51 protein-coding genes, 2 tRNA genes and 1 pseudogene (1 of these 54 running past the window's edge) are annotated in these 57,671 nt (G+C 61.3%); 43 read left to right on the forward strand and 11 right to left on the reverse strand.

The features are described 5' to 3' along the window. Positions 1-152 precede the first annotated feature (152 nt). From CKO25_RS16435 to ccoS, 11 genes are all read left to right on the forward strand, one after another. Positions 153-494 carry a murein hydrolase activator EnvC family protein gene (locus CKO25_RS16435; RefSeq protein WP_338115153.1) on the forward strand — a complete coding sequence of 114 codons (342 nt, stop codon included), beginning with the start codon at positions 153-155 and terminating at the stop codon, positions 492-494. A 30-nt stretch (positions 495-524) separates the two neighbouring features. Next, positions 525-1,628, forward strand: coding sequence for an RNA polymerase sigma factor RpoS (rpoS, locus tag CKO25_RS16440; RefSeq protein WP_200389040.1), 1,104 nt, complete (start codon positions 525-527; stop codon positions 1,626-1,628). A 226-nt stretch (positions 1,629-1,854) separates the two neighbouring features. Further along, positions 1,855-3,288, forward strand: a complete 1,434-nt coding sequence (gene ccoN / locus CKO25_RS16445) for a cytochrome-c oxidase, cbb3-type subunit I (protein ID WP_200389041.1) — start codon at positions 1,855-1,857, stop codon at positions 3,286-3,288. 20 nt (positions 3,289-3,308) lie between these two features. Beyond that, entirely contained in the window at positions 3,309-4,055 is a 747-nt protein-coding gene (gene ccoO / locus CKO25_RS16450) for a cytochrome-c oxidase, cbb3-type subunit II (RefSeq protein WP_200389042.1), read from the forward strand. After that, complete coding sequence (locus CKO25_RS16455) at positions 4,048-4,263, forward strand: CcoQ/FixQ family Cbb3-type cytochrome c oxidase assembly chaperone (RefSeq protein ID WP_200389043.1); 216 nt, start codon at positions 4,048-4,050, stop codon at positions 4,261-4,263. Before ccoO ends, CKO25_RS16455 begins: the two co-directional genes overlap by 8 nt. After that, entirely contained in the window at positions 4,250-5,164 is a 915-nt protein-coding gene (ccoP, locus tag CKO25_RS16460) for a cytochrome-c oxidase, cbb3-type subunit III (protein ID WP_200389044.1), read from the forward strand. The genes CKO25_RS16455 and ccoP overlap by 14 nt, the downstream gene beginning before the upstream one ends. Before the next feature lie 180 nt (positions 5,165-5,344). Further along, complete coding sequence (locus CKO25_RS16465) at positions 5,345-5,491, forward strand: hypothetical protein (protein WP_200389045.1); 147 nt, start codon at positions 5,345-5,347, stop codon at positions 5,489-5,491. A gap of 338 nt (positions 5,492-5,829) precedes the next feature. Further along, the gene (gene ccoG / locus CKO25_RS16470; RefSeq protein WP_338115154.1) at positions 5,830-7,260 is read left to right on the forward strand and encodes a cytochrome c oxidase accessory protein CcoG; all 1,431 of its coding nucleotides are present in this window, start codon (positions 5,830-5,832) and stop codon (positions 7,258-7,260) included. Between the two features lie 102 nt (positions 7,261-7,362). Then, positions 7,363-7,878: a FixH family protein gene (locus CKO25_RS16475; RefSeq protein ID WP_200389046.1), complete on the forward strand. Its 516-nt coding sequence runs from the start codon at positions 7,363-7,365 to the stop codon at positions 7,876-7,878. Position 7,879: 1 nt separating this feature from the next. Then, complete coding sequence (locus CKO25_RS16480; protein WP_242467677.1) at positions 7,880-10,501, forward strand: heavy metal translocating P-type ATPase; 2,622 nt, start codon at positions 7,880-7,882, stop codon at positions 10,499-10,501. 21 nt (positions 10,502-10,522) lie between these two features. Further along, the gene (ccoS, locus tag CKO25_RS16485; RefSeq protein WP_200389047.1) at positions 10,523-10,735 is read left to right on the forward strand and encodes a cbb3-type cytochrome oxidase assembly protein CcoS; all 213 of its coding nucleotides are present in this window, start codon (positions 10,523-10,525) and stop codon (positions 10,733-10,735) included. Between the two features lie 162 nt (positions 10,736-10,897). Here ccoS and CKO25_RS16490 read toward each other — a convergent pair whose 3' ends face one another. Continuing rightward, positions 10,898-12,532, reverse strand: a complete 1,635-nt coding sequence (locus CKO25_RS16490; RefSeq protein WP_200389048.1) for an alpha-D-glucose phosphate-specific phosphoglucomutase — start codon at positions 12,530-12,532, stop codon at positions 10,898-10,900. Between the two features lie 326 nt (positions 12,533-12,858). Here CKO25_RS16490 and htpG point away from each other — a divergent pair, with 326 nt between their 5' ends. The 16 genes from htpG (at position 12,859) to CKO25_RS16570 (ending at position 30,023) form a co-directional block, all read left to right on the forward strand. Next, on the forward strand, positions 12,859-14,778 hold the full coding sequence (gene htpG / locus CKO25_RS16495; RefSeq protein ID WP_200389049.1) for a molecular chaperone HtpG: 1,920 nt from the start codon (positions 12,859-12,861) through the stop codon (positions 14,776-14,778). 136 nt (positions 14,779-14,914) lie between these two features. After that, the gene (adk, locus tag CKO25_RS16500; protein ID WP_200389050.1) at positions 14,915-15,574 is read left to right on the forward strand and encodes an adenylate kinase; all 660 of its coding nucleotides are present in this window, start codon (positions 14,915-14,917) and stop codon (positions 15,572-15,574) included. A 378-nt stretch (positions 15,575-15,952) separates the two neighbouring features. Beyond that, a complete protein-coding gene (trxA, locus tag CKO25_RS16505) occupies positions 15,953-16,324 on the forward strand; it encodes a thioredoxin (protein ID WP_200389051.1) in 372 nt (123 codons plus the stop codon). Positions 16,325-16,360: 36 nt separating this feature from the next. Continuing rightward, the gene (locus CKO25_RS16510; protein ID WP_200389052.1) at positions 16,361-16,855 is read left to right on the forward strand and encodes a DUF1249 domain-containing protein; all 495 of its coding nucleotides are present in this window, start codon (positions 16,361-16,363) and stop codon (positions 16,853-16,855) included. Between the two features lie 265 nt (positions 16,856-17,120). After that, the gene (locus CKO25_RS16515; RefSeq protein WP_200389053.1) at positions 17,121-17,591 is read left to right on the forward strand and encodes an Rrf2 family transcriptional regulator; all 471 of its coding nucleotides are present in this window, start codon (positions 17,121-17,123) and stop codon (positions 17,589-17,591) included. A gap of 176 nt (positions 17,592-17,767) precedes the next feature. After that, positions 17,768-18,694 carry a 50S ribosomal protein L3 N(5)-glutamine methyltransferase gene (gene prmB / locus CKO25_RS16520; protein WP_200389054.1) on the forward strand — a complete coding sequence of 309 codons (927 nt, stop codon included), beginning with the start codon at positions 17,768-17,770 and terminating at the stop codon, positions 18,692-18,694. Next, on the forward strand, positions 18,691-19,023 hold the full coding sequence (locus tag CKO25_RS16525) for a hypothetical protein (RefSeq protein WP_200389055.1): 333 nt from the start codon (positions 18,691-18,693) through the stop codon (positions 19,021-19,023). Before prmB ends, CKO25_RS16525 begins: the two co-directional genes overlap by 4 nt. A gap of 63 nt (positions 19,024-19,086) precedes the next feature. Then, positions 19,087-20,472, forward strand: coding sequence for an oxygen-independent coproporphyrinogen III oxidase (hemN, locus tag CKO25_RS16530; protein ID WP_200389056.1), 1,386 nt, complete (start codon positions 19,087-19,089; stop codon positions 20,470-20,472). A 281-nt stretch (positions 20,473-20,753) separates the two neighbouring features. Then, positions 20,754-22,049: a trigger factor gene (tig, locus tag CKO25_RS16535; protein WP_200389057.1), complete on the forward strand. Its 1,296-nt coding sequence runs from the start codon at positions 20,754-20,756 to the stop codon at positions 22,047-22,049. Positions 22,050-22,261: 212 nt separating this feature from the next. Continuing rightward, positions 22,262-22,921, forward strand: coding sequence for an ATP-dependent Clp endopeptidase proteolytic subunit ClpP (gene clpP / locus CKO25_RS16540; protein ID WP_276569041.1), 660 nt, complete (start codon positions 22,262-22,264; stop codon positions 22,919-22,921). A 347-nt stretch (positions 22,922-23,268) separates the two neighbouring features. Continuing rightward, on the forward strand, positions 23,269-24,543 hold the full coding sequence (gene clpX, locus CKO25_RS16545; protein ID WP_200389058.1) for an ATP-dependent Clp protease ATP-binding subunit ClpX: 1,275 nt from the start codon (positions 23,269-23,271) through the stop codon (positions 24,541-24,543). A 187-nt stretch (positions 24,544-24,730) separates the two neighbouring features. Continuing rightward, the gene (lon, locus tag CKO25_RS16550; RefSeq protein WP_200389059.1) at positions 24,731-27,190 is read left to right on the forward strand and encodes an endopeptidase La; all 2,460 of its coding nucleotides are present in this window, start codon (positions 24,731-24,733) and stop codon (positions 27,188-27,190) included. A gap of 313 nt (positions 27,191-27,503) precedes the next feature. Beyond that, positions 27,504-27,815 carry an HU family DNA-binding protein gene (locus tag CKO25_RS21310; protein WP_276569042.1) on the forward strand — a complete coding sequence of 104 codons (312 nt, stop codon included), beginning with the start codon at positions 27,504-27,506 and terminating at the stop codon, positions 27,813-27,815. A gap of 34 nt (positions 27,816-27,849) precedes the next feature. Further along, positions 27,850-27,925, forward strand: a tRNA-Val gene (locus tag CKO25_RS16560). A 7-nt stretch (positions 27,926-27,932) separates the two neighbouring features. Further along, positions 27,933-28,009 (forward strand) — tRNA-Asp (locus CKO25_RS16565). Between the two features lie 91 nt (positions 28,010-28,100). Then, positions 28,101-30,023: a SurA N-terminal domain-containing protein gene (locus CKO25_RS16570; protein ID WP_200389061.1), complete on the forward strand. Its 1,923-nt coding sequence runs from the start codon at positions 28,101-28,103 to the stop codon at positions 30,021-30,023. Between the two features lie 88 nt (positions 30,024-30,111). Here CKO25_RS16570 and CKO25_RS16575 read toward each other — a convergent pair whose 3' ends face one another. After that, entirely contained in the window at positions 30,112-30,888 is a 777-nt protein-coding gene (locus CKO25_RS16575; RefSeq protein WP_200389062.1) for an enoyl-ACP reductase FabI, read from the reverse strand. A gap of 295 nt (positions 30,889-31,183) precedes the next feature. On the opposite strand from CKO25_RS16575, the gene CKO25_RS16580 reads away from it, so the two are divergent. The 6 genes and pseudogenes from CKO25_RS16580 to CKO25_RS16605 all read left to right on the forward strand — a co-directional run bounded on the left by CKO25_RS16580 (position 31,184) and on the right by CKO25_RS16605 (position 40,533). Continuing rightward, a complete protein-coding gene (locus CKO25_RS16580; protein ID WP_200389063.1) occupies positions 31,184-33,334 on the forward strand; it encodes an ABC transporter substrate-binding protein in 2,151 nt (716 codons plus the stop codon). After that, positions 33,331-34,308 (forward strand): ABC transporter permease subunit, encoded by a 978-nt coding sequence (locus tag CKO25_RS16585; RefSeq protein ID WP_200389064.1) that lies wholly within the window; start codon positions 33,331-33,333, stop codon positions 34,306-34,308. Before CKO25_RS16580 ends, CKO25_RS16585 begins: the two co-directional genes overlap by 4 nt. A gap of 40 nt (positions 34,309-34,348) precedes the next feature. Continuing rightward, positions 34,349-35,770, forward strand: a pseudogene (locus CKO25_RS16590) (ABC transporter permease). Positions 35,771-35,838: 68 nt separating this feature from the next. After that, positions 35,839-37,893 carry an ABC transporter ATP-binding protein gene (locus CKO25_RS16595; RefSeq protein WP_200389065.1) on the forward strand — a complete coding sequence of 685 codons (2,055 nt, stop codon included), beginning with the start codon at positions 35,839-35,841 and terminating at the stop codon, positions 37,891-37,893. A gap of 276 nt (positions 37,894-38,169) precedes the next feature. Continuing rightward, the gene (locus CKO25_RS16600; RefSeq protein WP_200389066.1) at positions 38,170-39,537 is read left to right on the forward strand and encodes an EAL domain-containing protein; all 1,368 of its coding nucleotides are present in this window, start codon (positions 38,170-38,172) and stop codon (positions 39,535-39,537) included. A 783-nt stretch (positions 39,538-40,320) separates the two neighbouring features. After that, the gene (locus tag CKO25_RS16605; RefSeq protein ID WP_007193172.1) at positions 40,321-40,533 is read left to right on the forward strand and encodes a cold-shock protein; all 213 of its coding nucleotides are present in this window, start codon (positions 40,321-40,323) and stop codon (positions 40,531-40,533) included. 199 nt (positions 40,534-40,732) lie between these two features. Here CKO25_RS16605 and mobA read toward each other — a convergent pair whose 3' ends face one another. From mobA to CKO25_RS16630, 5 genes are all read right to left on the reverse strand, one after another. Then, positions 40,733-41,398, reverse strand: a complete 666-nt coding sequence (mobA, locus tag CKO25_RS16610; RefSeq protein WP_200389067.1) for a molybdenum cofactor guanylyltransferase MobA — start codon at positions 41,396-41,398, stop codon at positions 40,733-40,735. Positions 41,399-41,431: 33 nt separating this feature from the next. Beyond that, positions 41,432-41,863, reverse strand: a complete 432-nt coding sequence (locus tag CKO25_RS16615; RefSeq protein WP_200389068.1) for a phosphate-starvation-inducible protein PsiE — start codon at positions 41,861-41,863, stop codon at positions 41,432-41,434. 97 nt (positions 41,864-41,960) lie between these two features. Then, a complete protein-coding gene (locus CKO25_RS16620; protein ID WP_242467678.1) occupies positions 41,961-42,407 on the reverse strand; it encodes a L,D-transpeptidase family protein in 447 nt (148 codons plus the stop codon). A gap of 172 nt (positions 42,408-42,579) precedes the next feature. Then, positions 42,580-42,960 carry a DUF2237 family protein gene (locus CKO25_RS16625; RefSeq protein WP_200389069.1) on the reverse strand — a complete coding sequence of 127 codons (381 nt, stop codon included), beginning with the start codon at positions 42,958-42,960 and terminating at the stop codon, positions 42,580-42,582. Positions 42,961-42,979: 19 nt separating this feature from the next. Then, positions 42,980-44,419, reverse strand: a complete 1,440-nt coding sequence (locus tag CKO25_RS16630) for a LysM peptidoglycan-binding domain-containing protein (RefSeq protein ID WP_200389070.1) — start codon at positions 44,417-44,419, stop codon at positions 42,980-42,982. Positions 44,420-44,599: 180 nt separating this feature from the next. On the opposite strand from CKO25_RS16630, the gene CKO25_RS16635 reads away from it, so the two are divergent. From CKO25_RS16635 to dnaQ, 3 genes are all read left to right on the forward strand, one after another. Next, positions 44,600-45,364, forward strand: a complete 765-nt coding sequence (locus CKO25_RS16635; RefSeq protein ID WP_200389071.1) for a class I SAM-dependent methyltransferase — start codon at positions 44,600-44,602, stop codon at positions 45,362-45,364. Beyond that, positions 45,357-45,788 (forward strand): ribonuclease HI, encoded by a 432-nt coding sequence (rnhA, locus tag CKO25_RS16640; RefSeq protein ID WP_200389072.1) that lies wholly within the window; start codon positions 45,357-45,359, stop codon positions 45,786-45,788. The genes CKO25_RS16635 and rnhA overlap by 8 nt, the downstream gene beginning before the upstream one ends. A gap of 61 nt (positions 45,789-45,849) precedes the next feature. Then, positions 45,850-46,572 (forward strand): DNA polymerase III subunit epsilon, encoded by a 723-nt coding sequence (gene dnaQ, locus CKO25_RS16645; protein ID WP_200389073.1) that lies wholly within the window; start codon positions 45,850-45,852, stop codon positions 46,570-46,572. A 197-nt stretch (positions 46,573-46,769) separates the two neighbouring features. On the opposite strand, the gene fnr is transcribed toward dnaQ, so the two are convergent. Further along, entirely contained in the window at positions 46,770-47,528 is a 759-nt protein-coding gene (gene fnr / locus CKO25_RS16650) for a fumarate/nitrate reduction transcriptional regulator Fnr (RefSeq protein ID WP_338115155.1), read from the reverse strand. A gap of 208 nt (positions 47,529-47,736) precedes the next feature. Next, on the reverse strand, positions 47,737-48,129 hold the full coding sequence (locus tag CKO25_RS16655) for a sulfur globule family protein (RefSeq protein ID WP_200389075.1): 393 nt from the start codon (positions 48,127-48,129) through the stop codon (positions 47,737-47,739). 593 nt (positions 48,130-48,722) lie between these two features. On the opposite strand from CKO25_RS16655, the gene pyrG reads away from it, so the two are divergent. The 7 genes from pyrG (at position 48,723) to truD (ending at position 55,580) form a co-directional block, all read left to right on the forward strand. Beyond that, positions 48,723-50,366 (forward strand): CTP synthase, encoded by a 1,644-nt coding sequence (gene pyrG / locus CKO25_RS16660; protein ID WP_200389076.1) that lies wholly within the window; start codon positions 48,723-48,725, stop codon positions 50,364-50,366. Further along, a complete protein-coding gene (gene kdsA, locus CKO25_RS16665; RefSeq protein WP_200389077.1) occupies positions 50,363-51,199 on the forward strand; it encodes a 3-deoxy-8-phosphooctulonate synthase in 837 nt (278 codons plus the stop codon). Before pyrG ends, kdsA begins: the two co-directional genes overlap by 4 nt. Before the next feature lie 309 nt (positions 51,200-51,508). Next, on the forward strand, positions 51,509-52,786 hold the full coding sequence (eno, locus tag CKO25_RS16670; RefSeq protein ID WP_200389078.1) for a phosphopyruvate hydratase: 1,278 nt from the start codon (positions 51,509-51,511) through the stop codon (positions 52,784-52,786). A gap of 64 nt (positions 52,787-52,850) precedes the next feature. Beyond that, positions 52,851-53,144: a cell division protein FtsB gene (gene ftsB / locus CKO25_RS16675; RefSeq protein ID WP_200389079.1), complete on the forward strand. Its 294-nt coding sequence runs from the start codon at positions 52,851-52,853 to the stop codon at positions 53,142-53,144. Beyond that, entirely contained in the window at positions 53,141-53,860 is a 720-nt protein-coding gene (gene ispD, locus CKO25_RS16680) for a 2-C-methyl-D-erythritol 4-phosphate cytidylyltransferase (protein ID WP_200389080.1), read from the forward strand. The genes ftsB and ispD overlap by 4 nt, the downstream gene beginning before the upstream one ends. 156 nt (positions 53,861-54,016) lie before the next feature. Continuing rightward, positions 54,017-54,490, forward strand: a complete 474-nt coding sequence (gene ispF, locus CKO25_RS16685; RefSeq protein WP_200389081.1) for a 2-C-methyl-D-erythritol 2,4-cyclodiphosphate synthase — start codon at positions 54,017-54,019, stop codon at positions 54,488-54,490. Then, entirely contained in the window at positions 54,483-55,580 is a 1,098-nt protein-coding gene (gene truD, locus CKO25_RS16690; protein ID WP_338115156.1) for a tRNA pseudouridine(13) synthase TruD, read from the forward strand. Before ispF ends, truD begins: the two co-directional genes overlap by 8 nt. A gap of 25 nt (positions 55,581-55,605) precedes the next feature. On the opposite strand, the gene der is transcribed toward truD, so the two are convergent. Next, positions 55,606-57,003, reverse strand: coding sequence for a ribosome biogenesis GTPase Der (gene der, locus CKO25_RS16695; protein ID WP_200389098.1), 1,398 nt, complete (start codon positions 57,001-57,003; stop codon positions 55,606-55,608). A gap of 5 nt (positions 57,004-57,008) precedes the next feature. Continuing rightward, on the reverse strand, positions 57,009-57,671 hold the 3' portion of the coding sequence (gene bamB / locus CKO25_RS16700) for an outer membrane protein assembly factor BamB (protein ID WP_338115157.1). 642 nt of this gene lie beyond the right edge of the window; only the last 663 of its 1,305 coding nucleotides appear in the window; its start codon lies beyond the right edge, outside the window — the gene reads right to left on this strand; the stop codon is at positions 57,009-57,011.

Genomic DNA, 57,671 nt, shown 5'->3' on the forward strand with positions numbered 1-57,671 from the left:
CGCCGCGATCGACCGTACCCCCCCCAGTACAACGCACTACAACGCCCGTGGCCTCACCTGCCCCCCCGGCGGCTCCGGCATCGAGCCGTCGTCCAGCGCCGGCCGCGGCGGCGCCTGGTCTGACCTGGGCGTGGCCGCTGCCGGGAGCAGTCGTGCAACCGTTCAATGCCAGCGATCGCACTCGGCAGGGGATTCGGATTCGGGGCCGGGCGGGGCAGACCGTGACGGCCGTGGGGGACGGACAGGTGGTCTATAGCGGTGGTGGACTCACGGGCTACGGCAACCTTATCATCGTCAAGCATAACGACCAGTATCTGAGTGTCTATGGGTTCAACAGTAGGCTACTCGTTGCCGAGGGGGATCAGGTTAAGCGCGGACAAGCGGTTGCGGAAGTCGGACAGGCCGTTGGAGGTGGTGGCTACCTCCTGCATTTCGAGATCCGCCGGGACGGAACAGCGGTCGATCCTCTACGCTATCTGCCGTCGCGATCATGACCTCGCTCGCCCTAACGGAGGGGACTGTGGATGGCCAGCGCGGATGCCAGAGAGCCGGGAGACGATGCCATCGCGAGCGAATTCGATGAGGATGAGCGAGGCGAGGCGCTCGACCCGAGCGAACCCGATGATCCCGATGACCCCGATGATCCCGATGACTTAGACGTCGAGGAGAGCGACGCGGGTTCCGACGACGCGGATGTGGAGATCCATGCGGATCCCGACATTGCCGTCGACGCCATCGAACTGGCCGACGCGAAGAGCGTGGATCTGGTCGCGCATCGCTTAAAGTCGAGTGATGTCGATTTCGATGCGACGCGCCTGTACCTCAACGAAATCGGCGAATCAAAACTGCTGACTGCCGAGGAGGAGATCGAGCTCGCGCGCCTGGCGCAAAGCGGCGATAACCGGGCACGACAGCGCATGATCGTCTGCAACTTGCGCCTGGTTGTGAAGATCGCCCGCCGTTACCTCAACCGGGGCCTTCCCCTGCTGGATCTGATCGAGGAGGGGAATCTCGGTCTGATTCGTGCCGTCGAGAAATTCGACCCCGAGCGCGGCTTTCGCTTTTCGACCTATGCGACCTGGTGGATTCGGCAGACGATCGAGCGGGCGATCATGAATCAGACCCGCACGGTTCGTTTGCCCATCCATGTGGTCAAGGAGATCAACATCTATCTCAAGGCCGCGCGCCAACTCTCGCAGCAACTCGATCACGAGCCCACCAGCGAGGATATCGCCCAGTTGCTTCACCGTCCGATCGGTGAGGTGAAGCGCATGCTGGGACTCAACGAGCGCGTTGCCTCGGTCGACATCCCGTTCAGTAAGGATATCGACCGCCCGCTCGTCGACATGCTGCAGGACGAAGCGGCCGACGATCCGGCGGATCGGATCCAGGATGCCGATATCCAGACCAATCTCGATCTGTGGTTGGCGAAATTGAACGCCAAACAGCGCGAGGTCGTGGAGCGGCGTTTCGGTTTGCACGGATATGAGCATGCGACGCTCGAGAAGGTCGCCCAGGAATTGGGCGTGACGCGGGAGCGGGTTCGCCAGATCCAGATGGATGCCTTGCGGCGACTGCGTGAAATCCTGGAAAAAGAAGGGTTTTCTCTCGACGCCTTCTTCAAGTAACGTCCGCATGTCGGTCGTCAGCGATCACTCCGCCGACTTGACCTAGATCAGGGTTTGTCGTGCGATATCACCCACGCTCTCGGTCAGATCACATCGTCTTCAGTTGACTTTGAGGGCGTGATCCAGTGATATGGCGTTCGCGCAAGCGCGCGTGGGAGTCACATTACAAGACGGCCGGATCGCCTTATCATCCTTGTTGTTTTCCCGACGTTTTTGGGGAGGGTCTATGGAAGCCAGTCTTGAACGCAAGTACAGCTTCGATGTTGTACGCTGGTTCACGATCATGGCCGTCGTCTACCTGGTGGTGGGCGCAGCCGTCGGGGTCTATATCGCAGCCGAGCTGGCCTGGCCAGCGCTCAACTTCGATAATCCCTACATCTCCTTCGGACGCCTGCGTCCGGTTCACACCAACGCCGTTATTTTCGCCTTCGGCGGCTGTACCCTCATGGCCACGGCCTTCTACACGGTCCAACGCACCTGTGGTGTGCGCCTGTGGAGTGACAAGATGGCCTGGTTCACCTTCTGGGGTTGGAACGCCGTCATCGCTTTGGCGGTCATCACCCTGCCGCTGGGGTTCACGCAATCCAAAGAGTACGCGGAACTCGAATGGCCGATCGACATCTTGATCGCGGTTGTGTGGTTATCCTTCACCATCAATTTCATCATGACGATCGCAATCAGGAAGTCGTCACACATCTATGTGTCGAATTGGTTCTTCCTCGGCATGATGGTCATGATCGTCTACCTGCATGTGGTCAATAGCCTGGCGATTCCGGTCGGGCTCTTCAAGTCCTACTCCATATTCTCGGGCGTCCAGGACGCGATGATCCAGTGGTGGTGGGGCCACAACGCGGTTGGGTTCTACCTGACGGCGGGTTTCCTTGGGATCATGTACTACTTCGTGCCGAAGCAGGCGGGCCGGCCGATTTACTCCTACCGCCTGTCGGTCATCCATTTCTGGGCCCTGATGTTCGGCTACGTTTGGCTCGGCGCGCACCATCTTCAATACACGGCGCTCCCGGACTGGACCGGCTCGCTCGGGGCGGCCGTCTCGATTGCGATGATCATTCCGTCCTGGGGTGGCGCGGTGAATGGCATGATGACCTTGTCCGGGGCTTGGGATCGTCTGCGCACGGACTATGTGTTGCGCTTCCTGATCATTGCACTCGCCTTCTACGCCATGTCCACCTTCGAAGGCCCGGTCATGTCACTGAAGACCGTCAATGCCCTGTCGCACTACACCGATTGGACCATCGGCCACGTGCACTCCGGAGCCCTGGGTTGGGTGGCGGGGATCTCGATCGGCGCCATCTACCATCTGATGACGCGTCTCTATCACACCGAGATGTACTCCGTGCGCTTGATCAACTTCCATTTCTGGACAGCAACCATTGGAACGGTGATCTACATCGTCGCCATGTGGGTGTCCGGCATCATGCAGGGGCTGATGTGGCGCGCGTACGACGAGTACGGGACCTTGGCCTATACCTTCGTTGAATCGGTCGACGCCATGCATCCCTACTATGCCATGCGCACGGTTGGAGGAGCCATCTTCCTCTTCGGTGCCATCGTGATGCTCTTCAACATCCTGATGACGGTGCGCAAATCCGTGTCTGAAGGTAGCCTCAAGCAGGCGCGCGCGGTGCCCGCGCCGGCGTGACCCCCAGGAGTAACCAGAGCATGGCTGACAAGAAAACGAAACCGAAGTCCTTTCAGGAATGGATGGAGGTCAACATCTGGGGCCTCCTGATCGTGACCGCCCTGGTGTTATCCGTGGGTGGCATCGTGGAGATCGTTCCGCTCTTCACCATGAAGAACACCATGGAGCACAACCGGCATCCCGAGATCGTTTGGGACAAAGCTGGCCAGGTCCCGATTGTGACCGTGGATGACAACGGACGCGAGCAGTGGAACTGGAAGGTTGGTGAAGGCGTTCGTCCCTATACGGCGCTCGAGCTGGCGGGGCGTGACATCTATCAACGTGAGGGGTGTTATCTCTGTCATTCGCAGATGATTCGTCCCTTCCGTGACGAGCGTGACCGCTATGGCCATTTCTCGCTCGCTTCGGAGTCGATGTTCGACCATCCCTTCCAATGGGGGTCGAAGCGAACCGGTCCTGATCTGGCCCGTGTCGGTGGGAAGTATTCCGATGAGTGGCAGCGTCAACACATGCGTGAGCCGCGTTCGTTAGTCCCCGAATCGGTCATGCCGGGTTATCCGTGGCTCGATGATAAATATGTCAACGGCCGGAGGATGCAACGACACATGCGCGGTCTCCAGATCATCGGGGTGCCCTATGCGGACGCTGATATCGTGACTGCCGCCGCCTTGGTCGAAGGCAAGACCGAGATGGATGCGCTGGTGGCCTATATGCAGGTCCTCGGCACCATGGTCGCGCTCGACGAGTCCAAGACATACCGTGAGTAGGCTCAGCGAATACTTGCAGACCGACTGGCAGGCGATGACGACGAACGACTGGATCGGCACGATCCTCACCGTCGTCATCTTCCTGCTCATGGTCGGTGCCTACTTCTACGTCTTTCGTCCGAAGAATCGGGAGAAGCTCGAGGCGATGAAGCACATCCCATTCGAAGAGGACAAAGAGCACAACGGAGACTCACATGGCCGAAAATAACCCCTTTCCTGGTGAGAACAACACCGGGCATGTCTGGGATGACAACCTGCGAGAGCTGTCCAATCCGCCGCCGCGTTGGTGGATGATCGGATTTTGGCTGTCCCTACTCTTCGTTGTTGTCTACACCACGCTGTATCCGAGTTGGCCCATCGGGCAGCAGGCGACACCAGGCCTCCTCGGTTGGACGCAGATCCAGGAGTTTGAACGGCGCGTGGCGCAAGTCGAGGCGCGGCGTGCCCCGTTCGAGGAGCAGATCGCAAACCTCAGTGCCGAGGAGATCATCGCAGACCCGGGCTTGCTGCAATACACCCTCGCGTCGGCGAAAGTCCTCTATGGTGACTATTGCGCGGCTTGCCACGGCAGTGGCGGGCAGGGCAATCCGAGTTATCCGGTGCTGGCCGACGACGATTGGCTCTACGGCGGTTCGATCGCACGGATCAAGGAATCCATTACGAACGGACGTCGTGGCGCAATGACCGCGCACGCCGACCTGCTGACAGAGGCTGAGGTGGATGCGCTGTCGACCTGGGTGGTGGAACTCGCTGAAGGGGGTGAGGGCAGTGCCGAGGGCTGGGATCTCTACCGAGCGAAAGCCTGTAATGCCTGTCACGGTGAGGCTGCGGATGGGGTCCTCGCAACCTTGCCCGATGGCGAGATCGTCACGGTGGGTGCGGCCAATCTGACCGACGGAATCTGGCGTTTCGAGCCGGGTGGGTATGAGAGCGCGCGTCACACCATCCTCTATGGCGTCAATCAGCAGGGGGTTCCCCAGACCCGCGACGCCGTGATGCCTGCGTTTGGAACCGTGGCGCGTGTTGACGATGTGGAGGTGCGTAAGCTGAGCCCCGAGGATATCAAGAAGCTTGCGATCTACGTCCATCAACTCGGCGGAGGGAGTTGATCGATGTCTCACCGCGTTGAGCGGTCACGAATCGCTCAACGCGGATGCCGAGTGAGGGTCCGACCTCAACTGGGTTTGACTGTCCCGAACAGACCGAGACGTCGCGACGACCGCTTGGGCGCCATGGAATCATGAGGACGTTGCGTCGATCACATCGAGAAAAGGCTGGAGGAGGCTGACATGACCGGAGGACTGACCTGGGATCTCGTGACCTTGATGTCGATTGCGATGGTTGCGATTTCGATCATCATCATTGTCTTTCTCGTCTACAAGGTCATTACCCTGATGAACCGGGATGCGGAAGCGCATAAGAACAATCAGCAATAACGACTTCGGTCAACGCGTCGTGTCACCGCAAGGGGGATCGGAGATCCCCCTTTTTTTATGAAGTAAAACTTTATAAACAATGACTTGAGTGATTGTTCGGGCATGGCTAAACACGCGAATTGGGCGTAAGCTATCCCTGGTTCAGTATTGCTTGGTCGGCGTGTCACGGCGAGAGCGGGTTCGCGTCCCCCGCTGTGGGGTCGGTCGGCTACGGCCCTCGCCCAGTGCGCGTTGGCGTCCGCTCCGACCCTCCCCAGCCAGTGGTTGGCGCGGCGGGTGGCACCAGAGGTTCGTGGTGGCCATCGGCAATTGCCACGGGCTTTTGATGGAGATGGTCAGTGAATACGAATTCTGCAGTTCCTCCGTCCTCGGTCGAGGATCTCTACGCCGAGGCGGACCATTGGCATGTCAACACGGGCGGCACGACCATCCATGCCAAACGCATGGCCGGGCGGTGGCGCACCATCAAGTGGGCGGCCGCATCGATCTGGCTGATCTACTTTCTCGGTCCCTATGTGCGCTGGGACGATCGCCAAGCGGTGTTGTTCGACATCCCGAATCGCCAGTATCACCTGTTTGGCGCGACCGTCTTGCCGCAGGATTTTTGGATGTTATCCCTCCTCCTGCTCTTCTTCGCGATCATGTTGGCCGTCGTGACGGCCTTGGTTGGTCGTGTCTGGTGCGGATTCTTCTGTTTCCAAACGGTCTGGACCGACGTCTTCACCTGGATCGAGGAGAAACTCGAGGGCAGCCCAGCGCAACGTCGGAAACTGGATCAGGCGCCGCTTGACCTCACCAAGGTCCGCATCAAGGCGACGAAGCATGGATTGTGGATTCTCATCGGTTTCATGACCGGATTCAGCTTCGTTGCCTGGTTCGCCGATGCCCCCAGCCTGTGGGGACGTTTCTTCCTCGGCCAAGCCAATTCCGCGGCCTATATCACGGTTGCGCTCTTTACCGTCGGGACCTATGTGCTGGCCGGTTTCCTGCGCGAGCAAACCTGCTTCTGGCTGTGCCCCTATGCAAGGATTCAAGGGGTTATGCTCGACAGTACGACCATCGTTCCCGCCTACGACGTGGGCCGTGGCGAGCCGCGCGGGCGGGTTAAACGTGGTGAATCAACGCAAAACCGGGAGGCGGGTGACTGTGTCGACTGCAATCAGTGCGTGGCGGTCTGCCCGACCGGGGTGGATATCCGCAACGGCCAACAGGAAGGCTGCATCACCTGCGCGCTCTGTATCGATGCCTGCGATCAGGTGATGGACAAAGTGGGCCGTCCGCGTGGGCTGATTCGCTATGCGTCACTCGAAGAATTTGAAGGTCGACCACCAAAGGCGCTGTTGTTGCGTCCACGGGTGTGGGTCTACACCGCCATCATGACGGTGGCACTTGCTGGCATCTTCTATGGTTTCTCTACCCTAGCCGCGATCGATTTAAAGGTCTTGCACGAGCGTGCGCCCTTGTACGTGCGACTCAGCGACGGTTCGATTCAGAATCGATACACCCTGAAGATCCTCAACAAGATGCCTGAAGACCTCGCGGTGCGGATCAGTGCTAGTGGGCTCGAGACCTTTACGCTCGTCGGGGCCGATGAGGAGATCATGGCCGCGCCCGGTGGGGTGAGCTCGACGACGGTGTTCATCAGGGTTCCGCGTGCGGCACTGCAAGGCGAGCGCCAGCCCGTCATCTTCCACGCCGAGGCAACCCGACCCAATGGAGTCCAGGTGACAGCGGAGCGCGAGAGCGTTTTCATCGCACCTCGGCCTTAGACCGAAAGTGCCGAAGACCCAGGTGTCCAGCGCGGTGGCTGTCTCGTTGAGGCGGCGTCAAGGCACCTGGAGGTCATCGATTGAACAAAGGGGAAACGAGTCATGCAGGTTCATTCCGAGGGGGTTGCGAATCCGACATCCGCATTGCGCAACCCATGGGTGTTGGCGGTGATCGCGGCGCTGGTCATCGTCCTGAGCGTCAATGCGATCTTCATCTATCTGGCCTTTATGACGAACCCTGGTCTCGTCAATGCAAATTATTACGAGCGCGGTCAGGAGTTCGAACAAACGATCGTTTCACGACAACTCCGAGACCCCGGTTGGTTGATGCGAGCGGATATCCCCCAGCCCTTGATGGCGGGCGTTGAGACGCCGATACGACTGGTCTTGGTCGATCGGGCTGGACAGCCGGTGGATGTCGATGAGGCGACCTTCTATGCCTATCGTCCCTCTGACGTGGCGCGGGATTTCTCGGTCACCATGGTCAAGGAGGGAACGGGGCGATATGTCGCGCTGACCTCTTTCCCGCTGATCGGGGTGTGGGACACCCTGGTCGCGGTCACCGTCGAGGATGAGGAATACAGTATTGGCGAACGGATCAGCGTCATCCGGCCCTGACATGACGCATGGCGAGACCACTCGCAGCGCCCCTGGGATGGCGGGCGCCGAGGCGCGTTGTTTCCACTGTGGTCTGCCGGTCACCGCCGACGCGCGCGAGGTGGCCTGGGTTGCCGGGCAGACACGTGAATTTTGCTGTCACGGCTGCAAATCGGTGTGCGAGGCCATCCATGCGGCGGGGCTGGAGGGCTTCTATCGGCGCACACCAGAGGGCGAGGTCTTCGGCCCCCCGCCTGAACCCCCCAAGGATCTTGCGCTCTACGATCTAGACGCCGTGCAAGAGGAGTTCACGGACACGGACGCGGAGGTCCGCGAAATCCACTTGCTGGTCGAGGGCATTCACTGCGCCGCATGTGTCTGGCTGATTGAAAAAGGTCTTGACGCCATGCCCGGGGTCGAGGAGGCGCGGGTGAATCTGACCGGGCGACGGTTGCGGGTGCGCTGGGACCAACGGCGACTGCGGCTCTCTCGGATCCTGCGCCGTCTCGCCGATCTGGGTTATGCGGCCGCGCCGTTCGATCCGGAATCGGCCGAGGGCGCGATCGGACGCCAGAATCGCGCCATGCTCTACCGCATGGCCTGGGCTGGGTTCGCCATGATGAACCTGATGTGGATCTCGATCGCGCTCTATGCTGGCGCGGATCGAGGCGAGTTCCGCGGCCTGTTTCAATGGCTCGGCTTTGCGATCGCCACCCCAACGCTCATCTACTCCGGTGCGCCGTTCTTTCGTGGGGCCTGGTTCGGGTTGCGCTCGGGCCATCTCAGTATGGATTTGCCCATCGCGATCGGGGTCACCACGACCTATTGCTACTCCCTCTATGTCACGCTTGGTCTCTCAGGGATCGGCGATGTCTATTGGGACACGGTGGTAAATTTCCTGTTCGTGATTCTGGTCGGACGATATCTTGAGGCGATTTCACGGCGTCGGGCCGTGGCCTCGACGCAGCGTCTGCTCGACCTGCAGCCAAAGGTGGCGACCCGTCTCGCTGACGGCGATGCGGCGACAGGGCAGGAGTCCATTGTCCCGGTCCGGGCACTGCGGGTCGGCGAGCGGGTCCTGGTCCGGGCGGGTGAGCGCATTCCGGTTGATGGCGAGGTCATCGCCGGAGGCGGCAGCGTCGACGAATCCATGTTGACCGGCGAGTCGCGGCCCGTGGAGAAACGGCTGGGCGATCAGGTCGTGGCCGGCACCATCAATGGGCTCGGGGTGTTGACGATCCGGATTACAGCACTGCTGCGTGAGACGGCGCTCGGGCGCATCATTCGCCTGGTGGAGGATGCGCAGGCAAGCAAGGCTCCGATCCAGCGGTTGGCCGACCGGATCGTGCCCTGGTTCGTTGCCGCGACCCTGGGCTTGGCGACCCTGACCTTGCTCTGGTGGATGCGGATTGACCTCGAGGTCGCCGTGATGGCCGCCACCGCGGTACTCATCATCACCTGCCCGTGCGCCTTTGGCATGGCAACGCCGATGGCGGTCGCCGTGGCAACGGGATTGGGTGCGTCACGTGGCATCCTGATCAAAAATGGCGCGGTCCTAGAACGTCTGTCCTCGATCGACCATTTCGTTTTCGACAAGACCGGGACACTCACGGTCGGTCGGCCCACGGTCACGGCCTGGGCGAGCGCGCGGCATGACTGGCGGACCGCGCAGGATCTCGCCGCTGGTCTGCCTGCGGCAGTCCGTGTGGGGTTGCAACGGCTCCAGGATCTGGAGCGGCTGTCGGAGCATCCGGTTGCGGCAGCCATTCTGAATTTTTGTGATGACGCTGCGATCACGCGCAGACCGGTTCGTGCCGAGGACGTCACCGTAGCGCCCGGTCAGGGGGTCAAGGGCGTGGTCGATGGGATCGAGGTGCTTGCGGGGACGCGCGCTTGGTTAGTCGCCAACGGGGTGATGCCGTGGGAGGAGTCCGCGCCTCCGGAGGCGCACGGCAGCGTCGTGCATTGCGCGATGGATGGTGTCGAAGTCTTCCGATTCGTGATTGAAGATCCCGTGCGCGCGGATGCGCGGGCGGTCATTGCGCGGATGCGGCAGCGAGGCCTGCGGGTGACGCTGCTCAGTGGCGATCGCTTGAGCGCGGCGGAGGCGATTGCGCGTCAGTTGAGCAGCCCGGCAGGTGAGGTCGAGGTGATCGCCGAGGTCCTCCCGGAGGACAAGGATCGGGTGATCCGTGAACTCCAACGCGATGGTCATCGCGTGGCCATGGTCGGTGACGGGGTGAACGATGCCCCCGCATTGGTGCGCGCCGACGTGGGCATTGCGATGGGTAGCGGAACGGATGTCTCGATCGCCAGTGCTGATATCGTGCTGATGTCAAGCGAACTCAGTCGGGTCGAGGAGGCCGCTGAACTGTCGCGCCGAACGCTGCGTACGATCCGGCAAAATATCGGCATCTCGGTTGTCTACAATCTCATCATGGTTCCACTGGCGATGGCGGCGGTCATCACGCCGCTGATCGCGGCCATTTCGATGCCGCTCAGCTCGCTGGCCGTGATCGGGAACTCAGCGCGGATTCGTGCCCTCGCGGCGCGTGATGGCGAGCGGCTGCGACCTGACACGGCGTCCCCCCGTCCCGACTCGGTGAACGGCGTCGAACCACGTGTGATGCCGGGTAACTCTTGATGATGGCTGTGGGGTGTTGCGATGGACGTGATCTACGGACTCATACCGGGCATGCTCGTGCTCGGACTCGCCGCGGTGGCTGTCCTCTTCTGGGCGACCCGGACCGGTCAATACGATGATCTCGATGGGGATGGGCGCCGGATCCTCATGGACGAGGACGAGGACACCGGCACCAGGCAAGCGAGCCCCGACATGGACGCCGATCCCGATGATCGGCCTCCAGGATCTCATTGAACGACTGAGGGGCGCCGCAGGCGCGCATCCTGTTCTCTCGAACCCCTCCCCTAACACCTCGACGCGTGCTCGTCGGGCGGTTGCCGAGCACCCGAGGGATGACCTCGGTCTCGGTCACGCCCTCCTGTCATCAGCCCCGGTTCGTGCAGGCCCCCGCTCTGGTCAGGTGATCACGTCGGGCTCAGCGCGCCCAGTCCGTTCCTCGATCTGCGCGAGTTCACGTGCGATGAGAACGAGGGGGCGCATGACCTCGTCCGTGGGGAGTTGATGGCGCGCGGGATCCGGCTCATAGCGTTCGAGATATACGCGTAACGTTGCCCCTTCGGTCCCCGTGCCGGAGAGCCGATAGACGATGCGTGCGCCACTCTCGAAGCCAATCCGGATGCCCTGTTGGAGCGAACGGCTGCCATCGATGGGGTCGGTGTAGGCGAAGTCATCGGCGAGGGCGACGACCTGATCGCCCAGGCGGCGGCCGGGGAGTTCGGGTAAGAGGATCCGCAGGTGGGATAACAGCCCCCCGGCGGCGGTCGCGTCCACGGCCTCGTAGTCATGGCGGGTGTAGACATTCCGTCCGAAGCGGCGCCAATGCTCACTGAGGATCTCGGCAACGGACTGCTGGCGTGCGGCGAGCAGGTTCAACCAGAACAGAACGGCCCACAAACCGTCTTTTTCGCGAACGTGATCGGAGCCGGTCCCGAAACTTTCCTCCCCGCACAGTGTGATGCGCCCGGCATCGAGCAAGTTGCCAAAGAATTTCCAGCCGGTCGGAGTTTCAAAACACTCGACCCCGAGCTGTTCGGCAACACGGTCGGCAGCCTGGCTGGTGGGCATGGACCGGGCGATGCCGCGGATGCCTGAGCGGTATCCCGGGACCAGATGGGCATTTGCGGCGAGCACCGCGAGGCTGTCACTCGGGGTGACGAAGCAGTGCTTCCCAAGGATCATGTTGCGGTCGCCATCGCCGTCCGAGGCCGCGCCGAAATCCAATGCATCAGGCCCTTCGGTGAGTGCGACGAGTGCCTTGGCATGCGCCAGATTGGGATCGGGATGTCCGCCGCCAAAATCCTCCAGCGCCTCGCCATTCATGACCGTTCCGGGCGCAGCCCCGAGGCGCTGCTCGATGATGGCCTTGGCATAGGGCCCCGTGACGGCATGCATGGCGTCGAAGCGCATCTGGAAATGGCCCGAGTTGAACAGTTGGTGGATCGCGTTGAAGTCGAAGAGCGATTCCATTAGCTCGGCATAGTCGGCGATCGAATCGAAGATCTCGACCGCCATGTCACCGATGCGGGTCGTCCCCAATGTGTCGAGATCAAGTGTCGGGGCGGTCAGCATGCGGTATTGCTCAAGCACGAGCGTCCGCGCATGGATCGCCTCGGTGACCGCCTCCGGTGCCGGCCCGCCGTTGGCGGTGTTGAACTTGATTCCAAAATCACCGTCGGGGCCACCCGGATTGTGGCTCGCCGATAGGATGATGCCGCCTTGCGCGCGGTATTTGCGGATGACGCACGAGGCGGCCGGAGTCGAGAGGATCCCTCCGCGCCCCACCAGGGTGCGTTTAACGCCATTGGCCGCGGCCAGACGCAGGATGACTTGGATCGCCTCACGGTTGTAGAAGCGTCCATCACCGCCTAGGACCAAGGTGCCGCCGCTGAGTTCGGTCTGGGTGTCGAAGATCGCTTGAACGAAATTCTCCAGATAGTGGGGTTGCTGGAACACCCCGACTTTCTTACGCAGGCCCGAGGTGCCGGGGCGTTGCCCCTGGAATGGCGTTGTCGCGATGACGTGCGGCTGCATCTTCAACCCCTTGAAGTGTATTGATATGGCGAGCACCTGCCAGCATTTGACCCGATGCGAGACGTGGCCGAACACTGCATTCGGCGGGCTGCGCGTGGCGACGGGCGCGGGTGCTGGGGTGGTGCCAGACGGTGGTGGCCGACCCGATATGGAGCGGGTCTCTGCAAACCATGGCATTGTATCCCCGAGAGTGCATGCGACAATACCGTATGCCCTGTGGCTCGGTGCGCATCCTTGCGATCAGGTGAGGATGGGCATCGCGCCGGGTGCCAACCGACGCAGCCGATGAATCCCTGCGACCTGATGAATTGAGGTGATCAGCAAATATGACCGTGGAAGCGCATAAAGAAACCCTGGACTTCAAAGCGGAAGTCAGTCAAGTACTGGATCTCGTCATCCGTTCCCTCTACTCGAACAAAGAGATCTTTTTGCGCGAGTTGATTTCCAATGCCTCCGACGCAGCCGAGAAACTGCGCTTCGAGGCGCTGAGCGACGATGGTCTCTACGAAGGTGATAGCCAGTTGCGGATCCGCGTGGAGGTCGATCGCGAGGCCGGCACCCTGACGGTCTCCGATAATGGCATCGGACTTGCGCGCCAAGAGGTGATCGACACGATCGGCAGTATCGCCAGCTCGGGAACCCGTCGCTTTGTCGAGGCCCTCTCCGGCGATCAGGCCAAGGATAGCCAACTGATCGGCCAATTCGGCGTTGGCTTCTACTCCGCCTTCATCGTGGCCGATAAGGTCACGCTGGTCTCGCGGCGTGCTGGCTTGGGTTCGGAACATGGCGTGCGCTGGGAGTCGGATGGCCGCGGGACCTTCTCGCTCGAGACGGTCGAGAAGGCCGGGCGGGGCACCGATGTCATCCTGCATCTGAAGGAGGACGAGACGGAATTTCTGGATGCTTGGCGCCTGCGCGGAATCATCGGGAAATTCTCCGATCATCTCGCCCTCCCGGTGGAGATGCGCAAGGAACGCTTCGACGAGGGTGAGCAGCAGGAGCCGGAGCCGGCGGTCGAGTACGAGCAGGTCAACCGAGGCACGGCGCTCTGGATGCGGAATAAATCCGACATCACTGAAGAGGAATACCACGACTTCTACAAACATGTCGCGCACGATTTCGAGGCACCGCTCGCCTATGCGCACAATCGGGTCGAGGGTACCAACGAGTACACCACGCTGCTGTTCGTGCCCAAACGCGCGCCCTGGGACCTCTGGGAGCGCGATCCCAAGCATGGTGTCAAGCTCTACGTCCGGCGCGTCTTCATCATGGATGAAGCCGACAAGTTGCTGCCGCACTATCTACGCTTCGTCAAAGGCGTGGTCGACTCCGATGATCTCCCGTTGAATGTCTCGCGTGAGATCCTCCAGCACAACCGGAAGATCGACACCATCCGCCAAGCCAACACCAAGCGGGTGCTCGGTCTCTTGGAGAGTCTCGCGAAGGATGATCCTGAGACCTATCACACCTTCTGGGACGAGTTCGGTCGCGTCCTCAAAGAGGGTCCCGCCGAGGACTTCGCCAACCGCGAGCGGATCGCGGGCTTGCTGCGATTTGCCACCACGCACAGCGACGGCGATGCGCAACGCGAATCACTCGATGGCTATCTCGAGCGGATGAAGGACGGGCAGGATAAGGTCTACTACATTACCGCTGACAGCCCGGCCGCGGCACGTCACAGCCCCCATCTGGAGGTCTTCCGCAAGAAAGGTATTGAGGTGCTGTTACTGTCCGATCGGGTCGATGAATGGCTCGTGAGCCATCTGAACGACTACAAGGGCAAGTCGCTGCAATCGGTTGCCAAGGGCGACCTCGATCTGGGGGACTTGGCCGATGAGCAGGAAAAAGAACACAAGGAGAAGGCCGCCGCTGAGCATGGAACCCTGCTGGAACGGTTGAAGAACAGCCTGGGTGAGCGGGTCGAGGCGGTTAAGCCGAGCACTCGCCTGGTCGATTCGCCAGCCTGTCTGGTGGTCGGTGAGCATGAGATGAGTGCGCATCTCGCGCGGGTGCTCAAGGCCGTGGGGCAGTCCGCGCCGACGAGCAAACCGACACTGGAGGTCAATCTCGACCATCCGCTGGTGAAGCGTCTCGAGGCCGAGACGCGCGAGGATCGTTTCGCGGATTTGGCCTTGATTCTGCTCGATCAGGCGCAGCTCGCCGAAGGTGGCCAGCTGGAGGACCCCGCGGCCTTCGTCGCGCGTCTCAACCACCTCATGTTGAGTATGCTCATCGCCGAGCGGTGATCCGTTCGCGGTGTTGGGACCTTAGGGCCACTGGATGGCCTAGACGTCGGGGATGCGCGGCCGCTGCTCCGGGGCCGGCATCCCCCGTCATCGATTCATCACAACCATCGCATCATCACCACTGAAGGAAGCGACCATGCGCGTCATATTGCTAGGCGGTCCGGGGGCGGGTAAGGGCACTCAAGCCGGTTTCATCAAGGACCATTTCAAAATTCCGCAAATTTCGACCGGCGACATGTTGCGGGCACACGTCAAGGCACAGACCGAGCTCGGTCAAGCCGCCAAGAAGATCATGGATGCGGGCGGCCTGGTCTCCGATGACATCATCATGGGAATGGTGCGGGAGCGGATCCGCGAGGACGATTGTCAGGCGGGCTATCTGTTCGACGGGTTCCCGCGCACCCTGGGCCAGGCCGACGCCTTGAAAGCGGCCGGTGTCGGGATCGATGTCGTGGTGGAGATTGATGTTCCGGATGAGCAGATCATCCTGCGGATGGCCGGGCGGCGTGTCCATCCGGCGTCCGGTCGGACCTATCATGTGACCTTCAACCCACCACGGGAAGAGGGGAAAGATGACAAGACGGGTGAGCCGCTGATCCAGCGCGACGATGATCGCGAGGAGACGGTCAAAGAGCGCTTGCGGGTCTATCACGAGCAGACCGAACCACTCATCAGCTACTACTCGACTTGGGCCGAGCAAGGGGGCGAGGGTGCGCCGCGTTATATCAAGGTTCAGGGAACAGGCCCTGTCGAGGCGATCCGCGACACCATCCTCTCGCGGATGACCGCCTCCTGACCCTGCGGCAACCGCATCGCCGCGACGATCTGGTCCTGTGAGGCTCCGGGGTGGCCGGTGAGTGGTTGCCGGCCCCGCCAGAGACGACGCTGGCTCGGTCATGACCGCACTTGCAAGCTGAATCCGAGCGCCGCCGCGGGTGCCGGCGCGGGTTGGGTGGGGGCGATCTGGACCACATCATGACACTGCGACGAGTGTCGCGACCCGATGTCGGTTTGCCGCCAACCTTGCGTCACCTGGACCGTGATGCGCCGGGGGCACGCGCCGGAGCCAGGGTGCCGTGGTACCGGCGGATTGGCTCCGGTCCAGGCGCACATCTGAATCTGGGCACGAGATCTGATAAACTCATGTGCAATCAACCCGAGCAGGATCATCATCATGGCCGTCATCGAACTCGATCAGACGAATTTCGAACAGACCATTCAGGACAACGCCTTTGTTGTCGTCGACTTTTGGGCGCCCTGGTGCGGTCCCTGCCGATCCTTCGCGCCGGTTTTCGAAAAGGTCTCCAATGACCTCGCGGAGGTCGTCTTTGCCAAGGTCAATACCGAGGATCAGCAGTCCATCGCGGGTCACTTCAATATTCGTTCGATCCCGACCCTGATGATCTTCCGCGATCAGATCATCATCTTCTCCCAGGCTGGTGCGCTACCCGAGGCACAGTTTCGCGATCTGCTCGGCAAGGCTGGCGAGCTGGACATGGCGGATGTGAAACGGCAGATCGCCGAGCAGTCCAAGGGGCAGGCATAGCGTCACGCTTGCCGCCGCTCGCGAAGCGTCTGATCGATGCAGCGTGCCGACCATCCGCGGGCGATCTCCTGCATTCTGACGGGGCAGCCGAACGTCGGCGCTCTCATGAGTCTTTGCGAGGAAAACTACGCTCGTTTGGTGCGTCTCATCCCTGATCTGGCGGCGCGGTCCGGTCACGCCATGTCGTGCATCCCGGATGGTCCTGCGCTCTACCTCGAGATCGAGGAGCAGGCGCGTTTCACCACGTCCGTTCGGCTCACCTATCGGTTTGCGAGCGCGGGTCAGCGGCACCCGGACCCCGATGCGCGCTTGCGCGTCTACCACGATGCACGTCAGATCGAAGTGATCGATCTGCGTCAACGAACCCTCCCCGTGCGTGGTCAGAATCAGTCCTCGGCGCTGGCCTTGAAATGGCAAGCGAATCTCTTCATCGGGAAGTGGCTGACGTACTGCCTGCTCCAAGGCCACCGCTTCGAAACAGGCGCGCGGGCGCGCCGTTCGGCCGTCGCGCGCGCGCCCATCTGCCCCTAGTGCGCTCAGGTCCCGCGGCGCGGGTCTGGCACCGAGTTCGCCGTGATTGCCGGCAGCAGCGGCTGTTCTGCGAAACCCGGCACGCCAGCGCACACTGAACGCCTTCCACCACAGGATTCTTCGCCCCAGGACGACGAGACTGTTCCCTCGACGTGCTTGTTCCAGGTTGAAAAGTGAAAATTGTTGACTACTTAACTTGGTGACACTGGGCAAAGCCGTGTGATCCGGGTTGCCCGCCAATTCATCATCTCCCAGGCATCCGACGATGAGACTATCGACGAAAGGCAGGTACGCGGTGACCGCAATGCTCGACCTCGCGCTGCACTCCGGTCAGGGGCCCGTGACACTCGCGGACATCTCGGTGAATCAGGGGATTTCGCTCTCCTACCTCGAACAACTCTTCGCCGCGCTGCGTCAGAAGAAACTGGTCCGGGGCGTGCGTGGCCCGGGCGGAGGCTACTATCTCGGCCGGGCAGCCGCGGAGATCTCGATTGCAAACATCATCTGTGCGGTCGATGAGTGGGTGGAGTTCACGCGATGCGGTGGACGAGAGAACTGCCGTGACGGTCAGCGCTGTTTGACCCACCATCTTTGGGATCAATTGAGTGATGAGATCTTTCAGTTCCTCAGCGACATCTCACTGCAGGATCTCGTCGATCGTGGTCGGGCCAAGCCCGATGCACCAACGGTCAGTCCAGGTGCGCTCGAGGCCGGCACCAAGCGCCGCGCCGCCTAACGGGCGTCACGACAGGTCAGGTACGGCAGAGTGTTGTGCGCCGCCGCGAGTCGCGCCTTGTCGCGCTCGCCCCGGCAGCGGGTCGCGATGGATCAGACGGGGCTGAACAGGCAGTCGAGGTAATGGTATCCTGCAGCGCTTGATCCATTCACGCGTGCAACCGAATACTTCAGATTATGGCCGAGCAGCCAGACGGTTTGATTACCATCCAAGACTTTGTCCGCTGGGGGGCAAGTCGCTTCAATGCGGCTGGCGTCTATTGTGGGCATGGAACCGACAATGCAGTCGATGAGGCGGCACAACTCGTTCTGAGTGCGGTCCATCTCGACCCTGACATCCCCGCAGCGTTTCGGGAATGCCGTTTGACACCGAGCGAGCGCGTCAGGGTTTGCGAGTTGGTCGAGCAGCGGATCGCCGAGCGGATCCCGACGGCATACCTGACCGGGCGAGCCTGGTTCGCCGGAATGGAGTTTCAGGTCACACCGGATGTTCTCGTGCCGCGATCGCCAATCGCCGAACTGGTCGAGGCCGGGTTCGAGCCGTGGGTGGACGGGGATGTCGTTGGGCGTGTTCTTGACCTCTGTTGCGGGAGCGGTTGTATCGGCATCGCCGCCGCCGCGCAGATGCCCGATGTGGATGTTGATCTCGTCGATCTGTCCGCCGCGGCGTTGGAGGTCGCCCGAGGGAATGTGGCGTTCCACCAGTTGGAGGATCGTATCCGCGTCATCGAGTCGGATCTCTTCAACGATCTGCCCAACGAGCGTTATGACGTGATTGTGTCCAATCCGCCGTACGTCGCAACCGCGGAGTTCGACACACTTCCCCCCGAGTATCATCGCGAGCCCGCCATGGGCTTGCGGGGTGGCGAGGATGGTCTCGATCTCATCGTGCGGATTCTCGCCGACGCGGCAGCTCATTTGACCGATGATGGGATCTTGATCCTGGAGGTAGGAAGTGCCGCGGCCGAACTCGAGCGGCGATTCCCCGAGGTGCCCTTTACCTGGCTTGAATTCGAGCGTGGTGGCGAGGGCGTGGTTCTGATAACACGCCAACAACTCGAGGAGCAGCAGTTGACATTGCTCGAGGAGGCAACGGCGCGATGAGTCCTTGTCGCGCCGAGGTGGGCGAGGACGCTGTCGCCTGGACCAGCCGGGTCCGGTTCGCGGCCGAGGACGTGCGCGCCTGTGGGGCGCCCGTCAGGCAGGATCGGATAGCCTCCTCGGCGCGCATCGGCCGACCTCGCGGGCAGCGTCAGGCGCGCTGCGGTGTCCTGCAGGTCGCAGGCCATCCTGATCGGGGTGGTGATCTCCTCTTCTTCACGGAACTCCCCAGCATCGTTGCGGGCGAGCTTCCATTCCATGCCATGCCCCGCTCGAACGAGACCAATAAGAGCGATCGGCGCGCTCTCGTTGTTGGCGGGGATGATTCCTGAGACCGGCGTGACGAACAGGGCCGGGCGGCTGAGATGTCAACCGCCCGGCCGGAGGATTGAACGGTGGAGCAAGGTATTTCTTTCGATCTGGAGTTGATCCGTCGCTACGACCAGAGTGGTCCGCGATACACCTCCTATCCGACCGCGGTCGAGTTCAGCGAGTCCTTCGACACGCAGGCCTACCGTGCGGCTTGTGCGCGCAGCAATGAGAGTGGCCGGCCACTGTCGCTCTACTTTCATATTCCGTTTTGCGACACGGTCTGCTTCTACTGCGCTTGCAACAAGATTGCGACCAAGGATCGTTCGCTCGCACCGCCTTATCTGGCGCGCCTCCACCAGGAACTGGCTCTCCAATCCGAACTCTTCGACACCACCCGTGTGGTCGAGCAATTGCACTGGGGTGGGGGAACGCCAACGTTTCTCAGTCATGATCAGATGACCGAGTTAATGGACGTGACGCGGGGTCACTTCGAGCTGGCGAGTGACGAGAGCGGTGAATTCTCGATCGAGATCGACCCGCGCGAGGCCGATGCCGCGAGTATCGCCTTGCTGCGTCGTCTCGGATTCAACCGGATGAGCTTGGGCGTTCAGGATTTCGATCCCAAGGTCCAAGCGGCCGTCAACCGGATCCAGACCGAAGCAGAGACGATGACCGTGCTGGAGGCGGCCCGCGCGGAGGGGTTCCGCTCGATCAGTATCGACCTCATCTACGGCCTGCCGTTCCAGAGTCCCGAGAGCTTTGCGCGCACCCTCGAACGCATCATTGCGGTCGACCCTGAACGGCTCTCGATCTTCAATTACGCACATCTTCCAGATCGTTTCAAACCGCAGCGACGCATTAACGAGGCCGAGCTGCCGGCGCCTGAGGTCAAGCTGGACATCCTGCAAGCAACGATCGAGCGATTGACGCAGGCTGGATATGTCTACATCGGCATGGATCATTTCGCGCGTCCCGACGATGAGCTGGCGCGTGCGCAACAAGCCGGCACGCTCTATCGCAATTTTCAGGGCTACTCGACCCATGCGGACTGCGATCTGATCGGTCTCGGCGTGACCTCGATCGGGAAGATCGACAACACCTACAGCCAAAACCGCCGTGGCCTTGAGGAGTACTACGCGGATCTGGACGCTGGACGCTTACCGGTTTTCCGTGGGATTGAGTTGACGCAAGACGACTTGATTCGGCGCGACATGATCACGCAGTTAATCTGCCATTTTGAACTCGACATTCCCGCCGCCGAGCGCAAGTGGGCGATCGACTTTCAGGACTACTTCGCCGACGCCATGACGAAACTCCGCGCAATGGCGGCCGATGGATTGCTTGAGGTCGACGCACGACAGATTCGGATCTTGCCGCGTGGTCGCCTACTGGTGCGGAACATCTGCATGGCCTTCGATGCCTATCTGGCGACCAAGACGGGACCAATCGGTTTCTCCAAGGTCATCTAAGCAGCGGTGGATCGCTGTGCGCTATACTATTGCGCCTTTGATCCGCGCACGACGGGCGAACCAGACCGAGATGCCTGCCACCCTTGATGTCGTGAGCGCCGCGGCCCCAACCGCAGGCATGCCACGGATGTCAGAAGGGTACGGCTGATGGCGCTGCTCGGCATGCGCGCCACATCCGAGCGCGATTCAGCGATTCGATTCGAGAGGGTTTGGGCCGTGCGTCCAAGCTAGGATTCAGCAACGAACGGACCCTGGAGAGCAGGGTTCGGCGGGAGAGATACATGCAGGTTTCGGTGGAGACGGGAGAGGGGCTCGAGCGACGGCTGACCATTGAGCTGCCTTACGAGCAGATCGCCTCGGAAGTGGATAAGCGCTTGCAGGAGATGTCCCGCAATGCGCGTCTGCCGGGATTCCGTCCGGGCAAGGTTCCGATACAGGTGCTGCGCAAGCGCTACGGTGAGGCCGTGCGCCGCGAAATTTTCGGCGAGATGGTCGAGAGCAGTTTTCCCGAGGCAGTCGCGCAAACATCCCTGCGTCCCGCTGGGATGCCGCGGATCGAACCCAGTATCGATCTGGCGGAACAGCGCATCGGATATACCGCCGTCTTCGAGATCCTGCCGGAGTTCGAGATCGTGTCGCTTGCGGATCGGGTGTTGAAATCCCCGATCAGCGAGATCACCGAGGCCGATGTCGAGACCATGATCGAGACCCTGCGCCGCCAACGCGCCAACTGGGTCGTGACGGAACAACCGGCCGAGCTTGGCGACCGCCTAACGATCAATTTCACCGGGACGCTCGAGGGCGAGCCCTTCGAGGGCGGATCTGGGCAAGAGGTGATACTGGAGCTGGGCTCTGGACGGATGATTCCAGGTTTCGAGGCGGGTTTGGTTGGAGCCGAGACCGGTTCGCAACGAACGCTCGAGCTGGTCTTTCCAGAGTCCTACCATGTCGAGCATCTTGCAGGGAAACCCGTGCGTTTCGAGGTGACGGTCGGGCAGGTCGAGCGCTCCGAGTTGCCCGAGGTCGATGCCGACTTCCTTGCGATCTATGGCGTTGAGGATGGCGATCAAGCACGCTTTCGGGCCGATGTGCGCGCGAACATGGAGCGCGAAATGCGCCGACGCCTCGAGAGTCGTCGCAAGCAGGCGGTGATGGACCTGCTTCTTGAGGCACACGAGGTCGAGATTCCGGGCGTCCTGGTCGAATCCGAGAAACGCGCCATGGCCGATCAGATGCGCGAGACATTGGGTCAGGCGAAGCTGGACCTTCCGCTTGAGATGTTTGCCGAGCCGGCGCGTCGTCGGGTGTCGCTCGGACTCATCGTCGGGGAGATCGTCAAGCAGCAGGGTCTGCAGGCGGATCCTGACCGTGTGCGTGCCGTGGTTGCGGAGAATGCCGCCTCCTACGAACATCCAGAGGCCGTGCTTGAGTACTTCCTCAAAGACCCCCAAACAATGGCCTCTATTGAAGGCCTGGTGCTGGAGGAGCAGGTAGTCTCCTGGGTCCTCGAACAGGTTCAGCTCGAAGAGTCGGCCATCACCTTCGCGCAGCTCACGGAGAACGAAAGCCCGTCGTAATCGAGCCGGTTCAGCCATTCGGCGGTCGCCAGCATCGCGGTGTCCCGTGCGCCTGGTGTCGGCATGCATGCCGATACCCCAATGCGTCCGGGTCCATCGGCGTGGGCGCGGGTGCGCTCTTGGGTTCGGCCGCGCTCGCGAGGTGCGAGACGACCCAGGTCCTTCCTGTTGACACAATCTAGCTCTTCTGCCTCAAAGGCGAGTCTCATCACATGATCAACGACACGAACAACAACACCGCCATGCGCACCACCTGGGAGCCGTCTGGGCTGGGCCTGGTCCCCATCGTGGTTGAACAGACCGCGCGTGGTGAGCGTTCGTTTGATATCTACTCACGCTTGCTCAAGGAGCGTGTCATTTTCATGGTGGGTCCCGTCGAGGATCACATGGCGAATCTGGTGGTGGCGCAGTTACTCTTTCTCGAATCCGAGAATCCCGACAAAGACATCCACCTCTACATCAATTCGCCGGGAGGATCGGTAACCGCTGGTCTGGCGATCTATGACACCATGCGTTTCATTCGTCCTGATGTCAGCACCATGTGCATTGGTCAAGCCGCCAGTATGGGGGCACTCTTGCTGGCAGGTGGCGCACCCGGGAAGCGGGTTTGTCTGCCGCATTCACGGATGATGATCCATCAGCCGCTCGGTGGTTTCCAGGGGCAGGCGAGCGATATCGATATCCATGCCCGCGAGATCCTCTATATCCGTGATCGGCTGAATCAAATCCTGGCCCATCACACTGGTCAGTCGATCGAGAAGATCGCCGATGATACCGAGCGCGATCGTTTCATGAGTGGCGAGGAAGCCGTCGCCTATGGCTTGATTGACCAGGTGATCACCGAGCGTGGTCCAGCTCCGAAGAAGGCTTGAGATGACGCCCGCGATGGCGGGGGGATCGCACGGGGTGCCTGCGCGTCAGTCAGGCGAAGCAGGCGGTGAGGGTGCGGCCGGATTCGTCACCAGCTGATGTTGCCCCGGGTCGTGATGGTGCGCGGCCTCGGACCATCAGCGACCCGACGCTGGGATGGGGTGAGGGCATCTCTCGACCGAGTGCGACGCCTGGTGGCGCCTGGATGTGTCGCTGCGGTTTCGGCCGTGGCAGTGCCGTGGTCTGCGTCCCGATCTTGCCATTCAACCTCAAATCGTTATGATGGAATCAGCTCCGCCAGGGCACCTGTCACCCTGCATCCAACCGAACGCACGGAGACCCAACTGCGATGAGTGCAAATAGCCACGGTAAGGGCGACGACGGGAAACTACTCTACTGCTCCTTCTGCGGCAAGAGCCAGCACGAAGTCCGCAAGTTGATTGCTGGTCCGTCCGTTTTCATCTGTGACGAATGTGTCGAACTCTGTAACGACATCATTCGCGAGGAGATGCAGGATAGCGTCGGTGAAGCGACGAGCGGATTACCCAAGCCGCGTGAGATCAATGCGCGCCTCGATGAGTTCGTGATCGGACAGGAGCAGGCGAAAAAGGTCCTGTCGGTCGCGGTCTACAACCACTACAAACGACTTGAGGTCTCCGAGGCAAAGGAAGACATCGAGATCGCCAAGAGCAACATCCTCCTCATCGGGCCCACCGGCTCGGGAAAGACGTTACTTGCCGAGACGCTGGCACGGCTGCTCAACGTTCCCTTCACGATTGCCGATGCAACGACCCTGACCGAAGCGGGATACGTGGGCGAGGACGTCGAAAATATCATTCAAAAATTGTTGCAGAAATGCGACTACGATGTCGAGAAGGCGCAGACCGGAATCGTCTACATCGATGAGATCGATAAGATTTCCCGTAAGTCAGACAATCCATCCATCACGCGTGACGTCTCGGGCGAGGGTGTTCAACAAGCCCTGCTCAAGTTAATCGAAGGGACGATTGCGTCCGTGCCTCCACAAGGGGGACGTAAGCATCCGCAACAAGAGTTTCTGCAGGTCGACACCTCGAACATCCTCTTCATCGTCGGTGGCGCATTCGCCGGGTTGGATCGCGTTATCCAGAATCGTTCGCGCAAGACCGGAATCGGGTTTTCAGCGGAGGTTCACAGTCAGGATGACCGACGCCAAATTGGTGAACTCTTGAGCGCCGTGGAGCCGGAGGATCTGATTCGCTATGGCTTGATCCCTGAGTTCGTCGGTCGTCTGCCGGTCATGGCCACCCTTGAAGAACTCGACGAGCCGGCACTGGTACGCATCTTGACCGAGCCGAAGCATGCCTTGGTGAAGCAGTACCAGCGCCTATTCGAAATGGAGGGGGTCGAACTCGAACTCCGCGAGGACGCACTGCGCGGGATTGCCGTGAAGGCCATGGAACGGAAGACGGGAGCGCGCGGGTTGCGGACCATCATGGAGCAAGTGCTGCTTGATATCATGTACGATCTACCCTCGATGGAACAGGTTGGGAAGGTCGTGATCGATGCCTCGGTGATCGCTGGCGAAAACAAGCCCTTCCTGATCTACGACGGTCTCGAGAAGCAGGCGGTGGCCGCTGATTGAGTGCCCGAAGACGTCTGACCAGCGCGATGCCTTTGTCCCCGGATCGGACTTCTCATTGAAGTCCGCATCCCATGCCCTGATCCTCATCCCAGCCCCTCAATCCCCGACCACCCGAGTAGCCCGCCCCTCAGGGCGAGGCGAGATGTGTTGATCTCTCGGGTCGTCCCCATCACGAGAATGGATCTTCATGGCGCACCACGATTCTGCTTCACATCCGTCCAACCCCTCTCAGCATGACGTCCCGGTCCTTCCGCTCAGGGATGTCGTGGTCTATCCGCACATGGTGATTCCATTGTTCGTCGGTCGCGAGAAATCCATTCAGGCGCTCGACGCCGCCATGGTGAGCGATAAGCAAATCCTGCTCATCGCGCAGAAAAGCGCGGATGTCGATGACCCTGGTGTCGCGGATCTTCACGAGATCGGCACCTTGGCGAACATCCTACAGTTGCTCAGGCTTCCCGATGGCACGGTCAAGGTCTTGGTCGAGGGCAATGAGCGTGCGCGGATCGAACGTTTCCTGACGACCGAAGAGTCTTTCTCCGCGCGCATCGAGCCTCTAGCCGATCATCTCGAGATCGAGGAGCGCGAACAAGAAGTCCTGATGCGCTCGGCCGTGACCCTGTTCGATCAGTACGTGAAGCTGAACAAGAAGGTGCCGCCCGAGGTTCTCACATCACTGTCGAGCATTGATGAGGCCGGTCGTCTCGCGGACACCATGGCCGCTCACATGTCCTTGAAATTGGACGAGAAACAGCGCGTCCTTCAGATGATCGATGTGCAAGAGCGGCTTGAGCATCTGATGGGTCTGATGGAATCCGAGAACGACATCCTCCAGATGGAGAAACGGATTCGCGGACGTGTGAAGCGGCAGATGGAGAAGAATCAGCGCGAGTACTATCTCAACGAACAAATGAAGGCGATCCAAAAGGAATTGGGCGAACTCGAGGATGCTCCGAACGAGATCGAGGATCTCGCCAAGCGTATCGAGGCCGCGGGGATGCCACGCGAGGCGAAAAACAAAGCCGTGGGTGAGCTGAATAAGCTCAAGCTGATGTCGCCGATGTCCGCTGAGGCAACGGTCGTTCGAAACTACATCGATACCCTGGTGGCGGTGCCCTGGAAAAAACGGACCCGGATTCGCAACGACATCAAGGTCGCTGAAGCAGTCTTAGACAAGGATCACTACGGGCTCGAGCGCGTGAAGGAGCGGATTTTAGAGTACCTTGCGGTACAACAACGGGTGCGCAAGCTCAAAGGACCGATTCTGTGCTTGGTCGGTCCCCCAGGTGTGGGGAAGACCTCGCTCGGCCAATCGATTGCGAAGGCGACCAATCGTCAGTTCGTCCGAATGTCACTCGGCGGCGTCCGCGACGAGGCGGAGATCCGCGGGCATCGGCGCACCTATATTGGGGCCCTGCCCGGCAAGATCATTCAGAATCTCTCCAAGGCGGGTTCCCGCAACGCCTTCTTCCTGCTCGATGAAATTGACAAGATGGCGATGGATTTCCGCGGTGACCCAGCGTCGGCCTTGCTCGAGGTGCTGGATCCAGAGCAGAACCACACCTTCAACGACCATTACCTGGAGGTTGATTTCGATCTCTCGGAGGTGATGTTCGTCGCGACGGCGAATACCCTGAACATTCCCCCGGCGTTGCTCGACCGTATGGAAGTCATTCGGCTGTCCGGCTACACGGAGGACGAAAAGGTGGCGATCGCCGAGCGCTACCTGTTGCCGAAGCAGATGAAGAATAACGGCTTGAAGAGCGGCGAATTGGTGATCCGCGAGAGTGCATTGCGAGACGTCATTCGACACTACACACGTGAAGCGGGGGTCCGTAACCTCGAGCGGGAGATCTCCAAGATCTGTCGTAAGGTCGTGAAGGAGGTCTTGCTCAAGAAACGCGAGACGACCACCACCGTCACGCCAAGGATTCTGGAGAAATATCTGGGCGTGCAGCGCTTCCGCTACGGACGGGCTGATGAGCATGATCAAATCGGCCAAGTCACGGGTCTGGCGTGGACTGAGGTCGGTGGTGAGTTGTTGCGAATCGAGTCGGCCCTGGTTCCCGGAAAGGGCAAGTTTACCTATACCGGCCAACTCGGTGACGTCATGCAGGAGTCCATTCAGGCGGCCATGACGGTCGTGCGAGCACGCGCGGACTCACTCGGCGTGCCAGTGGATTTTCATAACACGTACGACGTGCACATCCACGTGCCAGAAGGTGCGACACCAAAGGACGGGCCGAGTGCCGGCGTGGCGATGTGTACCGCATTGGTGTCGGCGCTCACCAGGATCCCGGTTCGCTCGAGTGTGGCCATGACCGGGGAGATCACCCTGCGTGGCGAGGTGCTGCCGATCGGTGGGCTTAAGGAGAAGTTGCTCGCCGCCCATCGCGGGGGTATTGAAACGGTGATCATTCCGCACGAGAACGAGCGCGATCTCACCGAAATTCCTAAGAACATCAAACAACATCTCAAGATTCATCCGGTTCGCTGGATTGATGAGGTCCTTGATCTCGCCTTGACTGATCGCCCCGCGCGGGTCGTCGCCGAGGCAGAGGGGAATGATCCGATCCGTGTCGACGATGACTCGCGCGAAGCGAACACGGATGCGGCACGTGATCAGGCCGCCCGGCTCCATCACTGAATGCCGATGACCTGATGTAAGCGGTGGTGTGCGTGCCTGGATGATCAGCCCCGTCCCGGTCACATCCGGGACGGACCACGCGACGCGAGACCTAGTGCCGCCGCTCATGAGGCGTGACCGACCGTATCCGTTGGTCTCGCTCTCATCATCCGGTCGCGGCTGAAAATCATGGTTGCCCTGACCCTGACTCCGATTTAGCATGCCCGCAGGACACGGTCATCGACGAGGTGGCGGGGGGACGATCGCTGATGAGCGTACCGGATCGCAGTCACTCGGTGTCCGCGGTTCTGGCAGCGTCGAGACAGCACAGGAGTTGGAGCAAACCGATGCAAGAGAGTCAACTGGGGGAGCAATGAATAAGTCGGAACTCATCGAAAAAATGGCGGATGCCGCGGAGATCTCGAAGGTTGCCGCGAGCAAAGCGCTCGATGCCTTCACGGATGAAATTGCCATAGCGCTCAAAGAAGGACAAACGGTCTCACTGATCGGCTTTGGAACCTTCACTGTGAAGGAACGTGCCGCGCGGACCGGCCGCAACCCTCAGACTGGGGCGCCGATCGAGATCAAGGCGTCGAAGACACCGTCATTTAAGGCTGGCAAGGCCCTGAAGGACGCAGTACAATAAGCAGAGCTCGGAATTGGGCGCCACACCCAATCTCGGGTGCTTAGCTCAGCTGGGAGAGCATCGCCCTTACAAGGCGAGGGTCGCAGGTTCGATCCCTGCAGCACCCACCAGATTTACGGAGCGGTAGTTCAGTTGGTTAGAATACCGGCCTGTCACGCCGGGGGTCGCGGGTTCGAGCCCCGTCCGCTCCGCCATCTTCACTGATCGGGGGTCTCAGCACGAGGTCCCCGATTCCTTTTCAGCCCAAGGCTGTTTCCTGCATTCACCAACGCCTTGTAACCACTCATGCTCATTGCCATTCGGGAACGCGCCCAAGGTTGGCTTGCCTGGGTTATCGTGATCTTCATCAGTATCCCGTTCGCCCTCTGGGGCATCCAATCCTACCTTGGGGTTGGCGGGGAGCCTGTCGTCGCAACCGTCAATGGTGTCGAGATCGGGGAGCGTGATCTCAGCCGCCGCGTGCAGCAGACCCGCATCGAACTGCGCGAACGCTTGGGCGCCGGTTACGATCCAGCCCTGTTCGAGGACGGACGCCTCCGCGCCGAGGTGCTCGACGACATCATTCGCCAAACCCTTCTGCTGGAGACCTCGAACCGCATCGGGATGCGGGTCTCGGATGCGGAGTTGCAGCTCCAGATCCTGTCGGAGCCGGCGTTCCAGCGCGACGGGCGTTTCGATCGGGAAACCTACGAGCGCCTGTTGCAGATTCAAGGGTTATCGCCGGCTCGCTTCGAGGCGCAACTCCGCTCGCAATTAATCGGCAATCAACTGTTGCGGGCAGTGGTCGGCAGCGAGTTGGTCACCGGGGTCGAACTGTCCAACTATCAACGCTTAGTTGGGCAGGAGCGTGATTTTGCGATCATTCGCCTCCCGGTCGAGGAGTTCCTTGACACCGACCCGGTTGATGAAGCCCAAATCCTGGCCTACTACGAGTCCAATGCGGCGAGCTTCCAACGACCCGAAATGGTCAAGCTCGACATGATCGTGCTCGACGTCGCCGATCTCGCGCAGGATGTCAGCATTGATGACGAAGAGTTGCGCGCGCTCTATGAAGAGGATCTCTCGCAGTTTGGTCAGCGCGAACAGCGCGCCGTGCGCCATCTGTTGAGAAGTGTGGCGCAAACCGCCGATGAGGCGGTCGCCGAGCAAGCCCTTGCTGAACTGACGGCCATCCGTGAGCGGATCCTCGCCGGCGAGTCGTTCGCTGATTTGGCGCGGACCTCCTCTGAAGACCCGGCGAGCGCGAGCGAGGGTGGCTCGCTTGGCACCATCGAGCAGGGTTTGATGGATCCGGTGTTCGATCTGGTTGCCTTCTCGTTACCCGAGGGTGAAGTCAGTCAGCCGATTCGAACCCGTTTTGGATACCATCTGATCGAGGTCACCGAGATCATCCCGCCGGCAACCCGGTCATTCGACGAGGTGAAAGAGGAACTCCGTGCCCAGGTCTCCCGGCAGCGTGCCGAGTCACTGTATTACGATCTTGGCGAGCGGCTGGCAAATGTGGCCTATGAGTCCCCGGACAGCCTCGAGCCGGCAGCGGATGAACTTGGCTTGACCCTGCGGCAGACCGACTGGTTGGATCGAAATGGTGGCGATGACTTGCTGGCACAGCCCCGTGTGATCGGCGCGGCCTTCAGTGATGATGTCCTCATCGGTCGCAACAACAGCGACCTGATCGAGCCCGTACCCGATGTCCTACGTGCCGTCGTGTTGCGCGTCGCGGATCACCGCGAGGCGAGTATCCGTGATCTCGACGAGGTTCGAGAGGATATCGTTGCGGCGATCCAGAGCGAGCGTGCACGTACGGCCGCCCTGGCAGCCGGCCAGGAACTGGTCGATCAGCTGCGCGAGGGGACGGCGCGCACGGATCTCAGTATCCCGTGGGAGGTTGAGCTGCTCGAAGCCATCGAGCGCATGGACCCATCGATCCCCGGGCCGATTCGCGAGCTGGCGTTCAAGCTACCGGTTCCGGATGCGTCGCAACCCAGTGTCGGTCTGGCTGAGTTCGGGACGGGCGATGTCGCTGTAGTCCAGTTGGATGCGGTTCGGGATGGCGAGATGAGTCCACGCGATGACCCAGAGGTGCTCGCGGAGGCGAATTTGCTGGGGCAACTGATCGGCCGTCATAGCTACGAGGCGATGTTGAGTGACATCGCGACCCGCGCCAAGATCGAACGTCGTCCAATCACGACCGGAGCAGAGCTCTAACCACGCAAGGACTGGACGTGAGTCACGCCGCGACCCGCTTCAGGTCCGCGAGAGGGCCTGATTCCATCAGGTCCTCTCGCGTCCTCGCTCAGCCGAGACCGAGAATGTGGTAGCCCGTGTCGACGTAGAGCACGTCACCGGTGATGCCGCTCGCTAGATCGGAACAGAGGAAGGCCGCCGCGTTTCCGACCTCCTCGATGCTGACGTTGCGTCTCAGCGGTGTGCGTTCCTCGACTTTCTTTAGCATGTCACGAAAATCGGAGATCCCCGCGGCGGCCAGGGTGCGGATCGGCCCGGCCGAGATGGCGTTCACGCGGATGCCCAGCGGGCCAAGTGAGGCGGCGAGATACCGCATGTTTGCCTCAAGACTTGCCTTGGCGACGCCCATCACGTTGTAATTCGGAACCGCCCGCACGGCACCCAGATAGCTCATGGTGAGCAGGGCGCCGTGGCGCCCGGACATCATCTCGCGGCCACCCTTTGCCAACGCGGCGAAGCTGTACGAACTGATGTCGTGCGCGGTCGCGAAACCCTCACGAGTGACCGCGTCGACATAATCGCCTTCGAGTTGCTCCTTGGGGGCGAAGGCGACCGAGTGAACGATGGCGTCGAGGCCGTCCCAGCGTGAGCCGAGGGCTTCGAACAACGCGGAGATCGCAGCGTCACTGCCAACGTCGAGTGGGAGGGCGATGTCCGAACCACACTTGCGAGCCATGTCCTCGACCCGCGCCTTCAGCTTATCGTTCTGATACGTCAAGGCGATGTCGGCACCCTCTCGATGCATCGCCTCGGCGCAGCCCCAGGCGATGGATCGGTTGCTCGCGACTCCGGTGACGAGGATTTTTTTTCCGCTTAGGAATCCCATTGATTTCGATCTCTTTGTCATGCAGTGGTCGCCGCCGTTTGGCGGCCGTTGAGTCGCGCAAGGGCTACTGCTTGAACACAGCGGCCGGTCTTGCCGCGGATGAACCTTGGACTTTTGGGTGGGATCGTCCGAAGATGTCGCATCTAGACATAACGGGGTGGGTGATCCGCTATCGGCTGTCGGGTGTTTTTTTCTGCCATGCCCCAATGTCCAAACCGAACACTACAGAAACTCGCTTATCGGTGAAAGGTCCTGCGTGCGCTGGCTCCTTGTGATGACAGTTCGACGACCGTCCATGCCGTCCCGGTTGGTCTTGATGGTCCTGAGTCTCTTGCTGGCTGGGTGCGGCGAGCCGCCCTGGAATAATCCCTATCCCGAAGAGGATGCCGCGAGCAAGACCCTTTACAGCTCATTCGCCGACCGTCCGAAGCATCTCGACCCGGCACGCTCCTACAGCTCGGACGAATACGCCTTCTTGGCGCAGATTTACGAGCCACCCCTGCAATATCATTTTCTTCTTCGCCCCTTTCAGCTCGTTCCCTTGACCGCGCTCGAGGTCCCTCAGCCGGCGTATTTCGATGCGGATGGGAATCCATTGCCGGAGGATGCCCCGGCTGAGGTGATCCATCGCAGCGATTACCTGATCGAGATCCAGCCTGGAATCCAGTACCAACCTCATCCGGCGTTTGCACGCGACGAAGCCGGTCTGGATCGGTATCTGTCGCTCACGCCACGGGATGTGCGCGGCATCAATCGACTCGGCGATTTTGCCTTCACCGGGACGCGAGAGTTGACGGCCGAGGACTATGTTCATCAGATCAAACGACTGGCCGCGCCCTGGACACATTCGCCGATCTCTGGATTGATGCAGAAGCATCTGCTGGGTTTCGAGGAGTTGGTCGATCAGTTCTCGGAGCAGGATCCGGGTGACCCGCTGGGGCGTGTTCAATTGTTGCGCGACGCGCGGTTCGAGGGTGGTGAGGTCTTGGATCGCTACCGCTATCGGGTCAGTGTCAAAGGAAAATATCCACAGTTCAGCTACTGGCTTGCGATGCCCTTCTTCGCTCCCATGCCCTGGGAGGCCGAGGCATTCTACGCGCAGCCCGGGTTGCGTGAACGCAACATCATGCTTGACTGGTATCCCGTCGGGACGGGTCCCTTCATGCTGGGCGAGAACAATCCAAATTTGCGCATGGTCCTGGAGCGCAATCCCCATTTTCGTGGTGAGCCCTACCCCGATCATGGCATGCCCGAGGATGAGGCGGACGGATTGCTGGCCGACGCCGGGCAGCCGATGCCCTTCGTCGAGCGCGCGATCTACAGCCTTGAGAAGGAGAGTATTCCTCGCTGGAATAAATTCCTGCAGGGCTACTATGACAGCTCGGGAATCTCCTCGGATGCCTTTGATCAGGCCGTCCAGATCGATGCGGGCGGCGAGCCGGTGCTGACGGAGTCGATGCAGGAGCGCGACATCACGCTCCTGACATCCGTTGAACCCTCCATCTTCTACATGGGATTCAACATGCTGGACCCGGTGGTCGGTGGCGAGAGCGAACGGGCCCGGCTGTTACGACGGGCGATCTCGATCGCGGTGGATTTCGAGGAGTTCATCTCGATCTTCACGAACGGTCGCGGCTTGGTCGCGCAGGGACCAATTCCACCGAGTATCTTTGGCCATCGTGAGGGCGAGGCAGGGATCAATCCTTACGTCTACACCTGGGCCGGTGGGCGCGCGGTGCGACGCGGACTCGAGGAGGCGCGACTCCTGATGGAGCAGGCGGGTTACCCAGGTGGTCGTGATCGCGACACCGGCCGGTCACTCAGCATCAACTACGAGGCGATCGCGACTGGACCGGATGATCGGGCGCGTTTGAACTGGATGCGCAAACAATTCGCGAAACTCGGAATCGAACTCGTCATCCGCTCGACCGACTACAACCGCTTCCAGGAGAAGATGCGCAACGGCACCGGCCAGCTCTTCATGTGGGGATGGAACGCGGATTATCCGGATCCGGAGAATTTTCTGTTCTTGCTCTACGGACCCAACGGCAAGGTTGAGCACCAGGGTGAGAACGCGGCAAATTACGCCAATCCTGAGTTCGACCGTTTGTTCAACCAGATGCGTTTCATGGATGACGGTCCTGAGCGCCAGGCCGTGATCGACCGCATGGTCGAGATCGCGCGCACCGACGCCCCCTGGCTGTGGGGCTTCAATCCCAAGTCATTCAGTCTGCATCATCAGTGGATGTTCAACGCCAAACCGAATCAAATGGCCAACAACACGCTGAAGTATCGTCGGATCGATCCAGAGTTACGGCGTGAACTGCGTGAGGCATGGAATCCGCCAGTCCTCTGGCCCCTGTGGATTCTCGCCGGCCTGCTGATCCTGGTCCTGCTGCCCGCGTTGTGGCTGGTGTGGCGACGCGCACGGAGTACCGCACTGTGACGGCCTATATCATCCGGCGCATGCTCTATGCGATTCCAATTCTGATTGGGGTCAACCTCATCACCTTCGTGCTGTTCTTTGTGGTCAACTCGCCCGATGACATGGCCCGCATGCACCTCGGTGAGAAGCGGGTGACGCCTGAGGCGATCGAAACCTGGAAACAAGAGCATGGCTATGCCATGCCGCTGCTCTACAACCCGGACGCGGTCGGCATCGGGCGTCTGACCGAGACTATTTTTTTTGAGAAATCGATTCGACTCTTTGCGTTTAACTTTGGTTCGTCCGACAACGGGCGCGATATCGGTTACGACATCTCTCAACGCATGTGGCCGAGTTTGGCGATCGCCATCCCGGTGCTGCTCGTGGGCTTGGCGTTCAACATCTCCTACGCCTTGTTCATCGTGTTTTTTCGCGCGACCTATGTCGATTTCAGCAGCGTCGTGCTGTTGGTCGCGATGATGTCGATCTCGGGCCTCTTCTACATCATCGGCGGACAATTCTTGCTGAGCAAACTCTTTCACTTGGTGCCGATCTCGGGCTATGACACGGGCATCGAGGCATTGAAATTCCTGATCTTACCGGTCATCGTCGGCGTAATTGGGGGCATCGGTGCGGGCACCCGTTGGTATCGCACCCTGTTTCTCGAGGAAATTTCGAAGGACTATGTGCGCACGGCACGTGCAAAGGGTTTGAGCGAGCGGCGCGTGCTCTTTCGCCACATTCTTCAGAATGCGCTGATTCCAATCCTGACAGGGGTGGTCGTGGTGCTGCCCCTCCTCTTCATGGGAAGCCTCATCACCGAGTCGTTCTTTGGCATTCCTGGTCTGGGCAGCTACACCATTGATGCCATCAACAGCCAGGACTTCGCCATCGTCCGCTCGATGGTCTATCTCGGTGCCGTCCTCTACATCGTGGGACTCATCTTGACCGACATTTCCTACACCCTGGTCGACCCACGGGTCCGGTTGCAATGACGCAGGACCCGGGAGCGATCCAATCGATGGGGGCGTGCCCATGCCCGTGATGCCGGTCATCCTGTGGACCGATGCCCTGGTCTTCCTGTTGCTCGTGTTGATCGGCGCCTTCGTGCTCTATGCGAAAGGTCATGAGCATATGCGCGCGCCCTGGCGGCGTGTGATCCGCTCGCGCACAGGTGTGGCGACCATCGTGGTGCTGAGCTTCTACGTGATCGTGGGTCTGCTCGACACGGTGCATTTTCGGCTCAAGCTGGATCAGGATCCCGAGAGTAGCCTGACTGAGACGCAGTATTCGCCCGAGGTCTTGAGCCTCCTCGATCTTCTGCTCAGCGGACTGCGAGAGCGCCAAGAAAAAACCTATTCCGCCCCCTTCGCAACCCATTTGTTCGTGAAGGAGGCGATCGAGCAACCCGATGGCAGCTTGGTGCGCGATTTCCCGCGACTCGACCATGGTGGGGCTCACCTGACCGATCCCTCTCGGCAGCGCGCGATCGACCTCACTTGGCGAGCACTATGGGGTACGTTGCAGGGCCTGGCGCTGTGGGCATTGATCCTGTTGTTCGTGCTATGGCGACTGGGTCGGGCGTCGGGTCGCACGCCACGAGAGGTCGGTCGCGCCATGTGGGCCGGCCAGGGGCGCGTGCCTTGGCGCACGGCCTTCATCATGCTGGGCATCATGCTGATCCTGAGCACGATTGCGGGCGAGTTGGCGCAGCACTATCACATCCTGGGCACGGACAAGGTCGGAGAGGATGTCTTCTACCAAACCTTGAAGAGTATTCGCACCGGACTGCTGATCGGAACCTTGACAACCCTCGTCATGCTCCCCGCCGCGGTTCTTCTTGGCATCATGGCCGGTTATTTTCGTGGCTGGGTCGATGATGTCATCCAATATCTCTACACCACCCTGAACTCCATCCCAGGGGTGCTCTTGATCGCGGCGGCCATCCTGTTGCTGCAGGTCTACATGAGCAATAACGCTGATCAATTCAACAGCTTGGTCGAGCGGGCGGATCTACGACTGCTTTTTCTTGTCCTGATCCTAGGGATTACGAGCTGGACTGGTTTGTGCCGACTCTTGCGCGGGGAAGCACTGTAACTCCGTGAGGTCGACTATGTCCAGGCCTCGGCAGCTCTGGGCGTGGGACATTTCACCTTGATCAGCCGTCATATCCTGCCGAACGTCATGCATATCGTCCTAATCACGTTGGTGCTGGATTTTAGTGGCCTGGTGTTGGCAGAGGCCGTTTTGTCTTACATCAACATCGGTGTCGACCCCACCATGAATTCCTGGGGAAATATGATCAATAGTGCCCGACTGGAGCTGGCTCGGGATCCGATTGTCTGGTGGTCGCTGGCCGCGGCGTTCATGTTTATGTTCGCCTTGGTGTTGGCGGCCAATCTGTTCGCCGATGTGGTGCGCGACGCCTTCGATCCGCGTCTGCGCAGCGTGCGTTGAGCGACATGCACCACCGGAGTCACCATGACATGGCTGCAAGCAGGCCGGGACCAGGCGCTGAGACGAGCATGAGTTCCGAGGTGCTGCTGGAGGTCACTGGACTCACCAGCGAGCTCGGTGATGCAACGCATCCCGTGCGTGTCGTCGATGCAGTGGATCTGCGCATCCACCGTGGTGAGACCTTCGTGCTGCTCGGCGAGTCCGGCTGTGGCAAGTCGATGACGGCACTCTCCCTGATGCGCCTGCTGCCCCCATCCGGTCGTGTGCGTGCCGGCTCGGTGCGCCTTGCGGGAACCGATCTGTTGCGATTGACCGAGACCGAGATGCGGCGCGTTCGCGGCGGTCGGATGGCGATGATCTTTCAGGAGCCGCAGACCTCCTTAAATCCGGTGATGTCGGTTGGTGATCAGATCGCCGAAGCCGTGCGCCGTCATGAAGGTCGTGCGCGCGATCGGATCGCGGCCCGGGTCATCGAACTCATGAATGCCGTCGGGATCCCGGATCCGGCCCGGCGCATCGCTGAATACCCGCACCAGCTTTCGGGCGGGATGAAACAACGCGTCATGATCGCCATGGCCTTGGCGGGTGATCCAGAGCTCTTGATCGCCGATGAGCCGACCACGGCATTGGATGTCACCATCCAAGCGCAGGTTCTGCGGCTGTTGAAGGAACTGCAGGTCAAGACCGGTCTGGCGGTCTTACTCATCACCCATGACCTTGGCGTCGTTGCCGAGACGGCTGACCGACTCGCGGTCATGTATGCCGGCCAGATCGTGGAGACGGCTACGACCGATGCCTTCTTCGCGGCGCCGGCTCATCCCTACAGTCAGCGTCTGATGGAAAGCCTGCCCAGTGCCGAGAAGCGCCAGGGGCGACTCGCGGTCATTCCAGGCCGGGTTCCACCCTTGACCACGGCGTTTCACGGCTGTCGATTCGTTGACCGTTGCGCGCGTGCCCTGACGCCGTGTCCGGAACAGGTTCCGGTCTGGCGTGACCTCACCGCGGATCAGGGGGTGCGGTGTCATCTGTGGTCAGCAGGCGCGGCGGAGTCCATAGCCCGTGGCGCAGCTCAGGACTCGGCCTTCGAACCCACGCTCACGCAGGCCTCCGCGGCCGTGTCTGGGGTGCAACCCGCGGCAGGTGAACCTCTGCTCGAAGTGCAGGATCTGCAGGTGCACTTCCCGATTCATCAGGGTGTCTTGCGGCGGGTGGTTGGGCAGGTGCGGGCTGTTGATGGGGTTACCTTTGATCTGCGCGCGGGGCAGACATTGGCCTTGGTCGGTGAGTCCGGTTGTGGGAAGACCACTGCCGGCAAGGGGATCCTGCAATTGATCCTGCCGACGGGTGGGTCGATTCAGTTTCGCGGGCGAGAGCTCATGGGTTTGGGCTATCGGCGGATGCGTCCGTTTCGCAAAGACCTCCAGATGATCTTCCAGGATCCCTATGCGGCGATGAATCCACGCATGTTGATTGCGGATCTGGTGGGAGAGGGACTCCAGGCGCTTGGCATCGAACGCACGCGGGCCGGGCGGCGACAACGGGTCGCCGAACTGCTCGAACTGGTTGGGCTCGACGACGACGCGCTCGATCGCTATCCACATGAGTTCTCGGGTGGCCAGCGTCAACGCATCTGTATTGCCCGAGCCTTGGCCGTTGAACCGAAGCTGATCGTTTGCGATGAACCAACGAGTGCGCTGGATGTTTCGGTTCAGGCGCAGATTCTGAATTTGCTCAAAGACCTTCAAGATCGATTGGGATTGGCCTACCTCTTCATCACGCATGACCTCTCGGTGGTAGCCTATCTCGCGCATGAGGTTGCGGTGATGTACCTGGGGCGTATCGTCGAGCGTGGCCAGGTCGCCGAGATCCTCGAAACACCACGTCATCCCTATACGCGTGCACTGCTGTCCGCGGTTCCCGTCATCGATTCCGCCCAGCGTCGTACCATCATACGTTTGGAAGGTGACATGCCCTCACCGAGTGCTCCGCCGCCTGGATGCTATTTTCATCCGCGTTGCCCAGAGGCGTTGCCCGAGTGTGCCATGGCGTATCCGGAGGCACTCTGTTTGAGTGAATCCCACGTCGTGGCCTGTCGTCGGGTGCGGGAGGCCGAGCAGGTCTGAGGTGCGGATCGCTCGCCCGAGCCTCGTCACATGGCCCATTCGAACGCCGACAGCCTGGCTGTCCTGCCCGCTCCTCCTCGGTGCAGGCCGTTATGAGCGTGCGTGGAATCGCAGTGGCCCCGGGCGAATGGGAACCTGGCTGCTGGGCCGTCTCGCGACGCGCGTCACGGTTTGCGCGGCCCAGTCGGCGTGTGATGGTGGCGTCAAGCTGTGGGATCCCATGCTGCTCATGGCCTGCTATTGTCGCATTCCGAATCGCCGTCGAGAGCCGCTGGTATGAGCGCATTGAACCGAATCCTCTTCATTGATCAGAAGCCGGCCAAGGACTCGATTGGCACCCTCTTGCAGCGTCGTTGGCCGACGTTCGAGCTTTTGGATGTCATGAATCTCGACATGATTCGGGCGGCGCTGGGTCAGGCTGAACTCTGGGATCTCATCCTCTGCGATGCGGCAAGCTTCGAGTCCTTTGGGGTTGCCGAGTTACTCCGTGGTGTGCGGGAACACCTGAATGCCTCGGTTGTCCTGCTGCAGCGCGGTGAACCGCGGGTCGACATCGCGCAAGTCTATCGGTTGGGTGTTGCGGATGTCGTGGACTGGGCCGATGAGGAGCATCTGCTGGCGGTGTGCGAACGCGAGTTGGCCAACGCCCTGATGCGCAAAGAGATCCGTGAACTACGATGCTCCGCGACGCAGGGCCACTTAGGTCCGAATCAGGCGCTGGTGGTCGCCACGATTCAAGATATGAGTCCAGGAGCGCGGCAGCGTCAAGTCGAGGGGCACGCGCCGCACCATGCGACAGTGGATGCGCGCGGTGGTGAGGTCAGGGACGGTGCCGTGGACCAGCGAACCTACATTCGCGAACTGATCGATGCGGGCGGGTTGACCCTGGAATACCAGCCGATCATCTCGCTGCGGGCTAACGAAGAGCATCGGCGGATGTTCGAGACGCTGGTGCGTCTGAAGGATCGGACTGGACGACTCTTGGCGCCGAGCGAATTCCTGCCCGTGGTCTCCGCGGCTGGGTGGATGAACAAGGTCGACCTCTGGATTCTGCGCCGCGCCCTGGCGACCTTGAAAGAGATGCAGCAAGCAGGCTCGGAAGAGATCATTCTCTTCATCAATGTTGCCGCGGAGACGCTGCGTTCTGAAAAGACCGCCAAGGCCATGGCAGCCTTCGTGTCCGCCTCGGGTGTGGCGCCGGGATCCGTGGTGATCGAGCTCAGACAAGCCGTGTTCCAAGATTCCGTCGAAACGCTGCAAACCTTCGCGCGGGTGCTGCGCGAGCGGGGACATGGCATCCTGGTCGAAGACTTGGCCGTGGACGACTTGGATTTTCTGACGCGACAAACTGACCTCATCAGTCATATCAAGCTTGGCCGTGACATCACGCAGGGGTTGGTCGAACGTCGGATTTCCCAGGAGTCGGTCAATACCCTGGTGAAGTGCGCGCAAGAGGAAGGGATGCGGGTGATTGCCTTGGCGGTCGACAATGCAGAGTTGCTGCCGATGCTCTTCGCCGCTGGGGTCGACGCGATTCAAGGTCACTTCGTGAGCATGCCCTATCAGACGCTGATGTATCCGAGTATCCAACGGGTGGAATCCAGTTCAACACCCGCCTGGCAGGACGCTCGCGGATCGAGTTAACGCAGGAGCAGGCGCTCCCCTTCATGAGGCCCCGCGTGTGGGGGCGTGCCATCGCCCTAGGGTGCGCCGCCTCCAGTCTGGAACGCCGTGGCAGTGGTCTCCGAGGCGATCGTGTGTGCTCAATGGCTGGCCTAGGCACGGTGCGTGAAGGGTGGCGGGAGACAGGTCGCGCGGTGTTGATTCTGGTGCGAAGTCAGTGATCTGGGTTCGCCGCCGTTTTTTTTTCTGTTGAGTCAAGAAATGGGCGAGATTTCCCTCGATTTCGCGGTACACTAGGACATCGAACGCGACCTTAGGGCGCTCTAAAGACGGATTGCAATCCGGCAACGGCTTCCCCGACCGGGAATAGATGTCGAACCGGAGGCCGGGTGCAACCGCCAGATTGAAAACTAGACCGCAACGAATCCAGTCGCAATGCCGCATTGAACTCCTTTCGCTCGCCCATCCTCTTTGTGTTCAAATCCTCTGAGTCCTTACTTTGTCTGTCGCTGCGAGCTCCGACGAGCATCCCTGCTGGTGTTGTCTGGACCCAGGGCAAGCAACGGCCGTGGTGGGATTTGGATGGAAAGAGACCGGGCGGGTGCAAACACCGAACACCGAGATGCGTCCGCAAGCCCCGCGTTTCCTTCCGCCGAGCGGGATTCGTCGCATGAAACAGACTGAGTCAGCGTGGTGCGATTCAGATTCCACTCTAGATTGGGTGGAGGACACACCGGCCTTCTCGTAAGGCTGGTTATCAAGACAAGCCAACCGCAGGTTGGTCCGTAAAGTGATGAGGTTGTTATGCCAGGTGAATTGGTTTCCGGGACGGTCAAGTGGTTCAATGACGAAAAAGGATATGGTTTCATTGAGCGCGAAGGTGGGAAAGATGTGTTCGTACACCATAGCGCGATCAACGGCTCAGGCCGCAAGACCCTGCTCGAGGGGCAGCGGGTGACCATGGAAGTGACGCAGGGCCCTAAGGGCCCTCAAGCAGAGAATGTGACGCCGGACTAAGGTCACATCTCACCCGGAGCCGAGACGAATTACTCGATCCGACCGGGGGCCAGGGCTGGAATGACGGTCGGCCCTGATCCCCAATTTTTCTTGATGCTGTCCCGCTTCGGTTCCCACTCCGGAGACACCCATGGTGCTGTGCGCAGGGGTGCTCTCGTGGTCGGCGAGATGTCTACGCTCGTGGTGCGTGCCGCGGGGCTCATTTTCGTTTAGGCTCTTCGTGCGTTCGCTCGAAGCCGACTGTGGGCGTGTCCATGCGATGGCTCGGTGACTCCGAACCCGTGAGTTCAAGCGGGGTATTGATGTTCAGGAACGCGCGCGTTTGATCGCTGAAATCGGCGAGCGCGTGTGTTTGACGCAGCATCCACTGCACGGCGCTTCGCGTGCCCCCTTTGAGGTCGGCCTGGAGCCGTGCGGCCAGACTGACTCGTAGCAGGACGAAGAGCGGTTGCAACCGTTCTCCATCTGCCGCCATCACCAACTCGACCGCGTTGGAACCGATCGCAGCCTGCATGCGGGCGACCAGATCGCTTGGACACTGGGGGCTATCGCACGGGACGCACTGGATCCAGCCCGTCCGTGACGCCAGCATGGCGCTCAAGATCCCTGTCAGGGGTCCCTGAAAACCGGGTTCGAGATCGGAGATCACGGGGTATCCATAGCGGCGATACCGGTCCTGATTGCGGTTGGCGCTGATCAGGATCCCGTCGACCTGGGGCGCGAGGCGCTCTAGAACGGACTCAATGAGCGGGCGTCCGCGAAAGACCGCGAGACCTTTGTCGATTCCGCCCAAGCGACTACCACGGCCACCAGCGAGGATCACGCCGGTCACGGTATCAGCGTTCGCCAGGGGATCTGGGATCATCAGCGGAGGCTTCCGTGCCCGACCGACAGCATGCTAATCGCGTTGCTCCTCGGTGTGCCCCGCTGGCGAAGAGGGAAAGCGCGTCTGGCCGAAACGGATCAAGAGCACGGCGAGCGCAAGGATGAGGATGGCGGCTGAGGTGGCGATGATTTCCGTCTCGGTGATTTCCTTCATATCGAGGATGAGATGGCGCGCCAGCGCGACCATTGCGATATAGAGAGGCATCCGGATCGGTAAGGAACCCGATTGTAAATAGACGCCCACCATGGCGAGAACCTCCAAATAGATGAACAGCAACAGGAGGTCAGCCAGCGTCACCTGTCTGCGTCCCCACATCTCGGTGACTTCCTGCGCGCCGGCAATCACGGTCGCGATGGCGATCAGCGTCAGGCCGAGCACCTCAAGTAGGGAGAGGACGCGACCGCCGATCGCAATCGCCTTGGATTGATCGGATTGTGGATTCATGCTGCCAACTGAGCTCCAGTCGAACGGTGGAAGCGAATGCTGTCCCTCATCGAATGCCGTGTCTCGACATTGGTTGGTCCTCAGTCGTCTGAATCCGTCACGGGAGGATATCGATCGGCAGGCCATCCATCGTGAGCGACCAAATCTCGTCGATGTCTTGGTTCGAGACCGCGATGCATCCGTGCGTCCAATCACGCCCCTGCTCTCCCGTCGGTCGTGACGTGCGCCCCTGTCCATGGATCAAGATCAAGCCACCTGGGTCCTGGCCCTGTCTGTGGGCCCGGTGTCGATCCTGTGCATTGGGATAGCTGATGTGCAGTGCTTTATAAAACTGACTCCGATCGTTGCGCCAGTCGAGTCGGTACCGCCCTTCGGGTGTTTTCCCGTCGCCTTGGCGCGCCTTGTGTCCGATTGGTTGAAATCCCAGCGCAATCTCATAGGTCCGAATCGGCTCTGAACCCCGCATGAGATAGAGGCGTCGCTCCGCTTTTTTGACCACAACACGATCCGCCTGTCCCGCGCGCGTCGGGGCGGTGGGTCGCATGTCGGATCCGACAAGCGCATCCGCCGCAGCCGTTGGAAAGGGCAGATAGGCCATGGCCGCAGCCGGCATCGACGTCTGTATGACGAGGAGTCCAGCCAAGACGGTCGGTGCCAGCGCACATCCTGGCCGCAACCAGGCTCGCAGCGGCCGGATCCGGGTCCGGGCCCGCGCGTTACGAGAGGTCGGCGGCATGTGCCTTCAGATCGCTGAGACGCACGATATCCAGTGCGCGCGCATGCGTCGCTCGCATGACCACGCGGGGTGCAACCCCAGCCTCGAAGGCTTCTTGCCAGCGCGCGGCGCAGAGACACCACTGATCACCGGGCTTCAGTCCGGGAAACCCGTAGGCGGGTTGTGGGGTGATGAGGTCGTTACCCTGACGCTGACTGAATTCAAGGAATTCACGCGTGACCCGTGCGCAGACGGTATGTGAGCCCAGATCCTGCGGGCCGGTTTCACAACTGCCGCTGCGGGTGAACCCGGTCAGGGGGGATTCGGAGCAGGGCTCAAGCGGCTCACCGAGCACATTGCGCTGAATTGTCGCGGTGGTCATGGTCGGGATTCTCGTGAGGTCAGGAGAGCGGCGCTTCGCGTGGCGCATAGATGAGGATGATGTCACCCGGTTTGAGACGGTTGTCGGCGATCTGGTTCCAGCGCTGCAGATCCTGGATGGTGACGCCGTAACGCCGCGCTAGGCTCTTGACGGATTCGCCGCGGGCGACGCGGTGTCGGATTGGACCTGCCTGTGTCAGTTGGATGCGGAGTGTCTGTCCGGGAAGCACCGATTCGCCTTGCGAGAGTCCATTCAGGCGCGCGAGTTGATCCGTCTCGATACCATGTTCACGAGCGATCGAAGAGAGGTTCTCGCCGCCCTTGACCACATGGAATCGGGTCACTGTCTGGACTTGCGTCGCCCGGGGCCGTGGGGTTGTGTTCACGGTCGTGGCACGCGCTACGGAAGCGGTAGCCGGTAAGACCTGGACCTGTTCGAGACTCTGCCCTAGACGTTCTCCGATCCCGATCGGAACGATGATGTGGCCAGGTCGGTCCGGTGCGGTCCGACCGAGTTTCAGCCCAGGATTCAGACGCTGCAACTCGTAGAGCGGAACGCCGGATGCGGTGGCGATCCGTTCTAGATCGAGCGAACGCTGCGTGCGCACGACTTCGATCTGCGGGCGGTCGGGAACCGGTGGCAGCGTTAAACCGTAACGGTTGGGCTCGGCGACGAGGCGCGCGGTGGCGAGGATTTGCGGCACATAGTGCTTGGTCTCGCTCGGCAAGTTGTCAAGTGACCAGAAATCCGTCGGCCGCCCCCGGCGGAGATTCTCTGCCTGCGCGGAGGCGACTCGCCCTGGGCCGCAGTTGTAGGCCGCCATGGCGAGTTCCCAGTCACCATCGAACCGGCGATGAAGCTGTTGCAGATAATCCAGTGCCGCACCCGTCGAGGCGAGCGCGTCACGTCGCTCATCATGCCAGGCGTCCTGACGCAGTCCCATTTCGCGTCCCGTGCCGGGCATGAATTGCCAGATGCCGGCAGCCGCCTTGGGTGACGTTGCGCGCGGATTGAAGCGACTCTCGACATGGGGCAGGAAGGCGAGTTCCATCGGCAAACCACGGCGCTCGATCTCCTCGACGATGGCGTGCAGATAGGGCGTCGCTTGGTGCGACATCCGCGCAAGATACTGCGCGTCGCGACTGAAGCGTTCCGCCGTGTCGTCGATGCGAGGGCTCGCGGCGAGGTCGAGCGCCAAGCCAGCACGGACGCGCTGCCAGAGATCGCCACGCGCGTCCGCCCGCGCCGGCGCGACCTGACCTCGACCGCGCTCGGTGACGACGACGTCGACGGCGGGGCGCACGAAGCCGTACTCCCGTGCTGAGACGACCCCGCCGTAGTGGGCATCATCCACAGCTGTTACAGCTGTTGCGCGCTTGTCGGTCGCACAGCCAGATGTGAGCAAAACCAGGACACCAATCGCGCAGCCGCCGCGCGCATAGCGGATCACATCAGCCATGTTCCCCCCGAAGAACGTTAGGTAACTAGTTGTTTATTAGATTTTTATCTGAGTCACGTTTGCATCATAACCCAAAGTCGCGCAGCAGTTCCAGGTGTCTGTGTGGGAAATTTGGCGTGATGCCAACAGGACAGTGGAGGGCGATCACGGTTACCATGCGTGTCGCACCGAGGTGATGGCATGACAGCACGCATGGCGCCGGGGTCATCCCTGGCCGGTCTACAAGATTGGTATCGTTCGCCGCTCGGCACTGAAGTGGCCGCGCTGGAGAGCGCCTGCGTGCAACACTTGCTGAGTGACACCTTTGGCTACTACCTGGTGCAGATCGGCGTCACCGAGAGCTTCCGCGATGCACTGGCTTCGAGCCGAATTCGCCATCGGATTCTGATGCCCTGTGAACGACCGTCTGGTTCTCAAGGTTGCGAGATCGTCGCGCGGCCCCATCGGTTGCCGCTGGCCACCGACGCGATCGATGCGATCTTGCTTCCGCATACTCTCGATTACGCCCCAGAGCCGCAGGTCGTGCTGCGCGAGGTCGAGCGGGTGTTGATCCCGGAGGGGCGGGTCATCATCCTGGGATTCAATGCCTTGAGTGCCTGGGGATTGGTGGCCTTGTTGCGTCGGCGAGCGGGTCGGATGCCCTGGTGCGGGCGCTTCTCGACCGCTTATCGGATCGCGGGCGCCTTGTCGCTTCTAGGGTTCGATATCGAACGGCGTGAGCACATTATGTTCCGGCCGCCATTGCGACGCGCATTGGGGCCGAATTGCGCCTTATTCGATACCCTAGGCCGTCGGTTGTGGCCGATCCTCGGGGGCGTCTATGTCATTCGGGCGGTCAAGCGCGTGTCCACACTGACGCCGTTGCGTCCGGCCTGGGGAAAACGGCGCGCCTTGCTTCCTGGAGGGGCGGTGGAACCGACCACGCGTGAGAGCACCCATGTCTGATTGTGTCACGGCCTTCACTGATGGCGCCTGCCGCGGGAATCCCGGACCCGGGGGCTGGGGCGTGTTGCTCCGCTGGGGTGAGGCGGAGAAGGAACTCTTTGGTGGCGAGCGCCAGACCACGAATAATCGTATGGAGTTATTCGCCGTGATCCATGCCCTGGAGGCCATGAAGCGGCCCGTCTGCATCGAGGTCGTGACGGATTCCCAGTACGTTAAACAGGGCGTCGAGGCCTGGATGCCGCGCTGGAAGCGCAATGGGTGGCGCACCGCGGGTCGCCAACCGGTGAAGAACCGAGACCTCTGGGAGCGTCTCGACCAAGCATTGGCCGGTCACCAGGTCCGCTGGACGTGGGTCAAGGGGCATGCCGGGCATGTCGGCAACGAGCGCGCTGACCGTCTGGCCAATCGCGGGATCGATTCATGATGGCTCTGAACTTGGTATCCAACCGCCTCGGCCGTGACTGGTCGCCGATGAGATCTCGCCGATGAGACAGATTGTCCTCGATACCGAAACGACCGGCCTCGACCCTCAAGACGGACACCGCGTGATCGAGATCGGCTGCGTTGAACTCATCGATCGGCGCCTGACTGGACACCATTTCCATCATTATCTGCAGCCCGATCGCGAGATCGAGAGCGCCGCGGCGGATGTTCACGGCATCACCAATGCGTTCCTCGCGGACAAGCCCCGCTTCGCCGAAGTCGCTGACGCCTTCGTCCGCTACATCGAGGGGGCCGAACTCATCATCCACAACGCGGCCTTCGACGTCGGCTTTCTCAATCGTGAGTTACGCGCATGGGCCCCACGGGGGCCCGTCGTCGCCGATCTGTGCGAGATCACCGACACACTCGCCATGGCGCGTCGTCTGCATCCAGGGCAGCGCAATAGTCTGGATGCCTTGTGCAAGCGCTATGGCATCGACAATCGCCATCGCGATCGACATGGTGCGTTGCTGGATGCCGAGATCCTCGCCGATGTCTATCTGGCGATGACAGGAGGGCAAGTGGCCCTGTCGCTTGGTCATGCGCAATCCGATCCGACCGATCGCGCCGCGCATGCTCACCGTGGCCGGATCGATCCGCGGCGACGTCCACTGAGAGTCGTCCGCGCTGATCCACAGGCCCTTGCCGACCATGGAGAACGCCTCGCGGCGATCGATCAGGCGAGCCGGGACGGATGCCTCTGGCTGCGTCAGGATTCACCCTGATCACCGAATCATCGACCGACAGCCGCTCGATGTGGTTGGCGGATTGCGCAAGCCCCGCCACCTCGAGTGAGGCAGGGTTGGCGACGGCGTTGCGTGATGTCTGGGACGGGTGCGGCCCGAAGGTCGTGGCTCGGACTGGTTCGCGAGGGCGGCGCGGTGTGGCTCGCCCCGTCGACAACCCGGGGCGAGCCGATCCTTTAACTCTGTTGCTGCTGACGCCGGTGCTGACCGATACCACCCACGAGCGCCTCTAGGGCGTCCTGATCGATGATTTGGATATGCTTGCGATCAACCCGCATCAGTCCATCGTCCTGGAACCGGGTGAACAGGCGACTAACGGTCTCCACCGCAAGTCCGAGATAATTCCCGATCTCATGCCGCGACATGCTGAGGTAGAAGTCGGTTGCTGACAAGCCGCGCTTGTGCAGCCGTTTGGACAGACTGAGTAGAAAGGCTGCGAGACGTTCCTCGGCATTTTTCTTGCCAAGCAGGAGAAGGAGCTCCGTATCCTGTCCGATCTCCTTACTCAGGAGTCGGTACATCTGGTGCTGCAGGCTCGGGATGCTCATGGTGAGTTCTTCGAGCCGAGCGAAAGGGATCTCGCAAATCGCCGAAGTTTCGAGCACCTTGGCCGAACAGGCATGCGCATCCTTATCGATCGCATCTAAGCCGATGACCTCACCGGGGAGATGGAAGCCAAGCACCTGCTCGCCACCCTCCGGGCTCGGGGCGAACGTCTTCACCGATCCGGTTTTGACCACGAAGAGCGAGCGAAATCGATCGCCTTCACGAAACAAGAAATCGCCGCGGTGGAGCGGGCGGTTGCGTTTGACGATCTCATCGAGTCGCTCGATATCTTCTGGCGCCAGGCCCATTGGGAGGCACAGCGAAGTGAGGGAACAGTTTCTGCACGCGACGCGGAGATCGTCTAAGGAAATCACTTTGCGCTGACTCACACTCTTGCCTCGGCACGCTTGGGTCATCCGATTTTGAACCTTTGCTTGATCTGGATCAAGCGAAGAAACCATTGAAGCATCCGCTTCCTGTGCAAGCGCAGTGCCCAAGCTCGCATCCTGTGGCAAAGACGGGATCAACGGCGAAAAAAAAACCGCGCCCTCGCGGGCACGGTTTCTTCTTCAGCAATTGCTCGAGCGGCGAATTCCGCTATTTCGCCTCGCTCGGGGCGGGAGCGACCGGCGCGGCATAGGGCGCGGCATAGGGTGCGCCATAGAAGGGGGCACCATAACCCGGGTAGCCGCCGTAGCCATAGCCGGGGTAGCCGTAACCATAGCCAGGGTGACCGTAGCCGTAGCCACGCCCGTAGCCCTGGCCGCGTCCGTAACCACGCCCGCCGCCACTCATGTTCATGTTGAAGTCGCCCCAGCCGTCACCCAACATGTCGCTGAAGATGTCCCCGAGGCCCGACCCGTAACCTGGGCCATAACCATACCCTGGGCCGCCCCAACCCGGGCCCCACCAAGCCTGCACCGGGCTCACCGCGAAGGCTGCTGCGCTTGCGATTGCAGCCACCCCCATGAATTTTGCTGACTGACGCATCGTTGACACTCCTAATGTATCGTCTCATCTGTTTTACGTCATCGAACCCAGCCGCCATGCCCGCCGGTGACGCGACGCATCCGAGGAAATCCGCGGGTGTGACGCTAGGATCGCGAGTTTCGTCCATGCGAAACCACGACCGAATATACGCGGGCCATTTCGGTTTGTGAAGCATCCGCAGCGGGCTTCGGGTCGGTGCTGATTCGTGCGTGCGAAGCGCAACCCACTGTGTTTTTAGGGTGGATTCGAGGCGCAAGAGGACGATGAAGCGCGCGTGAAGCCGGTTTGTCGCGGCAGCGCGTCCTCGCCCTCGGGCCTGCAGAGCGCAGGATGGTAGCAGACCCTTTCGATCAGGACGCTGGACGGGCACGGGATGTCAAGGTTCCGCGGGAAGATGTGACGGCCCGTGTTGGATCCTTTGCAGCGTATTGTGTGCGCGGTTCGCAGGCCATACCAACGCGGCGCCTGCGGTCGCAACCAGGCTCGTTTGGGGACGGCTCGCTGTGGTCTTCGCATTGAGCCAATGCAGGGATTTTGGTAGCGTGTCGCGTGATTGATCGCCCTTTCATCCTCAGTTCATCCCCTCGAGCATCATGACCAAGTTTATCTTTATCACTGGCGGTGTCGTGTCGTCGCTTGGCAAGGGGATTGCGTCAGCATCGCTCGGCGCGCTGCTGGAGGCGCGTGGATTGCGGATGACCATGATCAAGCTCGACCCTTATATCAATGTGGATCCGGGCACCATGAGCCCGTTCCAACACGGCGAGGTCTACGTCACGGACGATGGCGCCGAGACTGATTTGGATCTCGGCCACTACGAGCGGTTCTTGCGCACGCCCATGGGCCGGAACAACAACTTCACCACGGGACAGATCTACGAGCGGGTGATTCGCAAGGAGCGGCGCGGGGATTATCTCGGGCGGACGGTGCAGGTGATTCCGCACGTCACCGATGAGATCAAGTCCGCGATCCGTCTCGGCGCCGAGGGTGCGGATATCGCCATGGTTGAGATCGGGGGAACGGTTGGGGACATCGAGTCGTTGCCCTTCCTGGAGGCGATCCGGCAGATGCGTGTCGAGGTCGGGCGGGAGAATGCGCTCTTCATGCATCTCACTCTGGTGCCCTACATTCGCGCCGCGGGCGAGATCAAAACCAAGCCTACTCAGCACTCGGTCAAGGAGCTTCGCTCGATCGGCATCCAGCCGGATATTCTGCTGTGCCGGGCCGAACAGCAATTGCCGAACGACGAGCGCCGCAAGATCGCGCTCTTCACGAACGTGCATGAAGATGCCGTCATCTCTGCCATTGACGCGGATAATATCTACCGAATTCCACGTTTGCTGCATGCGCAGAAACTCGATGAACTGGTCGTGCAGCAGTTCCGCATCCAGGCCGGCGAGGCGGACCTGAGCGAGTGGGATCGGGTGCTAGAAGGTTTCGACCACCCCGAGCACCGCGTGCGCGTCGGCATGGTCGGCAAGTACATGAACCTCACCGAAGCTTACAAATCCCTCTCCGAGGCGCTCGCCCATGCCGGTGTCCACACCCGCACCAAGGTCGATATCCTCTACGTGGACTCCGAGACGCTGGAGCAGGATGGCCCGGGCTGTCTCGAATCGCTCGACGCCATCCTGGTCCCGGGCGGATTCGGTGAGCGAGGGATCGAGGGTAAGGTCATTGCCGCACGCTACGCGCGGGAACAGCGCGTCCCTTACCTCGGGATTTGTTTGGGGATGCAGGTCGCCGTGATCGAATTCGGTCGTCATGTCGCCGGTCTCGCGGGAGCGCACAGCACCGAGTTCGACCAGCAGACGCCTCACCCACTGATTGCCTTGATCACCGAGTGGCGCGACGAAGGCGGTCGCATGGAAACCCGCGCCGAAGGTGGCGACCTCGGTGGGACCATGCGCCTCGGCGGACAGAACTGTCGGCTCGAGCCCGGAAGCCTCGCCCGCCGTGTCTACGGACAGGCACAGATCCGCGAACGTCATCGCCATCGTTATGAATTCAACAACCGCTATCTCGATGTGATGAAAGACGCGGGGCTGCGCTTCGCCGGTTGGTCGTTGGACAACCGCCTCGTTGAAATCATCGAGATCCCTGATCATCCCTGGTTCATCGCCTGCCAGTTCCATCCCGAATTCACCTCGACCCCGCGCGATGGCCACCCCTTGTTCTGCGGCTTCGTGCGGGCTGCGTTGGCGCGGGGCGCGGACACGCGAGAAACAGCCGCATGAGATCACTCACCGGATTTGAAATTGGCCTCGATCGGCCCTTGTTCCTGATCGCTGGCCCCTGTGTGATCGAGAGCGCGACCCTCGCCGAGGAGACCGCGGGGATGCTGAAGGAACTCTGCGCCGCGCTCGGCATGGGGTTCATCTACAAGTCTTCGTTCGACAAGGCGAACCGTTCATCGGCGAACAGTTTTCGTGGCCCCGGCCTGGAGCAGGGGCTCGCGATCCTCGAGTCGGTGCGGGAGCGGATCGGCGTGCCGGTGTTGACCGATGTGCACGAGGACACGCCGCTCGATGAGGTTGCCGCGGTTGTCGATGTCTTGCAGACCCCGGCCTTTCTGTGCCGTCAGACCAACTTCATCCAGGCGGTGGCGCGTCAGGGTAAGCCGGTCAACATCAAGAAAGGTCAATTTCTCGCGCCGTGGGACATGCGCCATGTGGTCGAGAAGGCACGTGCGACGGGTAACGACCAGATCATGGTGTGCGAGCGCGGAGTCTCATTCGGCTACAATAATCTGGTCTCGGACATGCGTGCCCTGGCGGTGCTGCGCGCAACCGATTGCCCGGTCGTCTTCGATGTGACACATTCGGTGCAACTGCCCGGCGGGCAAGGCGACCGCTCTGGTGGGCAGCGCGAGTTCGTGCCCGTGCTCGCGCGCGCGGCCGTTGCGGTTGGCATTTCCGGCATCTTCATGGAGACGCACCCCAACCCCGACCAAGCCTTGAGCGACGGGCCGAACGCTTGGCCGCTGGAGCGGATGAAGCCCTTGCTCGAGGTCCTCGTGCAACTTGATCGGCTGGTGAAAGCGAGCGGCTTTGCTGAACAAATCGAATGACGATGGCCCTGATGGTCCTGAAGCCCGTTCGCCCGGTTTGATCGGACGCGCCACGTCTGATCTCCCTAGCCTTGAGTCATGCGTGGTCGGGTGCGCGTCGGAGCAACCGAGAGCGAGACTCGAGCGGAACGAGCAGTCCCGCGGCCGTCCTCCTTCATTCGTCCGGATCGACCGATGGAAAGCAGGTTATCGAACCTGACCAGTCTCCCGCTGTTGGAGGGCTGAGTGCGAGCAAGCACCACCAAATGCGCAAACGCACGACCCGTGATTCTGAACCGTCCTAATCCTTACGCAATGGAGAGATCCGCCATGTCTGAAATCGTCGATGTCCGTGCACGTGAGGTTTTGGACTCACGCGGCAATCCCACTGTCGAGGCCGATGTGATCACGTCGGAGGGGGCGATTGGACGCTTCATGGTTCCGTCAGGCGCCTCGACCGGTTCGCGCGAAGCGCTGGAGCTGCGTGACGGGGATCCTGCTCGTTATGGTGGCAAAGGCGTCTTGACGGTGGTCGGGAATATCCAAGGCGAGTTACGCGAGGCCGTCATCGGGATGGAGGTCGCGGATCAGGCGGCACTCGACCAGGCCATGATCAAACTCGATGGAACAGAAAATAAGTCACGCCTCGGCGCCAATGCCTTGCTGGGCGTGTCGATCGCGGCAGCGCACGCCGCGGCACAGGAAAAGGCCCTGCCACTCTTTCTCTCGCTCGCCCCCGGGCCGTACCGGCTCCCCGTCCCGATGATGAACATCATCAATGGCGGTGAGCATGCGGACAACAACGTCGACTTCCAGGAATTCATGATCCTTCCGGTCGGCGCGCCCAGTCTCCGCGAGGCCGTACGTTACGGTGCGGAGACCTTCCATGCCTTGAAGTCGGTTCTGCGTGGCCGGGGCTTTGCCACGGCGGTCGGCGATGAAGGTGGTTTTGCCCCGGATTTGTCCTCGAACGAGGCCGCGATCGAGGTCATCCTCGAGGCGATCGAGAAGGCGGGGTTCAAGGTTGGCCAGGACATCTATCTGGGCATGGATGTCGCCGCCTCCGAATTCTATGCCGATGGGCGTTATCATCTAAAGGGCGAGGGTCGCACGCTCGACGCCGATGGCATGACCGAGTTGCTGCGTGGCTGGGTTGACCAGTACCCCATCCTCACCATCGAAGATGGTCTCGCCGAGGGCGACTGGGACGGCTGGAAACGCCTGAGTGAGCGTCTTGGGGACAAGGTGCAGATCGTTGGCGACGACCTCTTCGTCACCAATACCCGTATCCTGCAAGAGGGGATCGACAAAGGCATCGCCAACTCGATCCTCATCAAGGTCAACCAGATTGGAACCCTGACCGAAACCCTCGACGCCATCACCATGGCTCATGCCGCGGGTTATACCGCGGTGGTCTCGCACCGCTCGGGTGAAACCGAGGACACCACGATCGCCGACCTCGTTGTCGCCGCGGGCACGGGACAAATCAAGACGGGGTCCTTGTCGCGTTCAGACCGGGTCGCGAAATATAACCAATTGATGCGCATCGAGGACCAACTCGGTGACGAGGGACACTATGCAGGTCGTGCGGCCTTCAAATGGCTGTAGTGCGGTCGTGTGCTCGTGGCGCGTCTGTTCGCGGACCTGAGATCCTAGGGCGCGGACCACGCCGATGCGGCTGTTGATCGCGCTATTGATCGTCATGCTGGCCGCCCTGCAATACCGTCTCTGGGTCGGGGAGGGCAGCCTTGCGGAGGTGCATGGGTTGAAGCAAGAGATCGCGGCTCAGAACGAGGAGTTGGCGCGGCTGCGCGCACGCAATCAGGCATTGCATGCCGAGGTGATGGATCTGCGCGACGGTGTCGATGCCCTTGAGGAGCGGGCGCGGCGCGACATTGGCATGATCAAACCAGGTGAGATCTTCATCCAGGTGATCGAACGATCAGCGCCCACGAAGACCCCATGAGTCAGGAACCGCGCTTCTGGGTGGTGCTGCCGGCGGCTGGTGTCGGACGGCGGATGGGCAGCCGAGTTCCGAAGCAGTATCTGGACCTCGCGGGACGGGCGGTGATCGATCACACGCTCGATCTCTTCGTCGCCGACGCGCGCATCGCCGGGATTGCGCTCGCCCTGGATCCCTCGGATCGTTATTGGGAGGCCACGGAGTATGCCCTGCACCCGAAGGTCCGGCGGGTCGACGGCGGGGCGGAACGCTGTCTATCGGTGCTCAATGCACTCGAGTGGTTGCTGGGCACGGCCAGCAGCCATGACTGGGTGCTGGTCCATGACGCGGCGCGACCCTGTCTGCGGGTCACGGATCTCAATCGGTTGATTGACGTCTTGCGCGAGGATGCCGTCGGCGGTCTGCTGGGCATTCCCGTGCGTGACACCATGAAGCGGGCGCGCGCGGACGCCCCGGATCAGGTGGGCGAAACGGTGGACCGTGCGGCACTCTGGCATGCCTTCACGCCACAGATGTTTCGTCTGGGCCATCTGCATGCCGCGTTGCGCGCGGCCCTTGCGCGCGCGGAGCTCGTCACCGATGATGCCTCGGCAATCGAGCAAGCCGGACATGCGCCGCGCCTGATCGAGGGTCATGCCGACAATATCAAGATCACCCGTGCCGAGGATCTGCCACTCGCTCGCTTCTATCTCCAACAACAGGGGCGGCTCGCCGAGTAGGTCATGCCTCGATGCGAGCGGAGATGTGCTAGGGCAAACGGCCGCACCCGGGTGAGAATCGCGCGGCCTGTCCTGTGACCATCGGGGCGGTCTTCCCGTCCTCGGCCGGTGGGCTGGCCCGATCCGGTTGCGCTATCCTTTGGGAGTCTAAACAGCATGTTGATCGGTCAGGGCGTCGACGCCCATCGTTTTGGCCCCGGACGCCCACTGCGGCTCTGCGGCGTCGAGATTCCACATGATCAGGGCCTGCTCGCCCATTCGGACGGTGATGTGGCCATTCATGCCCTCTGTGATGCCCTGCTGGGAGCGGCCGGGCTCGGTGACATTGGGCATCATTTTCCCGATACCGATGAGGCCTATGCAGGCATCGACAGCCGCCGGCTGCTGCAGCGTGTGATGGCGAGCCTCACCGAGCGGGGGCTGCGTGTCCAGAATGCCGATCTGACCATCATCGCGCAGCGTCCCAAACTTGCCCCACATCTCTCTGCGATGCGCGGGCAACTGGCCGTGGATTTGGGCTGCGAGCCCATGCGCGTCAATGTCAAGGCCACGACAACCGAGCAGATGGGGTTCACCGGGCGCGGAGAGGGAATCGCGGCCACGGCCATCGTGCTGCTCGTCGGTGACTGAGGCGCGCGAAACCACGGCCTGGGCTGGGGTCGAACAGCGACCACGCGCCGCCGGCGCACCGCTTGGACAGGGCCTCCTGCGAGTCTGCTGCGACGACTTTCACGTCGAGGAGCAACTCGGTTTCGAGCCGGATGAGGAGGGCGAACATCTGCTGCTGTGGGTGCGCAAGCGCGGTGCCAATACCGAGTGGGCGGCACGGCGTCTCGCGCACTGTGCTGGGGTCGCGGTGTCGAGCGTGGGATACGCGGGTCTGAAGGATCGACACGCCGTCACCCTGCAATGGTTTTCGCTGCCCTGGCGTGGCCACACCCGGCCCGACTGGACGCCGCTCGCTCAGGAGGGGATCTGGGTCCTCGCGTGCCACCGACACCGCCGGAAGCTCAAGCGGGGCGCCTTGGCCGGGAATCGATTCAGGATCCGTGTCCGCACGCCACGGCCGCTTCCCCTGCCGGACCTGGTCGCGCGACTCGCGCAGCTCCGTCGCTCTGGTGTGCCCAATTACTTTGGCGCGCAGCGCTTCGGACACGGCGGGGCGAATCTATCACGCGCGGACGAACTCTTTGCCGGAACCGCCGGTCGAGTCTCGCGACACCGAGCGGGACTGTGGCTGTCGGCCGTGCGCGCTCAGTTGTTCAATGACATCCTGGCCGAACGGGTTCAGCGTGGCGACTGGGATCAGCCGCTGATCGGGGATTGTCTGCAACTGGCCGGAACCCATTCATTTTTCCCCGTGACCACGGTGGATGAGCGTCTCCAGGCGCGCTGCCAGCAACTTGATCTGCATCCCACCGGCGCACTCTGGGGGCGTGGCGAGCTGCCCACGGACGCTGAGGTGCGTGCACTGGAAGAGCGGATGGCGGCGCGAGTGCCGAGTTGGTGCACGGGGCTCGCCTCCTTTGGCTTGTCGCAAGAGCGCCGCGCCTTGCGGGTGCCGGTCGCAGGACTCACCGGCGAGCTCGTCGAGGGCGATCTCCTGCTCGATTTTTCCCTACCCGCGGGCGCCTATGCGACCATGGTGCTGCGAGAAATCCTCGACTGCAGCGAGGCGACAGATGCTCAGCGAACGGATCCGCTTCGCAGCCCGGGCTGAGCCTGCCCGCAGCGGACGGTCACACTCAGGTCTTGCGATTGACGAAGCGCCGCAGGCGCTGGCGATGTTTGAGCTGCCGCGGCGTGAGTCGGTTGTGCTGGCCCTCGAATGGGTTGCTTCCGGTCTTGAATTCGAGCCGCAGGGGCGTCCCCATGAGTTTGAGTTCGCGACGAAATCGATTGATCAGATAACGTCGGTAGGTCTCCGGAACGGCCTCGGTCTGGTTGCCATGAATGACGATGATGGGCGGATTGCGTCCACCCTGATGAGCATAACGCAGTTTGATCCGTCGTCCCCTGACCAGAGGCGGTTGATGTTCCTGCGTGGCCGCCTCGAGCAGACGCGTCAACTCTGGCGTGGACAGTGAGCGGGTCGCGTTGGCATAGGCCTGATCGACCTCCTCGAGCAAGAGACCGACGCCGCTGCCATGGAGCGCCGAGGTCTGGTGCATCGTCGCAAAATCAAGAAAGGCGAGCTTGCGTGCGAACTGCGTTTTAACCTGGGCGCGTTGATCCGGGTCGAGTCCATCCCATTTGTTGATCGCGACGACGAGTGCGCGGCCACGCTCAATAATGTGTCCGGCTAGGGTGGCATCCTGTTCGCCAATTCCTTGGTGGGCATCGAGCACTAAAATCACCACATGGGCTGCATCAATAGCCTGCAGCGTCTTGATAACGCTGAATTTCTCGATGGTGTCATCAATGCGCGCACGCCGCCGCATCCCGGCGGTATCGATCAGGGTGTATGGCCGCCCCCTGCTCTGGAAGGGAATGAAAATGCTGTCGCGGGTCGTTCCAGGGCTGTCGAAGGTCACGACCCGCTCATCACCGAGGATCCGATTGATGAGGGTCGATTTCCCCGCGTTCGGGCGACCGACAACGGCGACACGAATTCCGGACTCGGTCTCATCGGTCGCGGGCTCACCTGCCGCGACGGGGAAGCCCGCGAACACCCATTCGAGCAGATCCCGCACCCCGCGCCCATGAGTCGCCGAGATCGCCACCGGTTCGCCGAGACCAAGCTGGTGGAATTCAGCGGTCGCGAGGACGGGATCGAGCGTGTCACTCTTGTTGACGACTAGGGTCACGGGACGGTCCAGCCGCCGCAGCCGCTGTGCGATGTCGAGATCCCCGGGTGTACAGCCGTCCCGTGCGTCGGTCAGAAACAAGAGGTGATCGGCCTCCTCGATGGCGTGTTGGACCTGCCGCTGCATGAGTGCCTCGACGCCCGTCTCAGCCAGGCTGATGCCACCGGTGTCGACGATCACATACGGCTGGGGGCCGACCACCCCGATCCCATATTGGCGGTCACGTGTCAAACCAGGAAAGTCAGCAACCAGCGCGTCGCGCGTTTGTGTGAGGCGGTTGAAGAGGGTCGACTTGCCGACGTTGGGGCGACCGATCAGGGTGATGACTGGGAGGATGCCGTTCAGGGTGTCGTCTCCGCGGGCTCCGTGAGGGCCGTGTCCTGCATGATGTCGGGGGCCTGCGTTGCCGCCGCGCCCGCATCCAGCGACGCTGGGCTGTCGCCCCGCTCGGTGGGATCCGCTGCGCTGCCGACGCTGAACGCCGCCAGTGTGCCGTCGTCGGCATAGACGATGAGGCGTCCACCCACGCTCAATGGGCGAGCCGTGATGGCCCCCCTGCTGGTCAGTCGGGTGCGCCCGACCAAGCGGCCATCAGCTTGGCTGAGGAGGTGTAGATACCCCTCGAAGTCACCCACGACGACGAGATTCCCGACCAATTCGGGAGCGGTCACGCGACGGTAAAGGAGCGCCTCCTGACGCCAACGTCCGGCCCCATCGCTCGGATCGGCGCGCCAGATTTGGTCCGTCGAATCGGTCACGAACAGGGCGGTTTCATTGGCGGCCAACCCGGCATGGGCGGAGAGTTCGCGGCGCCACAGCACGGAGCCGCTGCTGATGTCCACGGCAGCGAGATCGCCGTTGTAGGAGCCGACGAAGGCGATGGTGCCGATGACGACAGGATCGGCATCGATGTCGGCGATGCGCGCGAGTTCGGAGCGTCCACTCGGGCGGGTGATGGCGACCTCCCAGAGCGGTGTGCCATCCTCGGGGTCAAGGTTCAGGAG

It is taken from the genome of Thiocapsa imhoffii, from assembly GCF_016583985.1.
Lineage (GTDB): Bacteria > Pseudomonadota > Gammaproteobacteria > Chromatiales > Chromatiaceae > Thiocapsa > Thiocapsa imhoffii.

Excerpts from the sequence above, each read along its gene's own strand:
- rpoS (WP_200389040.1), top strand. The coding sequence starts at position 525 with ATGGCCAGCGCGGATGCCAGAGAGCCGGGAGACGATGCCATCGCGAGC.
- ccoN (WP_200389041.1), top strand. The coding sequence starts at position 1,855 with ATGGAAGCCAGTCTTGAACGCAAGTACAGCTTCGATGTTGTACGCTGG.
- ccoO (WP_200389042.1), top strand. The coding sequence starts at position 3,309 with ATGGCTGACAAGAAAACGAAACCGAAGTCCTTTCAGGAATGGATGGAG.
- ccoP (WP_200389044.1), top strand. The coding sequence starts at position 4,250 with ATGGCCGAAAATAACCCCTTTCCTGGTGAGAACAACACCGGGCATGTC.
- CKO25_RS16465 (WP_200389045.1), top strand. The coding sequence starts at position 5,345 with ATGACCGGAGGACTGACCTGGGATCTCGTGACCTTGATGTCGATTGCG.
- CKO25_RS16475 (WP_200389046.1), top strand. The coding sequence starts at position 7,363 with ATGCAGGTTCATTCCGAGGGGGTTGCGAATCCGACATCCGCATTGCGC.
- CKO25_RS16480 (WP_242467677.1), top strand. The coding sequence starts at position 7,880 with ATGACGCATGGCGAGACCACTCGCAGCGCCCCTGGGATGGCGGGCGCC.
- ccoS (WP_200389047.1), top strand. The coding sequence starts at position 10,523 with ATGGACGTGATCTACGGACTCATACCGGGCATGCTCGTGCTCGGACTC.
- CKO25_RS16490 (WP_200389048.1), bottom strand. The coding sequence starts at position 12,532 with ATGCAGCCGCACGTCATCGCGACAACGCCATTCCAGGGGCAACGCCCC.
- htpG (WP_200389049.1), top strand. The coding sequence starts at position 12,859 with ATGACCGTGGAAGCGCATAAAGAAACCCTGGACTTCAAAGCGGAAGTC.
- adk (WP_200389050.1), top strand. The coding sequence starts at position 14,915 with ATGCGCGTCATATTGCTAGGCGGTCCGGGGGCGGGTAAGGGCACTCAA.
- trxA (WP_200389051.1), top strand. The coding sequence starts at position 15,953 with ATGGCCGTCATCGAACTCGATCAGACGAATTTCGAACAGACCATTCAG.
- CKO25_RS16510 (WP_200389052.1), top strand. The coding sequence starts at position 16,361 with ATGCAGCGTGCCGACCATCCGCGGGCGATCTCCTGCATTCTGACGGGG.
- CKO25_RS16515 (WP_200389053.1), top strand. The coding sequence starts at position 17,121 with ATGAGACTATCGACGAAAGGCAGGTACGCGGTGACCGCAATGCTCGAC.
- prmB (WP_200389054.1), top strand. The coding sequence starts at position 17,768 with ATGGCCGAGCAGCCAGACGGTTTGATTACCATCCAAGACTTTGTCCGC.
- CKO25_RS16525 (WP_200389055.1), top strand. The coding sequence starts at position 18,691 with ATGAGTCCTTGTCGCGCCGAGGTGGGCGAGGACGCTGTCGCCTGGACC.
- tig (WP_200389057.1), top strand. The coding sequence starts at position 20,754 with ATGCAGGTTTCGGTGGAGACGGGAGAGGGGCTCGAGCGACGGCTGACC.
- clpP (WP_276569041.1), top strand. The coding sequence starts at position 22,262 with ATGATCAACGACACGAACAACAACACCGCCATGCGCACCACCTGGGAG.
- clpX (WP_200389058.1), top strand. The coding sequence starts at position 23,269 with ATGAGTGCAAATAGCCACGGTAAGGGCGACGACGGGAAACTACTCTAC.
- lon (WP_200389059.1), top strand. The coding sequence starts at position 24,731 with ATGGCGCACCACGATTCTGCTTCACATCCGTCCAACCCCTCTCAGCAT.
- CKO25_RS16570 (WP_200389061.1), top strand. The coding sequence starts at position 28,101 with ATGCTCATTGCCATTCGGGAACGCGCCCAAGGTTGGCTTGCCTGGGTT.
- CKO25_RS16575 (WP_200389062.1), bottom strand. The coding sequence starts at position 30,888 with ATGGGATTCCTAAGCGGAAAAAAAATCCTCGTCACCGGAGTCGCGAGC.
- CKO25_RS16580 (WP_200389063.1), top strand. The coding sequence starts at position 31,184 with ATGCCGTCCCGGTTGGTCTTGATGGTCCTGAGTCTCTTGCTGGCTGGG.
- CKO25_RS16595 (WP_200389065.1), top strand. The coding sequence starts at position 35,839 with ATGAGTTCCGAGGTGCTGCTGGAGGTCACTGGACTCACCAGCGAGCTC.
- CKO25_RS16600 (WP_200389066.1), top strand. The coding sequence starts at position 38,170 with ATGAGCGCATTGAACCGAATCCTCTTCATTGATCAGAAGCCGGCCAAG.
- CKO25_RS16605 (WP_007193172.1), top strand. The coding sequence starts at position 40,321 with ATGCCAGGTGAATTGGTTTCCGGGACGGTCAAGTGGTTCAATGACGAA.
- mobA (WP_200389067.1), bottom strand. The coding sequence starts at position 41,398 with ATGATCCCAGATCCCCTGGCGAACGCTGATACCGTGACCGGCGTGATC.
- CKO25_RS16615 (WP_200389068.1), bottom strand. The coding sequence starts at position 41,863 with ATGAATCCACAATCCGATCAATCCAAGGCGATTGCGATCGGCGGTCGC.
- CKO25_RS16620 (WP_242467678.1), bottom strand. The coding sequence starts at position 42,407 with ATGCGACCCACCGCCCCGACGCGCGCGGGACAGGCGGATCGTGTTGTG.
- CKO25_RS16625 (WP_200389069.1), bottom strand. The coding sequence starts at position 42,960 with ATGACCACCGCGACAATTCAGCGCAATGTGCTCGGTGAGCCGCTTGAG.
- CKO25_RS16630 (WP_200389070.1), bottom strand. The coding sequence starts at position 44,419 with ATGGCTGATGTGATCCGCTATGCGCGCGGCGGCTGCGCGATTGGTGTC.
- CKO25_RS16635 (WP_200389071.1), top strand. The coding sequence starts at position 44,600 with ATGACAGCACGCATGGCGCCGGGGTCATCCCTGGCCGGTCTACAAGAT.
- rnhA (WP_200389072.1), top strand. The coding sequence starts at position 45,357 with ATGTCTGATTGTGTCACGGCCTTCACTGATGGCGCCTGCCGCGGGAAT.
- dnaQ (WP_200389073.1), top strand. The coding sequence starts at position 45,850 with ATGAGACAGATTGTCCTCGATACCGAAACGACCGGCCTCGACCCTCAA.
- CKO25_RS16655 (WP_200389075.1), bottom strand. The coding sequence starts at position 48,129 with ATGCGTCAGTCAGCAAAATTCATGGGGGTGGCTGCAATCGCAAGCGCA.
- pyrG (WP_200389076.1), top strand. The coding sequence starts at position 48,723 with ATGACCAAGTTTATCTTTATCACTGGCGGTGTCGTGTCGTCGCTTGGC.
- kdsA (WP_200389077.1), top strand. The coding sequence starts at position 50,363 with ATGAGATCACTCACCGGATTTGAAATTGGCCTCGATCGGCCCTTGTTC.
- eno (WP_200389078.1), top strand. The coding sequence starts at position 51,509 with ATGTCTGAAATCGTCGATGTCCGTGCACGTGAGGTTTTGGACTCACGC.
- ftsB (WP_200389079.1), top strand. The coding sequence starts at position 52,851 with ATGCGGCTGTTGATCGCGCTATTGATCGTCATGCTGGCCGCCCTGCAA.
- ispD (WP_200389080.1), top strand. The coding sequence starts at position 53,141 with ATGAGTCAGGAACCGCGCTTCTGGGTGGTGCTGCCGGCGGCTGGTGTC.
- ispF (WP_200389081.1), top strand. The coding sequence starts at position 54,017 with ATGTTGATCGGTCAGGGCGTCGACGCCCATCGTTTTGGCCCCGGACGC.